The sequence below is a fragment of the Burkholderia sp. Ac-20365 genome (assembly GCF_017104715.1).
GTDB lineage: Bacteria > Pseudomonadota > Gammaproteobacteria > Burkholderiales > Burkholderiaceae > Paraburkholderia.
The window spans coordinates 461,373-518,064 of the sequence record NZ_JAAGPI010000001.1 but is presented as its reverse complement, the minus strand read 5'-3'; the positions used below and the strand labels follow the sequence as shown (position 1 = coordinate 518,064).

55 protein-coding genes (1 of these 55 running past the window's edge) are annotated in these 56,692 nt (G+C 62.1%); 22 read left to right on the top strand and 33 right to left on the bottom strand.

The features are described 5' to 3' along the window. Nucleotides 1-796, top strand: the 3' portion of a protein-coding gene (locus G3O01_RS02135; protein WP_205802782.1) for a LysR family transcriptional regulator. Its footprint begins 452 nt before the window's first position; only the last 796 of its 1,248 coding nucleotides appear in the window; the start codon falls outside the window, past its left edge; it ends in the stop codon at nt 794-796. Nucleotides 797-871: 75 nt separating this feature from the next. Here the strand turns inward: G3O01_RS02135 and G3O01_RS02130 are convergent, their stop codons facing one another. The 8 genes from G3O01_RS02130 to G3O01_RS02095 all read right to left on the bottom strand — a co-directional run bounded on the left by G3O01_RS02130 (nt 872) and on the right by G3O01_RS02095 (nt 8,955). Next, entirely contained in the window at nt 872-1,030 is a 159-nt protein-coding gene (locus tag G3O01_RS02130) for a hypothetical protein (RefSeq protein ID WP_205802781.1), read from the bottom strand. Nucleotides 1,031-1,323: 293 nt separating this feature from the next. Next, entirely contained in the window at nt 1,324-2,067 is a 744-nt protein-coding gene (gene phbB / locus G3O01_RS02125; RefSeq protein WP_205802780.1) for an acetoacetyl-CoA reductase, read from the bottom strand. A gap of 189 nt (nt 2,068-2,256) precedes the next feature. Continuing rightward, on the bottom strand, nt 2,257-2,775 hold the full coding sequence (locus tag G3O01_RS02120; RefSeq protein WP_205802779.1) for a phasin family protein: 519 nt from the start codon (nt 2,773-2,775) through the stop codon (nt 2,257-2,259). Nucleotides 2,776-3,023: 248 nt separating this feature from the next. Next, entirely contained in the window at nt 3,024-3,899 is an 876-nt protein-coding gene (locus G3O01_RS02115) for a hypothetical protein (protein WP_205802778.1), read from the bottom strand. A gap of 172 nt (nt 3,900-4,071) precedes the next feature. Next, entirely contained in the window at nt 4,072-4,704 is a 633-nt protein-coding gene (locus tag G3O01_RS02110) for a response regulator transcription factor (RefSeq protein WP_205802777.1), read from the bottom strand. After that, nucleotides 4,701-6,335: a response regulator gene (locus G3O01_RS02105; RefSeq protein ID WP_205802776.1), complete on the bottom strand. Its 1,635-nt coding sequence runs from the start codon at nt 6,333-6,335 to the stop codon at nt 4,701-4,703. The genes G3O01_RS02110 and G3O01_RS02105 overlap by 4 nt, the downstream gene beginning before the upstream one ends. Continuing rightward, nucleotides 6,332-8,488 carry an ATP-binding protein gene (locus tag G3O01_RS02100; RefSeq protein WP_205802775.1) on the bottom strand — a complete coding sequence of 719 codons (2,157 nt, stop codon included), beginning with the start codon at nt 8,486-8,488 and terminating at the stop codon, nt 6,332-6,334. The genes G3O01_RS02105 and G3O01_RS02100 overlap by 4 nt, the downstream gene beginning before the upstream one ends. A 137-nt stretch (nt 8,489-8,625) precedes the next feature. Next, on the bottom strand, nt 8,626-8,955 hold the full coding sequence (locus G3O01_RS02095; RefSeq protein ID WP_205802774.1) for a hypothetical protein: 330 nt from the start codon (nt 8,953-8,955) through the stop codon (nt 8,626-8,628). Nucleotides 8,956-9,270: 315 nt separating this feature from the next. Here G3O01_RS02095 and G3O01_RS02090 point away from each other — a divergent pair, with 315 nt between their 5' ends. Then, nucleotides 9,271-9,480, top strand: coding sequence for a hypothetical protein (locus G3O01_RS02090; RefSeq protein ID WP_205802773.1), 210 nt, complete (start codon nt 9,271-9,273; stop codon nt 9,478-9,480). Nucleotides 9,481-9,490: 10 nt separating this feature from the next. Next, nucleotides 9,491-9,781 (top strand): hypothetical protein, encoded by a 291-nt coding sequence (locus G3O01_RS02085; protein ID WP_205802772.1) that lies wholly within the window; start codon nt 9,491-9,493, stop codon nt 9,779-9,781. A 19-nt stretch (nt 9,782-9,800) separates the two neighbouring features. Here G3O01_RS02085 and G3O01_RS02080 read toward each other — a convergent pair whose 3' ends face one another. After that, complete coding sequence (locus G3O01_RS02080) at nt 9,801-10,286, bottom strand: universal stress protein (protein ID WP_205802771.1); 486 nt, start codon at nt 10,284-10,286, stop codon at nt 9,801-9,803. A 63-nt stretch (nt 10,287-10,349) separates the two neighbouring features. Further along, on the bottom strand, nt 10,350-10,514 hold the full coding sequence (locus tag G3O01_RS02075; protein ID WP_205802770.1) for a hypothetical protein: 165 nt from the start codon (nt 10,512-10,514) through the stop codon (nt 10,350-10,352). A gap of 205 nt (nt 10,515-10,719) precedes the next feature. Here G3O01_RS02075 and G3O01_RS02070 point away from each other — a divergent pair, with 205 nt between their 5' ends. The 4 genes from G3O01_RS02070 to G3O01_RS02055 all read left to right on the top strand — a co-directional run bounded on the left by G3O01_RS02070 (nt 10,720) and on the right by G3O01_RS02055 (nt 15,376). Then, a complete protein-coding gene (locus tag G3O01_RS02070; RefSeq protein WP_205802769.1) occupies nt 10,720-11,601 on the top strand; it encodes a GNAT family N-acetyltransferase in 882 nt (293 codons plus the stop codon). A 3-nt stretch (nt 11,602-11,604) separates the two neighbouring features. Next, complete coding sequence (locus tag G3O01_RS02065) at nt 11,605-12,531, top strand: glyoxylate/hydroxypyruvate reductase A (RefSeq protein ID WP_205802768.1); 927 nt, start codon at nt 11,605-11,607, stop codon at nt 12,529-12,531. A gap of 893 nt (nt 12,532-13,424) precedes the next feature. Beyond that, entirely contained in the window at nt 13,425-14,834 is a 1,410-nt protein-coding gene (locus tag G3O01_RS02060) for an aspartate aminotransferase family protein (protein WP_205802767.1), read from the top strand. Between the two features lie 44 nt (nt 14,835-14,878). Beyond that, a complete protein-coding gene (locus G3O01_RS02055; RefSeq protein ID WP_205802766.1) occupies nt 14,879-15,376 on the top strand; it encodes a winged helix-turn-helix transcriptional regulator in 498 nt (165 codons plus the stop codon). Here the strand turns inward: G3O01_RS02055 and G3O01_RS02050 are convergent. Further along, nucleotides 15,370-16,296, bottom strand: a complete 927-nt coding sequence (locus tag G3O01_RS02050) for a LysR substrate-binding domain-containing protein (protein ID WP_205802765.1) — start codon at nt 16,294-16,296, stop codon at nt 15,370-15,372. The genes G3O01_RS02055 and G3O01_RS02050 overlap by 7 nt on opposite strands. 140 nt (nt 16,297-16,436) lie before the next feature. On the opposite strand from G3O01_RS02050, the gene G3O01_RS02045 reads away from it, so the two are divergent. The 8 genes from G3O01_RS02045 (at nt 16,437) to G3O01_RS02010 (ending at nt 24,239) form a co-directional block, all read left to right on the top strand. Continuing rightward, complete coding sequence (locus G3O01_RS02045; RefSeq protein ID WP_205802764.1) at nt 16,437-17,516, top strand: tartrate dehydrogenase; 1,080 nt, start codon at nt 16,437-16,439, stop codon at nt 17,514-17,516. Nucleotides 17,517-17,534: 18 nt separating this feature from the next. Beyond that, nucleotides 17,535-19,007: an NAD-dependent succinate-semialdehyde dehydrogenase gene (locus G3O01_RS02040; RefSeq protein ID WP_205802763.1), complete on the top strand. Its 1,473-nt coding sequence runs from the start codon at nt 17,535-17,537 to the stop codon at nt 19,005-19,007. Next, nucleotides 19,004-19,981 carry a M14 family metallopeptidase gene (locus tag G3O01_RS02035; protein ID WP_205802762.1) on the top strand — a complete coding sequence of 326 codons (978 nt, stop codon included), beginning with the start codon at nt 19,004-19,006 and terminating at the stop codon, nt 19,979-19,981. The genes G3O01_RS02040 and G3O01_RS02035 overlap by 4 nt, the downstream gene beginning before the upstream one ends. A gap of 40 nt (nt 19,982-20,021) precedes the next feature. Continuing rightward, nucleotides 20,022-20,366, top strand: a complete 345-nt coding sequence (locus G3O01_RS02030; RefSeq protein ID WP_205802761.1) for a cupin domain-containing protein — start codon at nt 20,022-20,024, stop codon at nt 20,364-20,366. Nucleotides 20,367-20,615: 249 nt separating this feature from the next. Next, complete coding sequence (locus G3O01_RS02025) at nt 20,616-21,626, top strand: ABC transporter substrate-binding protein (RefSeq protein ID WP_205803077.1); 1,011 nt, start codon at nt 20,616-20,618, stop codon at nt 21,624-21,626. Nucleotides 21,627-21,738: 112 nt separating this feature from the next. Further along, the gene (locus G3O01_RS02020; RefSeq protein ID WP_346779139.1) at nt 21,739-23,466 is read left to right on the top strand and encodes a GMC family oxidoreductase N-terminal domain-containing protein; all 1,728 of its coding nucleotides are present in this window, start codon (nt 21,739-21,741) and stop codon (nt 23,464-23,466) included. 89 nt (nt 23,467-23,555) lie between these two features. After that, nucleotides 23,556-23,741: a type II toxin-antitoxin system HicA family toxin gene (locus tag G3O01_RS02015; protein ID WP_205802760.1), complete on the top strand. Its 186-nt coding sequence runs from the start codon at nt 23,556-23,558 to the stop codon at nt 23,739-23,741. 78 nt (nt 23,742-23,819) lie between these two features. Then, nucleotides 23,820-24,239: a type II toxin-antitoxin system HicB family antitoxin gene (locus G3O01_RS02010; protein WP_205802759.1), complete on the top strand. Its 420-nt coding sequence runs from the start codon at nt 23,820-23,822 to the stop codon at nt 24,237-24,239. A 47-nt stretch (nt 24,240-24,286) separates the two neighbouring features. On the opposite strand, the gene G3O01_RS02005 is transcribed toward G3O01_RS02010, so the two are convergent. From G3O01_RS02005 to G3O01_RS01980, 6 genes are all read right to left on the bottom strand, one after another. Continuing rightward, complete coding sequence (locus tag G3O01_RS02005; RefSeq protein WP_205802758.1) at nt 24,287-25,714, bottom strand: aldehyde dehydrogenase family protein; 1,428 nt, start codon at nt 25,712-25,714, stop codon at nt 24,287-24,289. A gap of 20 nt (nt 25,715-25,734) precedes the next feature. Continuing rightward, nucleotides 25,735-26,532 carry an ABC transporter permease gene (locus tag G3O01_RS02000; protein ID WP_205802757.1) on the bottom strand — a complete coding sequence of 266 codons (798 nt, stop codon included), beginning with the start codon at nt 26,530-26,532 and terminating at the stop codon, nt 25,735-25,737. Beyond that, the gene (locus G3O01_RS01995; protein ID WP_205802756.1) at nt 26,529-27,440 is read right to left on the bottom strand and encodes an ABC transporter permease; all 912 of its coding nucleotides are present in this window, start codon (nt 27,438-27,440) and stop codon (nt 26,529-26,531) included. Before G3O01_RS01995 ends, G3O01_RS02000 begins: the two co-directional genes overlap by 4 nt. After that, nucleotides 27,437-28,768, bottom strand: a complete 1,332-nt coding sequence (locus G3O01_RS01990) for an FAD-dependent oxidoreductase (RefSeq protein WP_205802755.1) — start codon at nt 28,766-28,768, stop codon at nt 27,437-27,439. The genes G3O01_RS01995 and G3O01_RS01990 overlap by 4 nt, the downstream gene beginning before the upstream one ends. Before the next feature lie 2 nt (nt 28,769-28,770). Next, the gene (locus G3O01_RS01985) at nt 28,771-29,481 is read right to left on the bottom strand and encodes an HAD-IA family hydrolase (protein ID WP_205802754.1); all 711 of its coding nucleotides are present in this window, start codon (nt 29,479-29,481) and stop codon (nt 28,771-28,773) included. A 69-nt stretch (nt 29,482-29,550) separates the two neighbouring features. Next, the gene (locus G3O01_RS01980) at nt 29,551-30,633 is read right to left on the bottom strand and encodes an ABC transporter ATP-binding protein (protein ID WP_205802753.1); all 1,083 of its coding nucleotides are present in this window, start codon (nt 30,631-30,633) and stop codon (nt 29,551-29,553) included. 111 nt (nt 30,634-30,744) lie between these two features. On the opposite strand from G3O01_RS01980, the gene G3O01_RS01975 reads away from it, so the two are divergent. Beyond that, nucleotides 30,745-31,716 (top strand): LysR substrate-binding domain-containing protein, encoded by a 972-nt coding sequence (locus G3O01_RS01975; protein WP_205802752.1) that lies wholly within the window; start codon nt 30,745-30,747, stop codon nt 31,714-31,716. A 756-nt stretch (nt 31,717-32,472) separates the two neighbouring features. Here G3O01_RS01975 and G3O01_RS01970 read toward each other — a convergent pair. The 11 genes from G3O01_RS01970 to G3O01_RS01920 all read right to left on the bottom strand — a co-directional run bounded on the left by G3O01_RS01970 (nt 32,473) and on the right by G3O01_RS01920 (nt 44,906). Then, a complete protein-coding gene (locus tag G3O01_RS01970) occupies nt 32,473-32,790 on the bottom strand; it encodes an AraC family transcriptional regulator (protein ID WP_241023611.1) in 318 nt (105 codons plus the stop codon). A 23-nt stretch (nt 32,791-32,813) separates the two neighbouring features. Continuing rightward, a complete protein-coding gene (locus G3O01_RS01965; RefSeq protein ID WP_205802750.1) occupies nt 32,814-34,004 on the bottom strand; it encodes an FAD-binding oxidoreductase in 1,191 nt (396 codons plus the stop codon). Beyond that, a complete protein-coding gene (locus tag G3O01_RS01960; RefSeq protein WP_205802749.1) occupies nt 34,001-35,440 on the bottom strand; it encodes an NAD(P)/FAD-dependent oxidoreductase in 1,440 nt (479 codons plus the stop codon). The genes G3O01_RS01965 and G3O01_RS01960 overlap by 4 nt, the downstream gene beginning before the upstream one ends. Then, nucleotides 35,419-35,739, bottom strand: a complete 321-nt coding sequence (locus G3O01_RS01955) for a (2Fe-2S)-binding protein (RefSeq protein WP_205802748.1) — start codon at nt 35,737-35,739, stop codon at nt 35,419-35,421. Before G3O01_RS01955 ends, G3O01_RS01960 begins: the two co-directional genes overlap by 22 nt. Further along, nucleotides 35,736-37,565 (bottom strand): ABC transporter ATP-binding protein, encoded by a 1,830-nt coding sequence (locus G3O01_RS01950; RefSeq protein WP_205802747.1) that lies wholly within the window; start codon nt 37,563-37,565, stop codon nt 35,736-35,738. Before G3O01_RS01950 ends, G3O01_RS01955 begins: the two co-directional genes overlap by 4 nt. Continuing rightward, nucleotides 37,562-38,518 (bottom strand): ABC transporter permease, encoded by a 957-nt coding sequence (locus G3O01_RS01945; RefSeq protein WP_205802746.1) that lies wholly within the window; start codon nt 38,516-38,518, stop codon nt 37,562-37,564. Before G3O01_RS01945 ends, G3O01_RS01950 begins: the two co-directional genes overlap by 4 nt. After that, on the bottom strand, nt 38,515-39,471 hold the full coding sequence (locus G3O01_RS01940; protein WP_205802745.1) for an ABC transporter permease: 957 nt from the start codon (nt 39,469-39,471) through the stop codon (nt 38,515-38,517). Before G3O01_RS01940 ends, G3O01_RS01945 begins: the two co-directional genes overlap by 4 nt. A gap of 68 nt (nt 39,472-39,539) precedes the next feature. Next, entirely contained in the window at nt 39,540-41,159 is a 1,620-nt protein-coding gene (locus tag G3O01_RS01935) for an ABC transporter substrate-binding protein (protein WP_205802744.1), read from the bottom strand. 81 nt (nt 41,160-41,240) lie between these two features. Then, nucleotides 41,241-42,515 (bottom strand): FAD-binding oxidoreductase, encoded by a 1,275-nt coding sequence (locus G3O01_RS01930; protein ID WP_205802743.1) that lies wholly within the window; start codon nt 42,513-42,515, stop codon nt 41,241-41,243. A gap of 29 nt (nt 42,516-42,544) precedes the next feature. Continuing rightward, complete coding sequence (locus tag G3O01_RS01925; RefSeq protein ID WP_205802742.1) at nt 42,545-43,213, bottom strand: haloacid dehalogenase type II; 669 nt, start codon at nt 43,211-43,213, stop codon at nt 42,545-42,547. 214 nt (nt 43,214-43,427) lie between these two features. Beyond that, nucleotides 43,428-44,906 carry an aldehyde dehydrogenase family protein gene (locus G3O01_RS01920; RefSeq protein WP_205802741.1) on the bottom strand — a complete coding sequence of 493 codons (1,479 nt, stop codon included), beginning with the start codon at nt 44,904-44,906 and terminating at the stop codon, nt 43,428-43,430. Nucleotides 44,907-45,118: 212 nt separating this feature from the next. On the opposite strand from G3O01_RS01920, the gene G3O01_RS01915 reads away from it, so the two are divergent. Then, nucleotides 45,119-46,015 carry a GNAT family N-acetyltransferase gene (locus G3O01_RS01915; RefSeq protein ID WP_205802740.1) on the top strand — a complete coding sequence of 299 codons (897 nt, stop codon included), beginning with the start codon at nt 45,119-45,121 and terminating at the stop codon, nt 46,013-46,015. Nucleotides 46,016-46,084: 69 nt separating this feature from the next. Here G3O01_RS01915 and G3O01_RS01910 read toward each other — a convergent pair whose 3' ends face one another. Beyond that, on the bottom strand, nt 46,085-47,455 hold the full coding sequence (locus G3O01_RS01910) for an MFS transporter (RefSeq protein WP_205802739.1): 1,371 nt from the start codon (nt 47,453-47,455) through the stop codon (nt 46,085-46,087). A gap of 312 nt (nt 47,456-47,767) precedes the next feature. Between G3O01_RS01910 and G3O01_RS01905 the strand changes: the two genes are divergently transcribed. After that, nucleotides 47,768-48,274 (top strand): GNAT family N-acetyltransferase, encoded by a 507-nt coding sequence (locus G3O01_RS01905; protein WP_205802738.1) that lies wholly within the window; start codon nt 47,768-47,770, stop codon nt 48,272-48,274. 25 nt (nt 48,275-48,299) lie between these two features. Here the strand turns inward: G3O01_RS01905 and G3O01_RS01900 are convergent, their stop codons facing one another. Further along, nucleotides 48,300-49,151, bottom strand: a complete 852-nt coding sequence (locus tag G3O01_RS01900) for an alpha/beta hydrolase (protein ID WP_205802737.1) — start codon at nt 49,149-49,151, stop codon at nt 48,300-48,302. Nucleotides 49,152-49,276: 125 nt separating this feature from the next. Further along, nucleotides 49,277-49,690 (bottom strand): cupin domain-containing protein, encoded by a 414-nt coding sequence (locus G3O01_RS01895; RefSeq protein ID WP_205802736.1) that lies wholly within the window; start codon nt 49,688-49,690, stop codon nt 49,277-49,279. 198 nt (nt 49,691-49,888) lie between these two features. On the opposite strand from G3O01_RS01895, the gene G3O01_RS01890 reads away from it, so the two are divergent. Next, a complete protein-coding gene (locus tag G3O01_RS01890) occupies nt 49,889-50,485 on the top strand; it encodes a molybdopterin-dependent oxidoreductase (RefSeq protein ID WP_205802735.1) in 597 nt (198 codons plus the stop codon). Nucleotides 50,486-50,500: 15 nt separating this feature from the next. On the opposite strand, the gene G3O01_RS01885 is transcribed toward G3O01_RS01890, so the two are convergent. Continuing rightward, nucleotides 50,501-51,430 carry a pseudouridine-5'-phosphate glycosidase gene (locus tag G3O01_RS01885; RefSeq protein ID WP_205802734.1) on the bottom strand — a complete coding sequence of 310 codons (930 nt, stop codon included), beginning with the start codon at nt 51,428-51,430 and terminating at the stop codon, nt 50,501-50,503. Nucleotides 51,431-51,658: 228 nt separating this feature from the next. Here G3O01_RS01885 and G3O01_RS01880 point away from each other — a divergent pair, with 228 nt between their 5' ends. The 3 genes from G3O01_RS01880 (at nt 51,659) to G3O01_RS01870 (ending at nt 56,067) form a co-directional block, all read left to right on the top strand. After that, the gene (locus tag G3O01_RS01880; protein ID WP_205802733.1) at nt 51,659-54,406 is read left to right on the top strand and encodes a glucosidase; all 2,748 of its coding nucleotides are present in this window, start codon (nt 51,659-51,661) and stop codon (nt 54,404-54,406) included. 31 nt (nt 54,407-54,437) lie between these two features. Further along, nucleotides 54,438-54,989 (top strand): thioredoxin family protein, encoded by a 552-nt coding sequence (locus G3O01_RS01875; RefSeq protein WP_205802732.1) that lies wholly within the window; start codon nt 54,438-54,440, stop codon nt 54,987-54,989. A 76-nt stretch (nt 54,990-55,065) separates the two neighbouring features. Beyond that, entirely contained in the window at nt 55,066-56,067 is a 1,002-nt protein-coding gene (locus G3O01_RS01870; protein WP_205802731.1) for a helix-turn-helix domain-containing GNAT family N-acetyltransferase, read from the top strand. On the opposite strand, the gene G3O01_RS01865 is transcribed toward G3O01_RS01870, so the two are convergent. Further along, nucleotides 56,054-56,668 carry an HAD family phosphatase gene (locus G3O01_RS01865; protein WP_205802730.1) on the bottom strand — a complete coding sequence of 205 codons (615 nt, stop codon included), beginning with the start codon at nt 56,666-56,668 and terminating at the stop codon, nt 56,054-56,056. The genes G3O01_RS01870 and G3O01_RS01865 overlap by 14 nt on opposite strands. Nucleotides 56,669-56,692: the final 24 nt, after the last annotated feature.

The following is a 56,692-nucleotide window of genomic DNA, read 5'->3' as shown; positions in this document are numbered from 1 at the left end:
CTTGCAACTGTTCCATCGCAGCCCGCGCGGCATCCTGCTGACCACGGAAGGCGAAACTTTTCTGCTCCACGTGCGCCGCGCGCTGAACGAACTGCGTCACGTGCCCGACGATATCGCCGCGTTGCACGGCTATATTCAGGGCGCGGTAACAGTGGGCGCGCTGCCGCTCGGACGTACGCTGATCCTGCCGAAAGCGATCGCCAGCATGAGCGCGAAGCATCCGGGAGTGCGCATCATCACCGACGAAAGCGCGTACGAAACACTCGTCGCAGGTCTGCGCGCGGGCGACATCGATTTCATTCTCGGCGCGTTGCGCGAGAACGACGCGTCGAGCGGCCTCATGAACGAGCGCCTGATGTCGGACGATATGGTCGTGCTCGCAAGGCGCACGCATCCGCTTGCGAACGCGCGCGGCCTCACCATTGCGGATCTGCAGAACGTGCAATGGATCGTGCCACGCAGCCATGCACCTGCGCGTGGGCTCTTCGAAGCGCAATTCAAGCGCATCAAGCTGAAGCCGCCAATGCCGTCAGTCGAAACGGCGGATCTTGCTGTCATTCGCGGCCTGCTGCTCGGCACGGACATGCTCGCGGCCTTGTCCACGCAGCAATTGCACTACGAATGTCAGTCGGGCGAACTAGTCATGCTGGACGTGAAGCTGCACAACACGCGGCGCGATATCGGCCTGACGATGCGCGCGGCAGGCACGCCGTCACCCGCTGCGCGCGCGTTGATCGACGCGATACGCCTTGCCGTCGTCGACGTGGCGCGCACGCTCAGCACGGCGGAAGCGTAAGCGATCCGCGTGCGGATCATTCCCAAAAGCCAAAGCGCCCTCGCACGATGCAAGGGCGCCAACCTGCCATGCCTTTTAACGCCGCGCGCGCGAGAAGCGGCACCAGCTATGGTGATCCAGGTTCTTCAACAATTCCGCGCGCGTCCGCTCGCGACGGTAGTGCTGCACCACCGACAGCAACGCAATCAACAGCACGGATCCACCCAGCGCAGTCACAATCCATGTTTCGTTCATTGCCATCCCCTGTAGCAACTACTCTTGCAGCATCGCCTCGGGTTTCAGAGCGGGCACTGGCCGGACTTCGGACAATTTCCGGCTTGCATGCACTGCTCGAAAACCAGTTCGCGGTATCGACCCGCATCACGATCCGCAGGAGTACGCGGCCCAAAAGTCCGGTTCACGACGACGACCCGATTCGTGCACCGGCATTGATAAAGCTGTTGTTTTGTCTCCACCACTTCTTCCTTGTCGGGGCCTTTCCGTTTTCGCCATGAGAGGCACGGGCCCTCGTTCTTGTCGATACAGAATCAGTTCATATGCTGGCCGCCGTTCACAGCCAGATTTGCGCCTGTGATAAAGCCCGCGTCTTCCGTGCAAAGGAACGCAACGAGCGCGGCCACTTCTTCGGGCTTGCCGAGACGGCCGGCCGGAATCTGCGGCAGGATCTTCGTGTCGAGGATCTCCTGCGGAATCGCGGTGACCATCTTCGTTGCCAGATAGCCCGGCGAAATCGTGTTGACGGTCACGCCCTTGCGCGCCACTTCCAGTGCAAGCGCCTTCGTGAAGCCGTGCATGCCCGCTTTTGCAGCCGCATAGTTGGTCTGCCCGACCGATCCCTTCGAGCCGTTCACCGAAGAAATATTGATCACACGTCCCCAGCCGCGCTCCATCATCATTTCGCAGACGGGCTTCGTCATGTTGAAGACGGAGTCGAGATTCGTGCGCATCACGGCGTCCCAGTTCACCTTGTCGAGCTTGCGCAGCGTCATGTCGCGCGTGATGCCCGCATTGTTCACGAGGATGTCGACGGGACCGATCTCTGCCGTGATCTTCGCCACGCATGCGTAGCACGAGTCGTAGTCGGCGACATCGACGGGATAGGCATAGAACGCGCGGCCCGAGGCTTCCATCGCAGCCAGCCATTCGTCCTGGCACGTATTGCCCGGCGAGCACGTCACGACCACGCGATAGCCGGCGTCGTGCAAACGGATGCTGATAGCCTCGCCCAGACCACCCATACCGCCCGTTACCAACGCAATTCGATTAGTCATCCTTTACACCTGTCAGTCGTTTGTTGCGAAACTTCCCGATCGTCAACTGGCCGGTTCGCAGATGCGGCCGTTGACTGGTCTCCCCGACTGATCCTTTATGTCGCCGCTCGCTGCGGCGCGCGCGTTTCGCGATTCACTGCGACGTCGCGTGTCGGTAGATGATCCGGCGTATGCCTGTGCTTGAGGTGATTAATCGACAACCGCTTTGTGGGGACGCGTGTCGGCGGAAGCGCGCGCGATCGCGTCTTCGGTTTGCTGTTGCGCGAGCGCTTCGGGCGTCGACGCGGCGCCAAGCGCCGTCGCGACAGCCGAGGTCACGGCAGATGCAGCCGCTTGCGTGCGGCTCTGGAATGTGTCGACGACGGCGCGCAGATGGATGTCGTTCGTTTTCGCTTGTGTTTGTCCGACTTCCTGAAGCGCGACGTTCATGCGCGACACGATACGGCCGAACTCCTCGCCGTATTGCGCGCATAGCGTGGTGAACTGCCTGGCCGCATCGCAATGGATGGCGGACAGTTCCGTCACGCTGCGAGCACTGCTGATCGTGCTCAGTGTTTTCAATGCTTCGCCATTGAACTGGCTAATCATCTGTAAATTAAGTGCGGCAATGGATTGCACTTCCCGAACAGCGGGAATGGCCCAGGCGTGGAGAGCAGAGATGCCAGGCTCCCACGCCGATATGACACCTACGGAATTCCGAGTGTTCATTGACGTGACTCCGTTAGTCTTACTAATTAGCTCATTGCCATATGCACAGCGGGGCCGCGCTGTGTCATGCGAATAGCATGGATGTTCGCAACTACTGAATGTTTGTGCGAAGCACCATTAGAAGCGTCATTCTAAACACATCATTTGACAATCATTAACTAGTGTTACGTAGGTAGTTACCCTAGGTTTTTAGGGTGATTTCCCACATATTGAGCCAAATCAACGCTGATTACGTTTCAGCGGATGTGCTAGAGATGCATCCAGTACGCGTCCGGAATCGCGCGGTCTTCATCTGACAAAAATGGATTGTCGATACGGATGATTTTTCGTCCGGCCAGATTTGCGCGCTTCAACGCGTTCTGGATATACGGATGCGTGTTGAACAACTTCAGATATGAGCCGTCGCGCCACGCCGCCGAGAAACCTCGCGCGATCGTCGCGGCGAGCCGTTCGTGATTCGGCGACACGTAAAACAGAAAATCGGAGCGATAGGCGAGCAGAAGACGGTTTTCGACGGCGAGGTTCGGTTCCGTGTCCTTGCGCGATTCGATCTCCGGATACGCCTCGATCACCCCGCGCGGAAAATAGTCGACGCGCCGCCCTTCGACCATCTTGAAGATCGTTTCGTAGGTCGATGTCGTCTGCACGGAGAGGCCTGCGTTGCGCATGATGTCGGTGTCGATCCAGCCAAGGCCCTGAACGCCCGTCATCGAGCGTAGATCGTCGAGTGTTTCGATCCGGTCGAAGTCGGGCTGCCTGTCCTGGCGAATAAGGAACACGCGATACCCGATCAGCCCGCGATGAATCGGGATATGCACGACGTTCAGGCCGCGCTCGGCCTGCGCCTGCATGCTGGTCCAATGCAGATTGATGCTGGTGCCACTCGCGAGTTCGGCCAGCGCGCGGCCGCGCTCCATCACGAGATCGAGTTGATGCGTCGTATAGGACGCGTTGGCCGCCTTCATCGCGACATCGAGCGTGGCGAGCGCGAAGGCGGCATGCACGTCCCTGCCCGGCCGGATCTGCGGATAGACGATATCGAAATGGTCGCCGGGTGCGGCCCGCGCCGCGAGCGTCGCGCCCGCGGCACTCGCGGCAGCGAATAGAAAACGCCTGCGATGCATAAATACGAGTGACGAATACGGGAATGCGGATAGGCCGCGTTGCCGGGCCTGCTCTGATCGTGTCAGGAGCCAGCCCGCATCGACATTCGGGCAAACCCGCCGACATATTGCAATCGCGATGCTTACTTCGAGCCTTCGCGCATGCGACTTATGTGGAAACGCTTACACCCGCCTATTCGGCGATCAATCCATGGCGAATGGCGTAACGGATCACCTCGGCATTGTTCGCAAGACCGAGTTTTTGCATGAGCCGCATCTTGTGCGTGCTGATCGTTTTCGCGCTGAGCGCGCAGGTGTCGGCGATATCGTTGATGCTCTTGCCCGCCGCCAGCATCTGCAACACCTGAAATTCGCGGTCGGACAGCACTTCATGCGGCGGCACGTCGCCGCGATGCGTCTCGAAGACCATCGCGTCGACCAGTTTTGGATCGATGAAACGCCCGCCGTCCGCAAGCTTGCGAATCGCGGCGAGCAGCACGTCGGGATCGCTGTCTTTCGTCAGATAGCCCGTCGCACCTGCACGCAACGCACGCGACGCCACCTGCGCCTCGTCGTGAATGCTCAGCACCAGCACGGGCAATGTGGGCAGATCGGCCCGCACGCGGCGAATCAGATCGACGCCGCTGATGCCCGGCATCGTCATGTCGAGCAGCAGCAGATCGACGGCACAGGCGCGCAGCTTGTCGACGACTTCCGCGCCGTGTGCCGCTTCCGCCGCGACCACCATATCGCTGGTCGTTGCGATGATCTGCCTGAGTCCGCCACGCACGATCGCGTGATCGTCTGCAATGAGTATCCTGATCATGTTTTTGGGCCGCCATCGAGCGGCATGTGAATCGAAACCGTCGTGCCCGCGCCCGGCGCGCTGTCGATCGACAGCGTCGCGCCAATCAGGCGCGCGCGCTCGTTCATGCCGAGCAGGCCGTACGAGTACTCGCGATGCGCGGGATGCCGGTCGAAGCCGCAGCCGTTGTCGCGCACGTGCAGTTCGAGCTTGCTGGTGGTCGAAATCAGCGACACGTCCACACGCGTCGCGTTCGCATGACGCGCGACGTTGGTCAGCGACGCCTGCACGATGCGGAACACAGCTGTCGCATGTGCATCCGACAGCGCGGGTTCGCCGCCTTCGATACGCAGTTCGCAGGGAATCGCATTGCGCCGGTTGAATTCGTCGACCAGCCATTCGAGCGCCGACACGATGCCGAAGTTGAGCGCTGCTGGCCGCAAATGGCTCGCGACGTTGCGCACCATCCAGATCGTGCCTTCGACGAGTTCGCGCATATCGTCGGCCTTTTTGGTCGCTTCGGGATCGTACGCGAGGCGCATTTTCAGCAGCGACACATCCATCTTCAGCGCCGTCAGCAACTGGCCGAGTTCGTCGTGAATTTCCATCGCGATGCGCTTTCTTTCCTCTTCGCGAATCGCTTCCATGTACGCAGAAAGTTCGCGTTGCTGCTCGCGCGATTCGACCAGTTCCTGCTCGATCCGCTTGCGCCCGGTGATGTCGTTCATGCCCACATAGATGGCAGGCGAGTCGTCGTAGGTTGCGACGCGCGCGGTCGCCATCGCCCAGAACTGCGTGCCGTCGGGACGCCGGAAGCAGACTTCGGTATCGCGCAAACTGCCTTCCGTTCGCAGATGCCCGATCAGCCGTTCGCGCTCCATCGGGTCGGCGTAGAAGTCCGCGATGTTGGCGACCTTCAGCGCGACGCCGTCATCCATGCCGAACAGCGCACGCAGCGGCGCATTCGTGTACAGGATGCGACCGTCCGGCATCGACGTGATGCACAGCGGCACAGGACTCGTTTCGACGATCGCCCGAAAGCGCGCTTCGCTTGCCTGCACGCGAGCTTCCGCGCGGCGTCGCTCGTCGATCTGCGCCTGCAGGTTCGCATTGGCACGCGCCAGTTCTTCCGTGCGCAACGCGACGCGCCGTTCGAGATCGTCGCGCGCCTGCTTGAGCGCCGCTTCCGTATCCTTGCGCACGACGACTTCGGCAAGCAGTTGCCGGTTTTGCGCGACCAGTTGCTTGTGCATTGCGCGCAGTTCGAGATGCACGCCGACGCGCGCAAGCATTTCGTCGACTCGCAGCGGCTTGGTCACATAATCGACGCCGCCTGCGGAAAAGCCTTCCACGCGGTCTTCGTTGCCCGTCAGAGAAGTCATGAAAATCACCGCGATATCGCGCGTGCGTTCGTCACGCTTGAGCCGGCGACAGGTTTCGAAACCGTCGATGCCTGGCATCTTCACATCGAGCAGGATCAGATCCGGTTGCGCGAACGCTGCGCGCTCCAGCGCCTCGATGCCATCGAGCGCAACCAGCACGCGGATGCCGCGCGCCTCGAGACTGTCGACCACCACGCCCAGATTGGCGGGCGTGTCGTCGACGATCAGGATCGTTCCCGAAGTGGCAGTGGACGCGGCGAGCTGGCTCATGATGCCGTGTTCCCTTCGAGATACCGCTCGACCAGTTGCAGGATCGCTTTCGACTGATACGCTCGCGCCAGTTGACGCAGCCGCGCCGCGAACACCGCGTATGACGGATCGCTCGCGGCAATCCGCTCCGACCATTGCGCGATGCCGCTCATGTTGCCGTCACGTGCGAGCTGATGCAGTTCGCTCAGCGCTCGCGCGGACATGCCGGCGGGGAACGTCAACGGCAAATCGGACATCGCATCCTGCTGCACAACCGCATAGATCCACTCGATGCCGAGCACCGAAGCGATCCGCGCCAGCAGCACATCGAAATCGACGGGCTTGCTGATGAACGCGTTCGCGCCCGCTTCGAGACTCTTCGCACCGTCCACGCCGAACGGCGACGCGGAGATTGCGATGATCGGCGTGCGAGCGAAAGCCGACATCGCGCGCAGACGGCGCGTGACCTCCAGACCGTCGATGCCGGGCATCACGATATCCGTGAGAATCAGATCGGGCCGCTCGCGTTGCGCGATGGCGATGCCGTCGGTGCCGTTCGCTGCCTCGATGGCGGCGAAGCCGATGCGCGCCAGCAGTTCCGTCATCACCAGCCGGTTGACCTGCACGTCGTCGATCACGAGCACCTTGCGGCGCGGTCCCGCGTAGCCCGTGACAACCGCGGCCCGGCTAGCCGCACGCGCCGCGTCTGGCTCCACGAGCGCGGGCGGCAGCTCGAACCAGAACATGCTGCCGCGACCCGGTTCGCTTTCCACTTTCACTTCGCCGCCCATCGCGCGCACGAACTGCCGGCTGATCGCGAGGCCCAGGCCCGTTCCACCAGCGCGGCGTTCCGCGCCGCCCGCCTGCTCGAACGGCATGAAGATCTTCTCGTGATGCACGGCGGCAATACCGATGCCCGTGTCGTGCACCTCGAAGCGGACCGCGCCGTTTTCGCCGCACCGGATGACGAGGCGCACCTCGCCCGCATCGGTGAACTTCACCGCGTTCGACAGCAGATTGAGCAACACCTGACGCAGGCGATGCTCGTCGGCACGCACGCCGCACGGCGCATCGGCGGCGACCGTGCATTTGAAGGCGAGCCGGCGCTGTTCGGCCTTCACAGCGATGATTTCGCGGATCGAATCGACCAGACCTTCGAGCGGCACGTCGCAGATTTCGATGCGCAGCTTGCCTGCTTCGACTTTCGCGAAATCGAGCGTCTCGTCGATCAACGTCAGCAGATGCTCGCCGCTTTGCTGGATCACCGCGACGCCGTCGCGCTGGCGCGCACTTAGCGTGCTGTCGCGTCCGAGAATCTGCGCGTAGCCGAGAATGCCGTTGAGCGGCGTACGCAATTCATGGCTCAGGTTCGCGAGGAATTCGCCTTTCGCGCGATTGGCCGCTTCCGCCATATGCCGCGCTTCACGTTCGACAGCGGCCTCGCGTTCGTCGAGATACGCGCGATGCAGGCCCATGCCCATGGCGTTGAACGCCGACACCACGCGGTCCAGTTCGTCCGGCTCGCGCGGCGGCGTGCGCTGCAACACGAACGGGCGCGGCGGTTCGTGGAAGTCGTAGTCGCTGACGCTGTGCGCAATCGCCGCGAGATGCCGCGTCACGAGCCGCCACAGAATGTAAAACGTGAACAGCGCGACGAGAAACGTATTCGCGCCCTGGCTCACGAGTATCACGAGCGCGGTGCGTGTCAGGTCGTGATAGAGATTGGCAAGCGTCGCTTCGACATACAGCGTGCCGATCTGCTCGAGCTTGTCCTGCACGCGGTACATGATCGGGAACTCGCGGGACATCGTCATGCGCGGCATGCGCTGGCCGACGCTCACGACCATCGCGGAACTGACGGACGGCAGCTCGCGCACTTCGGCCGCACGGATATCGGCAAGGCGCAGCATGCCTTCGAGTTCCAGCTTCAGTTGCGGCTGGTCGAGCCGCCACAGCGCTTCGCCGAGACTGTCGCGATAGCTGCGATCGATATCGACGAGACGATTCTGGATCTGCTCGACACCGCGCTGATAGTCGCGGTAGAGCTGCAATGCAGTGAGGATCAGCGCGATCGCGCAGCTGAACGCGAGCACCGTCGCGAGCAGGCGCAGCACCACGCTGCGCCGCACGTAACGAAGCCCGCAAAAACCTGCGTCGAATCTGTCGAGAGCCATATCACCCCGCGAGTGCTGCTGTTCTCGTTGTCCTATTCTGCACTCGATGCCAAAGCCCGGTCCATCGGCCCGGACCATCGGCCCGGACCATACGCCCGAAGCATGCAACTCGCCGGGCGTTTCAAACGTGTGTGCTTCTACCCCGCCACTTCCGGCATTTCGCCGAACACCTTCAGCCTGACCGTGCGCGCCGGCCGCCCGACGAGTTCCTCGATCAGATCGGCCATTTCGCAGAGCGCCTGAAATCCTTCGCCGTCGAGTTGATCGGCGTGATAGCGCCGCAAATCGCACATCGTTTCGCCCAGACGCCGCAGCGCAGCGGGCGTGCTGTCCATCAGCGGCCAACAGTGCATCAGATACGCGAGCGCCGTCACGCAGCGCGTTTCGCACCACCTGTCGAACAACCGCAGACAGAGCAGGTTGACCTGCTCCACGACATTCTCACGCTCGGACAGATAGGCAATCATGACGCGTCGGCTTTACGTTGTGTTCGTTACGATGGCCCATGATCTGCGAGTCATTTTTATGTCGCAGTCAGCGCGCACTGGAAAACCGGCGTGTGACATCCTGATTCGCGTGTCAGGAAATCCTTAACGCCGTGTATGCGCGAATGCCTTTTCCGATACGTAAAAACCCTTGTATTTCATCGCATCGCAGGCTCGTGGCCAGGGAAATCCTGACGCTGCAAATCAGCGTTTCCTGAACCCACTTTCCGCCGCCGCCGATTGGATTTGCAACGGTTTCTCACTAGCATCGGTTCATCGGGCATCAGGGGGACGCACATGTTTGACGACGCTTCGAGCGAATTGCCGCTCTATGTGATCGATCTGCGCGCATGGATCAGCGACTGGTACGACCATGCCTATGCAGTCGGTCTCGTTCGCCCGCCCTTTACGCTCAATGAATCGACGGCCGGGCGGCTCGAGGGCTATTTCAGGGCGGGACTCACGCCTGCCGAAGGGGCCATTGCGTTCTTCGGCGTCGTGCATTGAGGTGACGCGCATGAGATTCGATGAATTCGATGCGCGCCTGTCGCAACTATTACGGGCGCTGCCCGCCGGCACGATCGCCGACCTGACCGACGGCATGATTGCATGGTGGAGCGGCACGCGGACGGTGTACGCGTGGGTCGGCGACGGCGGCCGCGCCGGACCGGGCTCGCGCGAACTCGATCTCGCCGATGACTGGGGTCGGTTTCACGACTGGCTCGCAGCATGGATCGACGAGCCGCGCTTCAGCACGCGGCCCGATGCGCCTGCCTGCTTGCAGGATTTCGCGCAAACCGGCGCCTGAAGCGATCCCACTTCACCCTTCAGACGAACGGCGCTTCATCAGCTGCGTGTTGCTCTGTTTTCGCGTGCCGCTTTTTCATCGATGCCGGATCGCGCACGATCGTCACGGCACACGGCGCATAGGCCAGCACCTGACGCGCGACGGAGCCGATCAGCCAGCGATCGAACGGCGTATGGCCGCGATGCCCGACGACGAGATGATCGATCGCATGCTGCTCCGCATACAAAACGATCTCTTTCGCCGGCTGGCCGATCACCAGATCGAACTCCGCGCGATCGTTCGACGACGTGAGTTTGGCCTTGATGTCGTCGAGCACTTCTGTTGCGTGACGCAACTCGAAGTCGACCATTTCCTTTCTTTCCAGCTCGATCGCGCCCCAGTCCGGCGCGCGCGCGACGACGAGCACGTGCAGCCGCGCGTCGAAGCGTTTGGCCAGATCGACCGCGAACGCGACCGCGTGGCGCGCGGACGGCGAGCCGTCATAAGCTGCGAGGATGTTCTCCATGATTCGCTCCCTTCCGGTCAGAACCGGAGCGAGCCTTGCCTGAACGGCGCGTTGCGGGGCGCGTCAGTTATCGTCGCTTCGGCTCGGAAGATGCTCGTGCGGGACGGGCTCGGCCGCGTCGGCGTCGGGAAGGTCGTCTTTCGCGGGCTTGACCGGCGGCTTGCCGGATGAGGTTTGCGCGGGGTCGACAGGCTTGCCGGTCGGCTCAGCGGATGGATTGGAGGGCATGATGGGCTCCTGCGCTGATAATGCTGTCCTTACCATGATAGGTCGCATTGAGCGTGCTGTTGGCGCCGCCCGCAGCATCCCGCTTGCGTTTGCGGCGGTGCGCAAAACGGCCCGCGCGGGCGTCGGTTGCAACAGGATCGTCCTAGCCGCCGCGCCCGTGAAATGACACAGTGACGCTCGTATATTCCTGCCCGAGGAGCCCTTCGTGTCCGTGTCCGAACCGCTTTCAACGCTTGCCGCCACCTACCGGCCTTTCACGCGCGACGACATTGCTGCCGCGCATGCGCTGTCGCTGGAGGTCAAATGGCCGCATCGTGCCGAAGACTGGCGCTTCGTCGCCGATGCGGGCAGCGGCTTTGTGGCGCTGAGCGGCGAGCGCATCGTCGGCACGGCGCTGTGCTGGAAGTATGGCGAGGACGGCGCATCGCTTGGCATGGTGATCGTCGCGCCGGACCAGCAAGGACGCGGGATTGGACGCGAGTTGATGGAACGTCTGCTCGAAGCGCTGGGGCCACGGACCACGGTATTGCACGCTACGCCAGCCGGTCAGCCGCTGTATGAAAAGCTGGGCTTCAGCGCGATCGGCACGATCAACCAGCACCAGTCCGCCGATTTTCGCGTGCCGCAGATCACACTTGCACCCGACGAACGGCTGCGCCCGCTGCAACCCGCCGACACACCGCGCCTGATCGAACTCGCGTCGTGCGCGAGCGGCCTTGATCGCGGGGCACTGTTGCCTGCGTTGCTGGAAATTGCGCAAGGCGTTGTATTGGAACGCAGCGGCGAAGTACACGGTTTCGCGCTGCTGCGGCCGTTCGGTCGCGGACATGCAATTGGCCCGGTCGTCACGCTCCGCTCCGCCGACGATACGGCGCGCGACGCGCAGGCGCTGATTGCTCACTGCCTTGCGGCGAACGCGAACGCCTTCACGCGCATCGACACACCCGGCGACAGCGGCCTTACGCCGTGGCTGGAAGTACTTGGGATGCCGCGCGTCGACACGGTCATCAAGATGTCGCGCAACGGCACGCCGGCGCACGATGCTTCCGTTGTGCAGTTCGCTATCGTCAATCAGGCACTTGGTTAAATCATGACGCTTCTCTACAAGGCCGACCCCGAGCGCGGCAAGCAATGGGCGCAATGGTTTGCGCAAAAGGCGCCTGAGGTTCCGTTTCGTTTATGGCCGGATATCGGCGATCCCGCCGATGTTCGCTATCTGGCCGCATGGCAACCGCCTGAGGATCCGGCGCGCACGCTGCCGAATCTCGAAGTGATCTTCTCGGTGGGCGCGGGCATCGATCAGTTCGATCTGTCGCGCGTGCCGCCGCATATCGCTGTCGTGCGGATGATCGAACCGGGGATAGTCGAGGGCATGGTCGAGTATGTGACGCAGGCCGTGCTGACGATTCATCGCGATCTGTTCGACTATGGCCTGCAGCAACGACAGCGCGTGTGGCGCGAGATGCCCGTGCGTGCGGCTTCGACGCGGCGCGTTGGCGTGTTGGGACTTGGGATGCTCGGCACGGCGGTGCTGGAGCGTTTGCGGTTGTTTGGGTTTCCGTGTGCCGGGTGGAGTCGGTCTGAGCATCGGATTGAGGGTGTCGAATGTTTTGCGGGTGTTGAGGGGCTTGATGCGTTTCTGGCTCGCACGGATGTGCTGGTTTGTCTGCTGCCGCTGACTGATGCCACGCGTGGCATGCTCGATAAGCGTGTGTTCGGCGGGCTGCCGAAGGGGGCTTCTTTTATTAATGTCGGGCGGGGGCCGCAGGTTAATCAGCAGGATCTGCTTGATGCGCTTGATAGCGGGCAGTTGCAGAATGCCATTCTCGATGTGACTGATCCGGAGCCTTTGCCGGAAGCGCATCCTTTCTGGATGCATCCGCGGGTGCGGATTACTCCGCATATTGCCAGTGCTACCCGGCCTGAGACGGCTGTTGATGTGGTGGTGGAGAATATTCGCCTTTGGCGGCAGGGGTTGGGGATGGTTGGGGAGGTTGATCGGAAGCGAGGGTATTAGGTGTTTTTTTGTCTTGCGACGCTTTGGTTTGGTTTTTTGCGGTTTTCGCTGGCATCCGCGTTATGCCTTCGTGCTTCACGCGTCGCCCCTGTGCGGGGCGGCACTTACTTTCTTTGCCGCCGCAAAGAAAGTAAGCAAAGAAAGCGGGCTAACACCGCCCGTTCTTGACCTCCGCCTGAGGGCCCCCAACGGGTCCTCCACTTCACAAGGCAACCTCTCAGTCCCCGCCCGTTGCCAACGCTTCGAATCGGCTCATCACCCGCTTCACACTCCCGCGTCACCACATACGCGATCAAATCGCTCCCGTTCTATAGCGGCAAACTGTGTGTCGGCTTTCGCGCGGTGTGCGCTTCACTCCGGACTGAAAAACACCGTCGGTGTCGTAAGAGCGCTGAGGTGTGAAGCACTACGACCTACACACAGTTTGCCACCTGGGCGGCCGTAACCAGTCGCTGCCGTTTGCTGCGTTACGGGTGATTGGAGTGGGTGAGGCGTCCGTTCGGAGCGCTAGCAACGGGCAGTGAATGGCAGAACGCCGTGTGAAGGAGAGGACCCGTTGGGGGCCCTCAGGCGGTGGTCAAGAACGGGCGGTGTTAGCCCGCTTTCTTTGCTTACTTTCTTTGCGGCGGCAAAGAAAGTAAGTGCCGCCCCGCACAGGGGCAACGCTTGAAGTAGGCAAGACAAAACGCGGATGCCAGCGACGACAAAAGCAGACCATCCCAGCGTCGCAAGACAAAAAAAAACCCACCACAGCACAAAATGCTACAAACACCCCCAAAAAAACCACACCAACACTATCGCCAGATTTATTTGGCAAATCAGACACCAACCAACCCTGAGTAGTATGAACACATCCCTCCCCCTCCCGCGAAAGCGAAGAAACGAGACCCCCCATGCATTCGAAAAACCTGATCGAAGCAGACCGCAAGCACCTAATCCACCCTGTCGTCAGCTACCGCGCACATGAAGCCCGCGGCGTCACCGTGCTGGAATCCGCCCAAGGCGTCTACCTCCGCGACATCGGCGGAAAAGAACTCCTCGACGCGTTCTCCGGACTCTGGTGCGTCAACACCGGCTACGGCCATCAAAGCATCGTCGACGCAGCGACAAAACAGATGGCACGCCTGCCCTACGCAACCGGCTACTTCCACTTCGGCTCCGAACCCGCCATCGAACTCGCCGCGAAACTCGTCGAACTCGCGCCCACGTCGCTGCAACACGTGTACTTCACACTAGGCGGCTCGGATGCCGTGGATTCAGCGCTGCGCTTCATCACGCACTACTTCAACGCGACAGGCCGTCCGTCGAAAAAGCACATCATCGCGCTGCAACGCGGCTATCACGGCTCGTCGTCGATCGGTGCGGGCCTCACCGCGCTGCCCGCGTTCCATCGCAACTTCGATGTGCCGCTGCCCACGCAACATCACATCCCGTCGCCCTACGCATACCGCAACGATTTCGCCGACGATGCCGCACTCATCGCCGCTTCCGTCGCCGCGCTTGAAGCAAAAGTCGAAGCCCTCGGCGCAGATAATGTCGCCGCCTTCTTCTGCGAGCCGATTCAAGGCTCCGGCGGCGTGATCGTGCCGCCCTTCGGCTGGCTGAAGGCCATGCGGGAAGCCTGCCGCAAGCTGGATATCCTGTTCGTCGCCGATGAAGTCATCACCGGCTTCGGCCGCACGGGTCCGCTGTTCGCGTGTCAGGCGGAAGGCGTCGAGCCGGATCTGATGACGGTCGCCAAGGGTCTCACCGCCGGCTACGCGCCCATGGGCGCGGTGCTGATGTCGGATGCCGTCTATCAAGGCATCGCCGACGGCGGCGATGTGTCGGCCGCGATCGGCCACGGGCACACGTATTCGGCGCATCCGGTCAGCGCCGCGATCGGGCTCGAAGTGATGCGCCTTTATCACGAAGGCGGGCTGCTCGCGAATGGCGTCGCACGCGCGCCGCGCTTCGCGCAAGGGCTCGATGCGCTGCTCGCGCATCCGCTCGTCGGCGATTCGCGCCATCGCGGCCTGCTCGGCGCGCTCGAACTCGTCGCCGACAAAGACACGAAGCAAGGTTTCGACGCGTCGCTCAAGCTGCCCGACCGCATCGCGACGGCCGCCTACGCGAACGGCCTCGTGTTCCGCGCGTTCGGGGACAACATTCTCGGCTTCGCGCCCGCGCTCTGCTACACGGAAAGCGAGTTCGACCTGCTGTTCGAGCGCCTCGAAAAGACACTCGACGACGTGCTCGCGCAAGCCGACGTGCGCGCCGCGCTGAAGGGCTCGATCGAATTTAAACGCCGCGCGGCTGCGTGATAACATCGACCGACCCTTCGACATGCGGGACCGACCGACTCACGATGAGCACCGACTGCAAGCTGGACCGAATCGATCTGCGCATCCTCTCGCAACTGCAAAAGCGAGGGCGCATCACGAACGTCGAACTGGCCGACGCAGTCGGGCTGTCGCCCAGCCCTTGCCTGATCCGCGTGAAGCGGCTGGAGAAGGCGGGCTATATCATCGGGTACGGCGCGCAGATCCAGCTCGAAAAGCTCGGCGACGTGCAGATTGTCTTCACGGAAGTCACGCTCGCCGATCATCGCCGCGAAGACTTCATCAAGTTCGTCAACGCGATCAAGGATGTCGACGAGATCGTCGAATGCCATCTGGCGAGCGGCGGCTACGACTATCTGCTGAAGTTCGTCACGCGCAGCGTCAGTCACTATCAGAGCATCATCGAAGGGCTGCTGGAGCGCGATATCGGCATCGAGAAGTACTTCAGCTACGTCATCATCAAGACGCCGTTCGTGAAGACGCACTATCCGCTCGAAACGCTCTTCTCACAGAACCATCATTGAGGCGCGTCGGGTGCGTAGGGTGCCGCCAGGCGGCCGAATTCATCGGCCAGAAAATCGACGCACACCCGCACCTTCGCCGACGACGCCAGCCGCGCCGGATACACCGCCCACACGTTCGCGGGCTGCGTGACGCCAGGCAGCACCTGCACCAGCGCGCCCGATTCCAGCAAGCCGCGCACGTCCCACATCGACCGCAATACGATGCCGCGCCCGGCCAGCGCCCATTGCACCGCCACTTCGCCGTGATTGGTCGACAGCGGGCCCGTCACCTTGACGGAGATCGCCTCGCCCCGTTCCGTCAGACGCCAGATGCCGAACGGGTGATCGCGCTCCTTGATCGCCAGACATTGATGTGTGCCGAGGTCCGCCAGCTGCCGCGGCGTGCCGTGACGCTTCAGATAGTCCGCCGACGCACACAGCACACGATGATTCGACGCAAGGCGCTTGGCGATCAGATGCGGCGCGATATCGTCGCCGATGCGGATGTCGAGATCGAAGCCCTCGCCCGCCACATCGACGATGCGGTCGAACAGATCGAGCCGCACGCTCAGTTGCGGGTAACGCTCCGTGAGCCGCGCGAGTGCCGGTGCCACGACGTGCCTGCCAAAGCCGAAGCTGCTCGAAATGCGCAACGTGCCACGCGGCACACGGCGCGTGGTCGATACGTCTTCGACCAGCCGGTCCACATCGTCCAGAATCTTTTCGGCCCACGCGTAGACGCGCTCGCCCGCTTCCGTGATCGCGACGCGGCGCGTCGAGCGGTGAAAGAGCCGCGTGCCCAGATCCGCTTCGAGCATGTTCACGCGTTTGCTGACATACGCCGCCGATACCGACAACGCGTCCGCAGCCCCGCTGAAGCTGGCTTTGCGGGCGACGGTGCAGAACACGCGCAGGTCGTCGAGGTTCGGCGATTTATTCACAGTTCGTGCATAGTGGCTTAACCGAAAGCGCGATTTTATGACGGTTAATCAGGAATAGACTAGTTGTTATTGCATGCTGGGTCTGAATGACCCGAACCTTTTCCGAACCTTCCTGACACTTTCCCGACGAGGAGACGCATATGACCCGCAACTATCGCATCGCAGTGATTCCCGGCGACGGCATCGGCAAGGAAGTGATGCCAGAAGCGCTGCACGCGCTCGACGCCGTCAGCAAGCGCTATGGCATCGGCATCGAGTATCAGCACATCGAGTGGGCGAGCTGCGACTACTACGCGCAGCACGGCCAGATGATGCCCGACGACTGGAAGAAGCAGCTCGAAGGCGCCGATGCGATCCTGTTTGGCGCGGTCGGCTGGCCCGACACCGTGCCCGATCACATTTCGCTGTGGGGGTCACTCCTCAAGTTCCGCCGCGAGTTCGACCAGTACATCAACCTGCGTCCCGCGCGTCTCTTCGAAGGCGTGCCGTCGCCGCTCGCTGGCCGCAAGGCGGGCGACATCGACTTCATGATCGTGCGCGAGAACACCGAGGGCGAGTATTCGTCGGTGGGCGGCACGATGTTCGAAGGCACCGAGCGCGAGTTCGTGATGCAGCAGTCGATCTTCACGCGCAAAGGCTCCGAGCGCGTGCTGAAGTTCGCATTCGATCTCGCAGAGCGCCGCGAGAAAAAGATCACCGTCGCGACCAAGAGCAACGGCATCTCGATCAGCATGCCGTGGTGGGACGCGCGCGCCGCCGAGATGGCCGCGCGTTATCCGGACGTGAAATGGGACAAGCAGCACATCGACATTCTTTGTGCACGTTTCGTGTTGAATCCGGATCGCTTCGACGTGGTGGTCGCGACCAACCTGTTCGGCGACATCCTGTCGGACCTCGGACCGGCGTGCACAGGCACGATCGGTATCGCGCCGTCGGCGAACATGAATCCGGACCGCGTGTTCCCGTCGCTGTTCGAGCCGGTGCACGGTTCCGCGCCGGACATCGCGGGCAAGGGCATTGCGAATCCGATCGCGATGATCTGGTCGGCGGCGATGATGCTCGATTTCCTCGGCAACGGCGCGGGCAAGGAACGCGAAGCGCATGACGCGATCCTCGCGGCAATCGAAGCTGTCTTGAAGGAAGGCCCGCATACGGGCGACCTCGGCGGCAAGGCGAATACGGCGGAAGTGGGCGCGGCCATCGCGCACCGTCTCGCCTGAATCACAGGAGTGTTTTCGATGACCAGGCAATACGAACTGAGCGAACTGATCCGCAGCGACAATTTCATCGACGGCAAGTGGGTCGCGTCGGTTGAAGGCAAGCGCTTCGATGTGACGAATCCCGCGACAGGCGAAGTGATCACGCAAGTCGCCGACAGCACGGCCGCCGACGCACACGCTGCTACCGATGCCGCCGCCCGCGCATTCCCGGCATGGCGCGACGCGTTGCCGAAAGACCGCGCTGCAGTGCTGCATCGCTGGCATGCGCTGATGGTCGAGAACGCCGACGCGCTCGGCCAGTTGATCTCGCTCGAACAGGGCAAGCCGCTTGCCGAAGGACGAGGCGAGGTGATGTACGGTGCCTCCTATGTCGCGTGGTTCGCCGACGAAGCGACGCGCATCTACGGCGACATCATTCCGCAGCAGCAGCGCGGCAAGCGCATGAGCGCGGTGAAGGAACCCGTCGGCATCGTCGCCGCGATCACACCGTGGAACTTCCCGCTCGCGATGATCGCGCGCAAGATCGCGCCGGCGCTGGCAGCGGGTTGCACGGTCGTCGGCAAGCCGGCGGAAGATACGCCGCTCACCGCGCTCGCGCTCGTGATGCTCGCGCATGAAGCAGGCGTGCCGGCCGGCGTGCTGAACCTGATTTCGTCCTCACGTGAAAACGCTGTCGGCGCAGTGTCCGACTGGCTCGCCGATAGCCGCGTGCGCAAGATCACGTTCACGGGTTCGACGCCTGTCGGCAAATATCTGGCGCGCGAATCGGCGGGGACGTTGAAGAAGCTGTCGCTGGAACTGGGTGGCAATGCGCCCTTCATCGTGTTCGATGACGCCGACGTCGACGCCGCCGTCACGGGCCTGCTGGCCGCGAAATTTCGTAACGGCGGGCAAACCTGCGTATGTCCGAACCGCGTGTACGTGCAGTCCGGCGTTTACGCGCGCTTCGCCGACCTGCTCGCGACGCGCGTCGCCGCCTTGAAGGTCGCGCCCGCCACCGATCCCACCGCGCAGATCGGTCCAATGATCAACTCGCGCGCGATCGACAAGATCGCCCGTCACGTCGACGATGCCGTGAGCCGCGGCGCGCGCGTGCTGACGGGCGGCAAGCGTCTGTCCGAACTCGGCCCGAACTACTACGCGCCGACCGTGCTCGCCGATGCAACGCCCGATATGCAACTGAGCTGCGAAGAAACCTTCGGCCCCGTCGTGCCACTGTTCCGTTTCGACGACGAAGCCGATGCGATTCGCGCCGCCAACGACACGCCGTTCGGCCTCGCGTCGTACTTCTACAGCCAGGACGTGCGGCGCATCGACCGCGTTGCGCGGCAACTCGAAGCCGGCATTGTCGGCATCAATGAAGGTGCGCTTGCAAGCGAAGCCGCGCCCTTCGGCGGCGTGAAGGAATCCGGCTATGGCCGCGAGGGCTCGAAATACGGCCTCGACGATTACCTGTCGATCAAATACCTCTGCCAGGGCGGCCTCGAATGAGCGCACAAGCCTATCCGATCGAGCTTGCCTTCCCGGACATTTCCGTCCACGAACGCAGCGACACGGGTGTCGCGTACGTGCATACGTTCGATTCGGGCGTCGATGGACCGCATGTGATGATCAACGCGCTCACGCATGGCAACGAGGTGTGCGGCGCGATCGTCGTCGATGCGTTGTTGCGCGCGAAGCTGCGCCCGCGGCGCGGCAAGCTGACGCTCGCGTTTGCGAACGTCGATGCGTATGCGCGTTTCGATCCGTCGAAACCGGATGCTGCGCGCTTCGTCGATCAGGACTTCAACCGCGTGTGGACGGCGCAAACGCTCGATAACGCCGCGCTCGATTCGAGCGAACTGCGTCGCGCCCGCGCGATGCGGCCGGTGATCGATAGCGTCGATCTGCTGCTCGATCTGCATTCGATGCATGAAAAGAGCAAACCGTTGATCGTTGCAGGTCCGCTCGACAAAGGCATCGCGTTGTCCGAAAAGCTCGGCACGCCCGCCACGGTGATCTGCGACGAAGGCCATCCGGAAGGACGCCGCATGCGCGATTACGAAGGCTTCGGCGATCCCGCAAGCCCGAAGAACGCGCTGCTGATCGAATGCGGACAGCATTGGGAAGCGAGCGCCGTGACCGTTGCGCGCGACGTGACGGCGCGCTTTCTGATTCTTTCCGGCGTCGTTGAAGATAAGGACTTTCCCGAAGGCTGGGTCCAGCCGTTGCCCGACGAAATGCTGATCGTGCGCGTCACAGAGCCCGTCGTGGCGAAGAGTCTCGACTTCCGCTTCGCCGACAACTACACCGGCCTGGAAGTGTTTCCCGAAGCGGGCAGCGTGATCGGCTGGTCGGATGGCGAAGCGGTATGCACGCCCTATCCCGACTGCATGCTCGTGATGCCGTCGCTCAGGCAGTTACGCGCGGGCGTGACGGTCGTGCGGCTCGGCAGGATCGAGAAGCGCGTCGCGAACGCTCGATAACCTTGATAACCACTCCAACCATCGTCAACGAAATCACAAGATGAAAGTCCAGCAGATCAAACAGAGCATCGCCTTGCAGGGGCTGGAAGACTGGGGCACGGCCGGTCTTCCAGGCACGACGGAGATCAAGGTGTCTGGCTTGCAAAAGGTCATACAAGGCAGCGAGGCGATCGATACCGGCATCTTCGAATGCACGCCCGGCACCTACCGGCGCTCGGTCAAGCAGGCCGAAGTGATGCACTTCCTCAGCGGCCGCGGCCGCTTCACGCCCGATGGCGAAGACACCGTCCACTTCACGGGCGGCGATACGCTGTTCTTCGAAGCCCATACGGAAGGCACGTGGGAAGTCGAAGAGACCATGCGCAAGGTCTACGTGATCTTCTGATCACACGCGATCGGTGAGTGCCCTGGTGACGGGCGCAGCAAGCGTCTGACATAACACTACGTCATGGGGACTCCAACAATTCCGGCGTTGCTCCGCCGAAATTGACTCACTATATTTTCAATCAATCCCGCGCTGTCCTGCTTCCAGCGGCATAAAGGAAGCGGGACTGCACGACCTGGAAGATGTCTTTCGCTTCAACCGTGTCGAGGAAATGTCGTGATCAATAAAATGAAGTTGCGCCCTGTAGTTATGACGCTCGCGTTGAGCATCGCGGGCCTCGCGCCCGCGTTCGCTGCGGGAAAAATCACGTTCGTCTCGCAAGGCGGCACGTATCAGGAAGCCCAGACCAAGGCCATCCTGGATCCCGCCGCGAAGGAGCTGGGCATCACCATCGCTCAGGACAGCATTCCTGACGCATGGCCGCAGATCAAGGCGCAAGGCGCGACCGGCAAGCCGATCTGGGATGTGGTCGATACGCCGACCTCGAACTGTCTGCGTGGCGGCCGCGAAGGTCTGCTCGAAAAGCTCGACTTCTCGAAGATCCCGAACGCGGCAGCCGTGCCGGAAAAGTACCGCACCCCGTATTCGGTGGCGTACGAGTTCTATTCGACCGTGATCGGCTACAACAAGAAGACGTTGAAGAAGGTGCCGCAAAGCTGGAAAGACTTCTGGGACGTGAAGAACTTCCCCGGCACGCGCGCGCTGCGTAACGATCCGCAAACCGTGCTCGAGGCCGCGCTGCTCGCTGATGGCGTGCCGCGCGACAAGCTCTATCCGCTCGATGTCGACCGTGCGTTTAAAAAGCTGCAGCAGATCAAGCCGGATATCACCGTGTGGTGGACGTCGGGCGGCCAGTCGGCGCAATTGCTGCACGACGGCGAAGTGGACATGACGATGATCTGGAACGGCCGCGCAAGCGCCGTGAAGAAGGACGATCCCGATGTCGACTTCACGTTCAACGACGGCATTCTGCAGAACACACAACTGTGCGTGCTGAAGAACGCGCCGAATCTGCCCGATGCGATCAAGTTCGTGAATGCCGCGTTGTCGCCGGAATTGCAGGCCAATCTGCCGCTTTATATCGACTACGGTCCGGGGAACCCCGCCGCGTTCAAGACGGGCAAGATCACGGCGAAGCGCGCGAGCGAACTGCCTAGCTCGCCGGATAACGCGGCTAAACAGGCGCTGATGTCGGAAGAATGGTGGGCATCCGATGCCGGCATCCAGGCCAAGGCACGCTGGCTGAAGTTCATGCAATAACATAGCCGTTCGCTTTGACTCAGGCGCCCGCAGGCACGTCGTTCGTCGCGGGCGCTTTTCATTTGATCGCTTTTCACGCACTGCAGGCGCGCCGCGCCTCATAACAATCGACGTGATCGACTATCTGATTCTGGGCGGTGGATCGGCGGGCTGCGTGCTGGCTGCGCGCCTGTCGGAAGACAAGAGCAAGACCGTGTGTCTGATCGAAGCGGGCCGCGATATTTCGCAGGCGAGCATGCCCGATGCGATCCGCAGCCGCTATCCGGGCCGCGCGTATCTCGACACGAATAACATCTGGCAGCAACTGAAAGCGCGCATGAGCGCGCCGGCCGCGCTGCGCCGCTATGAACAGGCGAAGCTGCTGGGCGGCGGCTCGGCGATCAACGCATTGATGGCCAACCGCGGCGCGCCCGCCGATTACGATGAATGGGAAACGCTCGGCGCGCGTGGATGGAACTGGGACACGTGTCTGCCCTACTTTCGCAAGCTCGAAACAGATTGCGACTTTGCTGGCGACCTGCATGGCGCGGATGGTCCGCTGCGCATCCAGCGCACGCGCTGGCCGCGTATTTCGCCGTTTGTGAAAGGTGTGCTCGGTACGTTGCAACAGCACGGACATGCATTACGCGACGATCAGAATGGACCGTGGGAAGACGGGACCTTCATCGGTGCGATTGCTGTGAGTGAGGCGGGCGAACGTATTCCAACTTCTGTCTGTTATCTCGACGATGCTGTTCGCGCTCGCAAGAATCTGTCGATCCGCACGGGGCTCGTTGTCGATCGGATTCTGTTCGATGGCCAACGCGCAATTGGCACGCGTTTGTTGCGTGCCGATGGTACGCATGAGGATATGCGTGCGGCGCGGGTTATCGTCAGCGCGGGGGCGATTCATAGCCCTGCTCTGTTGCTGCGAAGCGGCATCGGTCCAGCGAGCGATCTCGCCGCGCTAGGCATCGAGGTGCGGGCCGATCGCGCCGGCGTGGGGCGCAATCTGATGGAGCATCCGTCGATCGCCGTATCGGCCTTTCTGCCGCGCGCTGCTCGCACACCGTTTCCCGATGAGCATCACGAACAGGCCATCGTGCGCTTTTCTTCCGGCCTGCCCGATACCGTGCCCGGCGATATGCACGGCGCGATCCTGTCGCGCTCGGGCTGGCATTCGGTCGGTTACCGGTTGGGGACGATTTTCTTCTGGGTCAACAAGTCGTATTCGCGCGGTTCCTTGAAGCTCGCGTCGACGAATGCTTTCGATGAGCCACTGGTCGACTTCGCGATGCTTTCGGATCGGCGGGATCTCGAGCGGTTGAAGCTTGCGTTGCGGTTCGGCGCGCAGACGCTGGCGGCGCCTTCGATGGCCAAGCATCGTGATGTGATTTTTCCTTCGAGCTATTCGCCGCGCGTCGCGGCTGTTGCTGTGCCTGGGATGTGGAATGCGGTTCAGCGTGGCGCGTTGAGTGCTTTGCTGGATGTGGCTGGGCCGTTGCGTGGGTCGCTGATCAGGCGGGTGGTGACGCAAGGTGTTTCGATAGATGAACTGCTTGCGGATGATCAGGCGATGACGGAATTCGTGACGCGATCGGTTGGTGGCACGTGGCATCCGTCCGGGACTTGCAGGATGGGGGACTCACGCGATCCTCTGGCTGTGACGGATTCCGATGGCGCCGTGTATGGCGTCGAAGGACTGCATGTGTGCGATGCGTCGCTGTTTCCTTCGATCCCGTGCGCGAATACGAATGTGCCGACGATTATGGTGGCGGAGCGGATGGCGGAGACGTTCGGGGGAATCTGTGAGTGTCTGAGCCAAATCTCGATTCGGCATCCGTCAGTCACATCGTCATGACAATTTACAACATTTTTGTTGCATCAATCCTATTTAAAACATAACATTAATGTTGTATCTTTCTCCCTTCATAACAACACAGGGAGAACATGAAATACAGCGAGTTCAGGAAGTGGCTCAAGCAGCGAGGTGCGACGTTCGAAAAGCACCGAAGCGGCTCAAGTCACTACCGGGTGACGCTCAATGGCAAGTCAACCATCTTCCCGGATCACGGAGCCAAGGAAATCGGTAAAGGGCTGGTGGAAGCCATCAAGAAGCAACTCGGGATCAGGTGAAACAGGGAGCCCGCGAGGGCTCTCTCACTCGCGTATCAAGTCCATGTTCCTTGAAGAATGTCGAACGAAGACACACGTATGCTCAGCTATCCAATCAGCCTGACGCCCGACGACAACGGCACATTGCTCGTCACGTTTCCGGATGTACCCGAGGCCATCACCGTTGGCAACGACGAAGAAGACGCAAAAGTGCAGGCGCTGGACGCGCTCGAAGCTGCACTTGAAATCTATTTCGCGCAAAAGCGCAGTATCCCGATGCCCTCGAAGGCAAAGCGTGGGCAACCCGTCGTCACGCTACCCGCGCTTGTCACCGCCAAAGTGCTGCTTGCCGAAGAAATGCTGCGCCAGAACGTACGCAAAGCCGAACTCGCAAGGCGGCTTAGCGTGAATCAGGTGCAGGTGGATCGACTCCTGAACTTCAGCCATTCATCGAAGATCGAGATGGTCGAATCGGCGTTTGCTGTGCTCGGCAAGCGGCTTGATATTCGCGCGGTGTGATTTCCACGCCGGAAAGCCCCGTATAACAGGGGCTTTCCATTTCCCTCTCACGCCCCAAACCCCACCACCCCCTTCACCTCCAGAAACGCCTCCAGCCCCCATTCGCCATACTCACGCCCGTTCCCCGACTGCTTGTACCCGCCAAATGGCGAGCCTGCATCCCACGCCGGATAGTTCAGATACACACTGCCCGCACGCATCCTGAAACCAACCCTGCGCGCCCGTTCAATATCCGTCGATTGCACGTAAGCCGCGAGTCCAAACGGCGTATCGTTGGCGATCGCAATCGCGTCTTCTTCATCGCGATACGGCATGATCGCCAGCACAGGTCCGAAGATTTCATCGCGCGCAATCGTCATCGACGGGTCGACATTCGCGAACACCGTCGGCTTTACGAAGTAGCCACGCGTCAAACCATCGGGACGTCCCAAGCCGCCAGAAACCAGTTCCGCGCCCTCATCAATACCCATACCAATCAGGCGCTGCACGCGCTCGAACTGCACGTCGCTGACCACCGGCCCCATCGTCGTGTCCGCAGCATCGGCGGCACCGACACGATGCGCCTGCGCCGCACGCCGCGCAATCTCGACCGCTTCATCATGCCGCGACGCGGGCACGAGCATCCGCGTCGGCGCATTGCACGACTGGCCGCTATTGCCGAAGCACGAATTGACGCCCGCCGTCACAGCCGCTTCGAAATCGGCATCGTCGAGCAGAATGTTCGCTGACTTGCCGCCGAGCTCCTGATGCACGCGCTTCACGGTCGGCGCCGCGAGCTTCGCGATCTCGACGCCAGCGCGCGTCGAGCCCGTGAACGACACCATATCGACATCGGGATGACTGCAAAGCGCAGCGCCCACCGTCGGCCCGTCGCCGTTGACGAGATTGAACACGCCCGCTGGCACGCCGGCCGCATCGATGATCTCGGCGAACAGCACGGCATTGAGCGGCGATACTTCGCTGGGCTTGAGCACCATCGTGCAGCCCGCCGCAATCGCTGGCGCGACCTTGCAGACGATCTGATTGATCGGCCAGTTCCAGGGCGTGATCAATGCAACCACGCCGACAGGCTCATGATTGATCAGCGTCGTGCCCTTCTTGCGCTGCCATTCGAACGTTTCGCACGTTCGCAGCACTTCTTCCAGATGACGCTTGCCAAGCCCCGCCTGCCACGCGTGAGAAAGCTTCGCGGGCGCGCCGATCTCGCGCATGATCGTATCGGCCATCTCGTCGTAGCGTTCCATGTACGCGTCGAGAATGCGCCGGATCAACGCAACACGTTCCTCGGGCCGCGTCTGCGAGAAGGACGCAAATGCACGCTTCGCCGCCGCAACCGCACGCTCGACATCCTGCGCATTGCCGAGCGCCACTTCGGCGAACGGCTCTTCGGTAGAAGGATCGATAACAGGCAAACGCGCAGAACTGGACGGCTCGACCCACGCGCCGTCGATATAGAACTTCAGTGAATTGGACATCCGGTTTCCGTAGAAAGAAATCAGGCCCGCGCGACGGCCGACGAACGGCGGCTCACCACGACGATCATCACGAGACACAAGGTCAGCGCCGTCAGCATCGTGCTGATCGCGGCGATGGTCGGATCGATCTCGTCACGCAACGTAACGAACATGCGCCGCGTCAGCGTCTGGTTCGAGCCGCCCGAAATGAACAGCGCGACGACGGTTTCATCGAGTGCCTGAATGAACACGAACACCGCGCCGGAGATCACGCTCGCCTTGATCTGCGGCAGCGTCACCGTCATGAAGCTGCGAAAGCGGTTCATGCCGAGACTGCGCGCGACCATTTCCTGCGTGCGGTCGAACGTCCGCAAATCCGCGCCGACCGAGATCAGCACATACGGCAAGCCGAGCATCGTATCGGCGATGATCAGACCGCTCAGCGTATTCACATAACCCGCCTGCGTGAACACGAAGAACACGCCCACCGCGACGATGATGATCGGGACCATCAACGGCAACATCAGCAGCGTGCGCAGATAGCGCATCGACCAGTGCGAGCCGTGCTGGATGCCATACGCGGCCGCGATGCCGAGCGGCGTCGCAATCAGCGCGGCGCACACGGAAGCCGTCAGCGTCACGCGCGCCGCGTCGATCCACGCGGGGTTATCGAAGAACGAGTGATACCAGCGCAACGAATACGCGGGCGGCGGGAACGTCATGAAGCGCGTATCGGAGAACGACAACGGTACGACGATCACCACGGGCAGCATCAGGAACACGAGGATCAGCACGACGCCCGCACCAAGCGTCAGCCTTCCGAATGAGAGCTTGTTCATTTCGCGCCCAGGGTCTTTTCGAGGGGAATCACGCGGCTCGCGGCATAGAAGATCGCGAACACGCAGATCAACAGCACGACGCTCACCGCACTTGCCGCGCCCCAACTGTTGTAGATCTCGACATTGCGGCTCACCACCATCGACACCATGATCGACTTGCCGCCGCCCATCAGCTCAGGCGTGATGTAGAAACCGAGGCACAGCACGAACACGAGCGTCACGCCCGCGACCACGCCGCTCATCGACAGCGGCAGGAACACGCGCCAGAACACATGCAGCGGCGATCCACCGAGGCTCGCGCCCGCCTGCGACAGGTTGGACGGAATCTTCTGCATCGCCGAATACAGCGGCAGCACCATGAACGGCAACAGGATGTGCACCATCGCGACGATCGTGCCGAACTGGTTATACGAAAGCTGCAAGGGCCTGTCGATCAAACCCATTCCCAGCAACGCCTTGTTCACGAGCCCCGTGCGTTGCAGCAGCACGAGCCACGCGTACGTACGCACGAGCACGCTGGTCCAGAACGGCAGAATCACCATGCCGAGTATCAGCGCGCTCCACTTCGGCGGCACGGAGGCCGCGAAATACGCAACAGGATAACCAAGCAGCAACGTAATCAACGTCACGATGATGCTCAGCTTGAACGTCATCAGGAACGTGTCGAGATACGTGCCCGTAAAGATGCGCCGATAGTTGACGAGCGTGAACGCGCCGTCGTGATAGATGGACTGCCACGAAAGCCACGCGAGCGGCACCACCAGCAGCACCACCACGACGAGCAGCGCGGGCGCCATCAGCAACAGCATCGCGCGGTCCTCGCGCTGCTGGTGACGTACCGACGGATCGATCGTAGCGGCCTGCATCACAGTCTGTTCCTGATAAGCGTGTTTGACTGTCGTCATCATGCACCCACAGCGTCGAGAAACTGATACCACGCTGCGACGAGCCTCACACCCGGCGCGCGCAACGAATGAAACGGCACGGGCCGCAAACCTTCTTGAGCCAGCAACGCAAGCTCCGGCTTCTCGCCGAGTGCGAGCGCAGCAGCATGCTGGCCGATCAGGCTCGCCATCGCGACCCCTGCACCGTTATACCCGAGACAAAACGTTGTGACATCATCGCTGCGACCAACATGCGGCAGCGCGTTGAACGTCATCCCGACATAACCGGACCAGCCATACTCGACACGCACGCCCGCGAGATCGGGAAAGAGCGCAACCATTGCGCGCTGCAATGCGTCGAAGCCCGTTGCCTGCCCTTCTTTACCGAACGCGTCGCGGCCGCCAAACAGCATGCGCCCATCCACCTTGCGAAACCACTTCATCATGCGACGCGTTTCGGTGTAGCTGCGCCGGTTGACCATCAGCTTCGCGTCGAGTTCCGGCGACAACCTTTCCGTCGCTATCATCGCGCTGCGAAACGGCACCAGTTCGCGCTGATAGGCGGACGTCGCTTCCGTAAGATTCGAGTACGCATTGGTCGCGACGATCACCTGCTTCGCGCGCACGCTGCCGCCGGGCACGCGTAGCACCACACCGCCCTGCACGCGCTTCATATCGAGAACGGGCGTCGCTTCGTAGATGGGCACGCCGCGCGCCGTCAGCCCGCGCGCAATGCCCCATACATATTCGAGCGGCAGGATGGTGCCCGCATCGGCGCTCAGCACACCGCCGACAAAACCATTCGAGCCCGTCTCCAGCGCAATGTCGCCGCGCGACAGAACGCTCATCGATCCGTCACCGAGTTGCGTGCGCACCCAGTCCGCTTCCGCGCGAATCGATGCGAACGCACGCTCGGTATGCGCGCAACGCAGACTGCCCGTCTGCTCGAACTGCGCGCGCTCCAGCTTGAACTCGTCGACGAACTGTTCGACCACGCGCACGCCGTCATGCGCGAGCCGATGCATGCGCTGTGCGGTATCGAGGCCGTACGTACTGGCAATCGACGGAAACGACAGCCGGAACTTCGACGACACGACCCCGCCGTTGCGCCCGCTCGCGCCCCAGCCTACCGGGTTCGCGTCGAACACCGCACAGTCGACGCCGCGCTTTTGCAATGCATACGCAGCGGCGAGCCCCGAATAACCCGCGCCGATGATCGCCACATCGACGATCAGATCACGCCCGAGCGGCGCGCCCATGCTGACCGGCTCCTGCACGATCGGCGGGCGCGCGGCCATCGCGCGCCAGAGCGAATCGGGCTGGGGCCTCGGCGATGTCGTCGGCGCGAGCATGATCAGGCGGCGCGTGCTTCGGCTTCGACGGCATCCGCGAGCGCGGCGAGCGTCGCGAACTTGAAGGTCGGCTCGGTGACGGCTTCCGGAACGGGCGTCGCGCCAAAACCCTTCATGCCCTGACGACGCTCGATCCAGCACGTCGAGTAACCGAGCTGCGTTGCGATGCCGATGTCGTGATACTGGCTTTGTGCCGTATGCAGGATTTCGCCGAACTTGAAGCCGAATGCAGCCTGGCGTCCACGGTTGTAGGCGAAGAACTGCGGGTCGGGTTTGGCCACGCCGGTTTCGTCGCAGCAGACGGTGTCGTCGAACGGATCGCCGAGCGTGTGCGCATAGGCCGACAGCGCGACGCGGTCCGCATTCGTCATCGCGACGAGGCGATAGTGCTTGCGCAGGCGCTTCAATGCAGCGACGGAATCTTCGAACGCGGGCCATTCGAGTACATCACGCTGGAATGCAGCGGCCGATTGCGCATCGTCGGGCAGGCCGAGTTCCTTGGCGAGGTACAGGTAAACGTTGGCCATTTCATGGCTCGAGCGGCCCGGATACGTTGCGCGGCCGCGCATATACGGCTCGAAAATCTGGTCGTCGGTGAGGTCTTTGGCTTTCGCGCCGCCCAGACGTCGCACGGACGCGAGCACGCCCTTTTCGAAGTTGATCAGCGTGCCGACGACATCGAACGTCAGAACCTTGAAATCGGTGAGCTTCATTGCATCATCCCTTTGCAGTTTGCGTGAATCGCGTAAGAAGGCATGCCCGTGCACAGGCGGTGAGTGAAATCAGGCGGGCACGACGATCGTGTCCTGAGGGTCGAGCGCGACCGTCATGTGCGCGCCCGGCGATGGAATGCGCCGGCGCGCTTCATGGCTGCCAGGCTGTCTGAGACTGATGGCCGTGCCGTCGGCGAGCGCGGCAAACACACGCAGGCTCTCACCCTGATACAGCACTTCGGTGACGCGGCACGACAGACGGTTGGTCTGCGCGCCGTTCTGCGCTTCGGTGCCATCGATCACGAGTTTTTCTGTCTGCACGGCGAGCAGCAGATTCTCGCCACGCGGCAACGGATGCGCGGTGCGCAGTACGGCATCGCCCAGACGCACGGCATCGTCGCCGGCGCGGCTCACGTTGAGCAGCGTCGCTTCGCCGATGAAGCTCGCAACGAACGCATCGCACGGACGGTCATAGAGACGCTCGGGTGTATCGATCTGCACGAGCTTGCCGTCTTTCAGCACGGCGACGCGGTCGCTCATCGTCAAGGCTTCGCGCTGATCGTGCGTGACGTTGACGATGGTCGCGCCAAGCTTGCGATGCAGACGGCGCAATTCGATCTGCATGGTTTCGCGCAGTTGTTTATCGAGCGCGGAGAGCGGTTCATCCATCAGGATCAGTTGCGGCTCGAACACCATCGCGCGTGCCAGCGCCACGCGTTGACGCTGGCCGCCCGACAACTGGCTGATGTTGCGCGACTCGTAGCCGCTCAGTTCGACCATCGCGAGCGCGTCGGAAACTTTCTTTGCCCAGCCTGCTTTCGGCTCGCGACGAGCGCGCAGCGGGAAGGCCACGTTCTCGCCCACGGTCATGTGTGGGAACAGCGCATAGTTCTGGAACACGATGCCGATGTTGCGCTTGTGCGGCGGCGCAAATGTAATGTCGCGATCGCCGACCCAGACTGCGCCCGTGGTCGGCTGCACGAAGCCGCCGAGAATGCCGAGCAGCGTCGTCTTGCCCGAGCCGGACGGTCCGAGCAGCGACACGAACTCACCCGGCGCGATATCGAGCGATACGTCGTCCAGCGCGACGACCGGACCATAGCGCTTCGTTGCCGACCTGATCGATACTCCCGTTTTCGCTCGTGCGTCCATGGCGTGTCTCTCGCTGGAAAATCTGGATAAGGGGCTACGTTGAGAAAAATATAAGTCCCGTTCTTTTTGACGGCAATTCCCAAATTGTTGGATCAGGCATAACATCAGGTCATGCCAAACCTTCGCAAGAAACTGCCGAGTGCGAATGCGCTGTTCGTGTTCGAAGCGGCCGCCCGCTGCGGCAACTTCACGCGCGCCGCGCAGGAGCTTTATGTGAGCCAGCCAGCCGTGAGCCGCATGCTTGCGCGCATGGAGGATCACATTGGCGTGCGCCTGTTCGAGCGGGTGCGCGGCGGCATTGAACTGACGGAAAGCGGGAAGATTCTGTACCGCGCGATTTCCGAAGGATTTAACGGCATTGAAAATGCAATCAGGGAAATCGAGGCCCGCGCGACGGGCGTGGAGTCGGTGACGTTATCGGTTTCGACCGGATTCACGACGCATTGGCTGATGCCGCGCATGAGCCGGCTGAATCAGGCATTCCCTAATATCGATTTGCGGTTTCAGCTGATATCGGGGCGCATTGGCGGGCCGCTCACCGACGTCGATCTCGGGATGCGGTTTCTGCACGATGGCGAGATTGATGAGCACGCGGTGCTTGTTATGCCTGAAACGCTGTTGCCGGTTTGTAATGAGCGTTATCTGGAGAGTGCGCGGACGGATGCCGGGCGGTTGCATGGCGATACTGTGATCGTCATGGATGACGAAGAGCGCGGATGGCATGAGAGATTTGGCGCGTTCGCCGGGCATGGGCGGCATGTTGCCGGCATGCTGAGCTTTGGGGATTACGCGATTGTTGTACAGGCAGCATTGCTCGGGCAAGGGATTGCCCTGGGGTGGCTCAATGTTGTTTCTCACTGGCTCGCGCAAGGGGCGCTTTTACCCGCTGAGCAAGAGGTTATTGTCACTAACCGGCGGTGCTGTCTGGTGAGACCTGCTAATAAGCCTCTTCGACCTATCGTTGATGATGTTCGGGATTGGCTTATTGAAGAGACCCGGAATGATATGCGGATTATTGAGAAGAAGTATCCGAGGCTTGGGTTGCAGGATGCTATGCGGCAGAGTGGGTTGAAGGTGGGGTGAGGGTTTTTGTTGTCTTGTCTTGCGACGCAGGTGTGGTTTGCTTGTGTTGTCGCCGGCATCCGCGTGATGTTTTGCCTGCTTCAGGCGTTGCCCCTGTGCGGGGCGGCACTTACTTTCTTTGCCGCCGCAAAGAAAGTAAGCAAAGAAAGCGGGCTAACACCGCCCGTTCTTGACCTCCGCCTGAGGGCCCCCAACAGTTCCTCCGCTTCACACGGCGTTCTGCCATTCATTGCCCGTTGCAAGCGCTCTTATTGAGCGCCTCACCCGCTTCATGCTCCCGCGTCGCCACACGCGCGACGGCATTTCCCACGTTCTATAGCGACAAACTGTGTGTAGGCTTTCGCGCGGTGTGCGCTTCACTCCGGACTGAAAACCACGAGCGGTGTCGTAAGAGCGCCGAGGCGTGAAGCACTACGACCTACACATAGTTTGCCACCTGGGCGGCATCAACCATTCGCAACCGCTGGCTGTGCTACGGGTGATTGAAGCGGGTGAGGCGAATATTCGGCGCGCTGGCAACGGGCAGTGACTGAGAAGTTGCCGTTTGAAGCGGAGGACCCGTTGGGGACCCTCAGGCGGTGGTCAAGAGCGGGCGGTGTTAGCCCGCTTTCTTTGCTTACTTTCTTTGCGGCGGCAAAGAAAGTAAGTGCCGCCCCGCACAGGGGCAACGCTTGAAGCACGAAGGCATAACGCGGATGCCAGCGAAAACACAAGCAAACCACACCTGCGTCGCAAGACAAAACAAGACAAACCAGCTCACCTCATACCCTTGGCATCCTCCAAAAACCGACTCGGCGTAACCCCACAAAACCGCTTGAAATGCCGAGCCAAATGACTCTGATCAAAAAACCCAACTTCGGTAGCGACAACAGCCCCTGGCACCCCAGCCAACAGCAACGTCTGTGCGCGCCGCACCCGCACTCCGCATAGATACTTATAAGGCGAAAGCCCAACCTGCTGTCGAAAAACGGTAGCAAACCGCGAAACGCTGAGCGCCGAGAGTTCGGCCAATTGAGCCAGACTCACAGCCTTATCGAAATTCGATTCGATATAAGCCAGCGCATCGCGCAACATAAAAGAAGACGACTGAACGCCACTCATGAAGAAACCTCGACGGAAGCAGAAGCAGAAGCAGAAGCAGCAGGCGCATCCTGCAAAGACACATCACCCTGAAATCGCCCGATAGAAAACATATCCAGCGCAATCGCCGTGCTGCCAGCATCGATCAGTTCAGCCAGCGTCTCGCCAACACCCGGACCGATCTGAAACCCCGATCCGCTAAAACCAAACGCATAGAACAAACCCGGTACCTTCGAACTCGGCCCGATCACCGGCTCGGAATCCGGCAAATAACTTTCGACGCCACTCCACACTCGAATCACATGCAGCGCGCGAAGCGCAGGCACCAGCCGACGAAACTGCGCCATCTGCTGCACCGTGTTCTCCGGCAACACCGACGCACGCCGCGTCCCCGCATCGGCGGGACCAGAAGGTCCGCCGCCCAGCACGATGTTGCCGCGCGGAATCTGCCGGAAATACACGCTCTCTTCCTTGATCGACGTGTACACACCCATCGACGATCCGAACACATACGGCACCGGCTCGGTGACCGCCATCTGCGGCCCGCGTGCGATGAGCGGAACCGGCTCGCCAAATTGCGTCGACAGCGCGTTCGCCCACGCACCCGCACAAATCAACACCTGCTCCGCACGATACACATCGCCCGCCGCACTCTCGACCCGAAAGCCACCCGCCTCCTTCTCGACGCGCACGACCTCCGTGTTCTCGACGACACGCGCGCCAAGCCGCGCTGCCGCACGCCCAAACGCAGGTGACGCAAGACGCGGGTTCGCATGCCCGTCCAACGGCGAAATCGATGCAGCCAGCACTTCGCGGCCCAGAAACGGAAAACGCCTGAACATCGCCGCGCCATCCAGCACTTCGAGATCGAGGCCGTAAGTACGCGCCTCCGCGGCATAACGATGGAAATATTCGGCGTCGTGCGCGTAATAACAGACGCGCGTATGACCGGAGCCAAGAAACTCGACATCCTCGCCAAGCAGTTCCTTCGACCGACGCCACGTATCCAGCGCGCGATTGGCCATCGCGAGTTGCGTCAACGCGCGGCCTTGTCGTCGCACACCGCCAAAATTCACGCCGCTCGCCTGTTGCCCCGTCAAGCCGCGCTCGAGCAGAATCACCGAGCGCTGTCTGCGCCGCAGAAAAAACGCCGTCGATGTCCCGACGATACCGCCACCGATCACGATCACATCGGCACGATCACTCATTCGCTGAACTCCTGTGCGCGGCCTTCCATTTCTTCTGAACTGCAAGTTGTTGCGCGTGTGGAACAAATCGCCATCGGCAGCGGCTTGACGGGCGCCTGGCCGCGCAGCCGGCCGACGGCTTCGAGCGGCACGCGTGCTTCGGCCGCGATCACTTCGGCGCCCGCATGCGCGCAGAAACGTCCCTGGCAGCGGCCCATCCCGACGCGTGAAAATGCCTTCGCGCGATTCGCTTCCTGTGCGCCCATCTCGCGCACCACGCGCCGCAATTCGCCTGCTGTGATCGCTTCACATCGACACACAATGGTCTCGTCGGGCAGCGCGGCGGCAAAACGCGCAGGCCACGGAAACGCCGCGCGCAAGCCCGCTGCAAAGCGCGTATAGCGAGCGAGTTCGGCACGCAACGTCACAACGTCGCCACGTTCGATGCCCGCATCGCGCAACGCCGCCAACGCAGCGAGCCTTCCCGCGCGTTCCGCTGCATCCGCGCCGCGCACGCGTGCGCCATCGCCCGCCAGATAGACGCCCGCGACACTGCTACGGCCATCGGCATCGACATGCGGCAGCCACGTTTGCGTCGCATCGTCGAAACGGAATTCGCAGCCCGCGAGATCCGCAAGCTGTGTTTCGGAGCGCAGGTGATAGCCGAGCGCGACGGCATCGCATGCCACGTCGAGCAGAGCGCCGTTGGCGAGTTTCACCCGCACGCCTGTCACGCCATGTTCCGCTGAACCGTCGATCGCAATCGGCGTCACGCCCCGATGAACCGGCACGCCCGCGCGCCGCAACACGCTCATCAACGCAATGCCCTTGCGCAGCGTCGACGGAATGGCGAGCAATTGCGGTAACGCACGCACGCGCTGCGCAAACGTCGATGTATCGAGCACGGCGCTCACCGTCGCACCCGCCTTCACATATTGCGCAGCCACCAGATACAACAACGGCCCGGTTCCCATCATCACGACCCGCGCGCCCACCGCACAGCCTTGCGATTTCAACGCGACCTGCGCGCCGCCAAGACTGTATGCACCCGCGTGATGCCAGCCGGGCACGGGCATCAACCGGTCCGTCGCGCCGCTGCATACGATGAGCGCATCGAACGGAAGTTCGTCGTAGCGCGTACCCGTCACCACATGTACCGCCTTCGTGCCGATATTCCACACCAGCGTGTCGGGCCGATAGTCGATACGCGCCCGCAATGCGTCGAAGTCGCGATGCAGCGACGCGGCACGCTCCGCCTCCGTGCCATACAGCGTTTCATACGACCGCGAAAAGCCTTCTGGCTGCCGTCGATAAATCTGGCCGCCGTCGCGCCGCCCTTCATCGATCACCACCGGACGCAACCCCGCTTCGGCCAGCGCCTGCGCAGCGCGCACGCCCGCCGGTCCCGCGCCGATCACGATCACCTTCAACTGCGTCACGTCCCGATGCGCGGCCATACGCCCTCCGTGGCAAGCGCAACACGCGTGACGATCGACATGCCCGGCACAGCGGGCGTCGTGCAGGCACGCACGCGCTCGCCATCGGCCGTCCAGACCCAGCAGTCCTGGCACGCGCCCATCACGCAAAAGCCCGCGCGGCGGCCGTCGCCGAATTCGGAATCGCGCAACGTGTCTTGCGCCGTCAGTAACGCGACCATCAACGTGTCGCCTTCGGCTGCCTGCGCGACGATCCCATCGATCGTGATGTCGAACGTCTTGCGCCCCGTCTCCGCCACTCTCACGAAGCGCGCTTTCATGCCGTCACCGTTTCCGCTGTCTGCATGCGCGTCAGTTCATCCGCCGAGTGATGACAGCGAATCTGCGCGCCCGACGGCAGCTTCTTCATCGACGGCGGCGTGACGTTGCACTTGCCATCGATACGCGCCGTACAGCGCGAGCGGAAGCTGCACAGATCGTGAGAATCGGCAGAAGCAGCCATCATGGGCAATGCGCCCGACGTCAACGCACGCCGCGAATCGAGCCAGCCCGGACGCAGCTCAGGCACGGAATCGACCAGCAGCCCCGTGTAAGGGTGATACGGCGGCGCGGCAAGCGCATCGCGCTGGCCCGCTTCGACGCATTGCCCTGCATACAGCACGATCACTTCGTCGCAGATCGCGCGCACCGTCGAAATGTCGTGGCTGATGAACATGTACGACACGCCCAGCTCACGACGCAATTCGCCGAGCAGGTCGAGAATCGCCGCGCCGACCACCGTGTCGAGCGCCGACGTGACTTCGTCACACAGAATCAGCGCCGGATTCGCGGCCAATGCACGCGCCAGATTCACGCGCTGTTTCTGTCCGCCCGACAGACCGCCTGGTTGACGCTTCGCTATGGAAGCCGGCAGCTTCACGAGATCGAGCAGTTCGAGCATCCGCTTGTTCGCCGCCGCGCCACGCAAGCCGTGATAGAAATTCATCGGACGCGCGAGGATGTCGGCAATCGTGCGGCTCGGGTTGAGCGCCGTGTCCGCGTTCTGGAACACGATCTGCACGCGCCGGTATTGTTCCAGCGTGCGTTGCGACAGCTTCGCGGGCAACGGTTTGCCGTCTAGCAGCACGTCGCCGCTCGCGCGGTCCACCAGACCCGCGACCACGCGCGCAAGCGTCGTCTTGCCCGAACCCGATTCGCCAATCACACCCAGCGTGCTGCCGCGCGCGATCTTCAGACTCACGTCGTCGAGCACCCGCACGGCGGGCACGCCGTTCGAGTCGATGCGTCCATAGCCTGCGCTCAGGTTGCGGATTTCGAGCAAAGGCGGTGGATCGTTCCTGCTGTTCGACGCCAGTTCGGGTTCGGGGCGCCGCGTCGCCGCGAGCAGTTGGCGCGTGTAGTCGTCGGCGGGCGCGTCGAGCACTTGCGCCGTCGTCCCGTTTTCGCGCACTGTGCCGCCGTTGAGCACGACGATGCGATCCGCCATCTGCGCAACCACGGCCAGATCGTGCGACACGTACACGGCCGTCGTGCCAAGCTCGCGCACCACTTTCTTGAAGGCGGCGAGCACTTCGATCTGCGTGGTGACGTCGAGCGCCGTGGTCGGCTCATCGAACACGACGACGGCGGGATCGGTAATCAACGCCATCGCCGCCATCAACCGCTGCAACTGCCCGCCCGACACCTGATGCGGATACCGCGAGCCGATCGTTTCCGGCGCGGGCAGTGCGAGCGCGCGGAACAGATCGACGGCTTTCGCACGCGCAGCGGCGGGCGTCATCAGCTTGTGCAGCAGCGCCGGTTCCGTCACCTGATCCATGATCGTGCGCGCGGGATTGAAGCCCGCCGATGCGCTCTGTGCGACATACGCAACCGTACGCGCGCGCAATGCACGCCGGCTGTTGTCGTCGAGCGAGAGCACATCCACACCGCCGATCTTCACCGAGCCGCCCGCAATCGAACATCCGCCGCGCGCATAGCCGAGCAGCGACAACGCGATCGTCGTCTTGCCCGACCCCGACTCGCCGATCAGCGCGAGCACTTCGCCTTTCTTCACCGAGAAATCGACACCCTTCACGATCTGCACAACCGGATCGGGCGCCGCGCCCGCGACCACACGCAAGCCTTTCACTTCGATCATGTTCATTTGCCGCCTCCGTGAGCGCGTGCGCCACGACGACGCAGACTGTCGATCAGCAGATTCACGCCGATGGTCAGCGTCGCAATCGCGACGGCGGGCATCAGCACAGCGGGCGCACCTTCCGCAAGACCGCCGATGTTCTCGCGCACGAGCGAACCCCAATCGGCATTCGGCGGTTGCACGCCGAGACCGAGAAAGCTCAGACCGCTCAACAGCAACACGATGAACACGAAGCGCAAGCCGAAGTCCGCGAGCATCGGATGAATCATGTTCGGCAGCACTTCGACGCGCGCGATATAGAACAGCCCTTCGCCGCGCGCTTTCGCGACCTGCACGTATTCGAGCGTCATCAGATTGACGGCGAGCGAGCGCGAGATACGAAACGCGCCGGGAATGTAGGCGAGCGCCGCGACCATGATCAGCATCGGCACCGACGAGCCAAACGCGGCGATCACGACGAGCGCCAGCACCTTGCTCGGAATCGAGATCAGCGCATCGAACAGGCGGCTCAGCGTTTCGTCGACCCAACGCCCGGACACGGCAGCAAGCAGCCCGAAGAACGTGCCGATGCAACTGGCGAGCAAGGTCGATGCAAGCGCCAGCCCGACCGTGTATTGCGTGCCGTACAGCACGCGGCTCAGCATGTCGCGGCCCAGGTAATCGGTGCCAAGCGGATGGGCGGCGCTATACAGGCCGAAGATTTCCGTCGACGTCACCGCGCCGCCCTTGTACGGCGCAACGAGCGGTCCGATGAACGCGACGCCGAGCCAGAACACGACGATCACGAGGCCGATCAGGCCGAGCGTCGAAAAGCGGTTCACGAGGCGGCGCAACGCGCCGCGCCTGACGATTGCCGCTTCGACGGGCGCTTCTGGAGCGGCATCGGCACAAGGCCGCGCTTCGTCGTCGGGCGCTGCGTACAGCACGGTCGTCGCATGAGATGTGGCGGGTCGGTTCATCGTTGACGCAGCCTCGGGTTGGAGATGATTTGACACAGGTCGGCGATCAGCACGAGCGCGAGATACGCCGCGCAGAAGACCATCACGCAGCCTTGCACGAGCGGCATGTCGCGGTTCGTGACGGCATCGACCATCAGGCTCGCGAGCCCCGGATAGTTAAAGATCGACTCGACGATCACCACGCCGCCGAACAGATACGACAAACTCAGCGCAACCGCGTTGGCAATCGGGCCGATCGTGTTCGGCAGCACATGGCGCAACACGATGCGCATCGGCGAAGCGCCCTTGAGCAATGCCATCTCGACATACGAAGCATTCAGCTGATCGAGCACGGCCGCGCGCGTCATACGCGCCATCTGCGCGACGATCACGCAGCACAGCGTCATCACGGGCATCGCGTAGATGCGCAGCAGCGCGCCGAACGACGTCACCTCGGACAGATACGACAGCGCGGGCAGCCAGCGCAGTTTCACCGCAAACACCAGCACAGCGATGGTCGCAATCAGGAACTCGGGCACGGCCACCGTCGACAGCGTCAGCACGTTGAGCGCGCGGTCGAGCAACGACCCGCGAAACATCGCCGACAGAATGCCGATCACGAGCGCCACGGGCACCGACACGAGCGCAGTGAGGCCCGCCAGCACGAGCGAATTGGGCAAACGCGTCGCGATCAGTTCACTGACAGGAAGATTGTTCGACAGCGACGTGCCGAAGTTGCCGCTCACCACATGCATCAGCCATTGAACGTAGCGTTGCAGCGCGGGCTGATCGAGGCCGAACTGATGGCGCAGTGCGGCGACCTGTTCGGGTGTCGCGGCCTGGCCGAGTGCCTGTTGCGCCGCATCGCCGGGAAGCAGGCCGGTGATCGCAAACACGATCGCCGATACCAGCAGCAGCGTGAGCAGCGCGAGACCGAGGCGCGCGGCGATGAGTCGTTGCGCGTGGGCTTTCATCGGATATCGCCTCCTTCATTTGAAACCGCGCGCCGCCAATCAGCGGCACGCGTGGTAGTGCGGCAGGCTCAGGCGTCGAGCCAGACGTTCTCGGCGAACATGAAGCCCATCAGGCCCGCGAGCGGAATCGAGCCGAGACCTTTGAGCTTCGACGAGTGCGCGTCGAGCGAACTCTGGAACATCGGAATGCCGACGCCACCGTCGTCATGCACGAGCTGCTGCATGTCGCCGTAGATCTGCTTGCGCTTCGCGTCGTCCGGCTCGCCGCGCGCGGCGACCAGCATCTGGTCGAACTTCGGGTTCTTCCAGTTCGCCTCGTTCCACGGTGCATCCGACTTGAAGAACTGCGTGAACAGCACGTCGGCGCTCGGGCGCGCGTTGATGTTGCCGTAGCCGAGCGGATGCTTCATCCAGTGATTCGACCAGTAGCCGTCCGACGGCACGCGCACCACTTGCAGATTCAGGCCCGCTTGCGGCGCGACCTGTTGCAGCAGCATCGCCATTTCGACGGAACCTTCGGCGGCGGGCGATGCGTAAAGCTGTACGGGCGTGCTGCCGAGCTTCGCCTTCTGGAAATAGAACTTCGCCTTGTCCGTGTCGAATGCGCGTTGTGGCAGGCCGGACAGGTAGTACTTGTTGGTCGGATCGATAGGCTGATCGTTGCCGATCGCGCCATAACCGAGGAACACCGCGCGGCGAATCTGCTCGCGATCCATCAGATGCGTGAGGCCGCGGCGGAAATCCGCTGTGCCTGTGATGCCGCCTTCGTCGCGCATGATCAGGTCCGTGTACTGGCCAGTCTTCGTCTCCAGCACGGAGAAGCCAGGCGTGCCCTTGATACGCGACGTCGAGCGCGGGCTGACGGCGTTAATCAGTTGCACGTCGCCGGAAAGCAGCGCATTCACACGCGCCGATTCGTCGCCGATGCCGATCAGCTCCACCTCGTCGAGATGCGGCATGCCCGGCTTCCAGTACTTCTCGTTGCGCACGCCCACCGTGCGCACGCCGGGCGAAAATTCCTTCAGCTTGAAGGGCCCGGTGCCGACAGCCGTCTTGAAGTCGGTCGTACCGTCCTTGATGATCAGGAAGTGCGAGGTCGCGAGAATCACGGGCAGATCCGCATTAGCACCGACGAGCGTGATCGTCACTTCGTTCGGGCCCGTTGCCTTCGCTTCCTTGATCTGATCCGCAAGCGTCTTCGCTTTCGATGCGACGGCGGGATCCTTGTGACGCATCAGCGAGTAGATCACGTCGTTCGGCGTGAGCGACTTGCCGTCATGGAACTGCACGCCGCTGCGCAGCTTGACGACCCACACGGTCGCATCCTTCGTTTCCAGCGATTCGGCCAGCGCCATTTTCGCGCCGAGGTGCGAGTCGAGTTCCGTCAGGCCGTTGTAGAACATATTGGCGCGCACGTAGTCGGTGCCGAGCGCGCCCTTGGCGGGGTCGAGCGTATCGGCAGCGGAAGCCGACTGCGTCGCCACGCGAATCTTGCCGCCCTGCTTCGGCTTGCTCTGCTGAGCGAACGCAGCGCCGCTCGTCGCGAGCAGGCCTGCGCCCGTCAGCGACATCATTCCGCCTGCCGCCAGCGCGCGCAGGACGTCGCGCCGCGATGCGCCGCGCCGCGTCAACTCTTCGAGCCGGATGCCGGCGTGGGCGACTGCTTCAGGCGATTTATCGTTGCTCATGAAACTCTCCGCGTCAGATGGTCATGGGGAAATCAATCGGCAGCTTCGGGCTGTCTGTGTGTGAGACGTCAGCAGGCAACGTCAGTAGAAAACGTCTTTGATCTGGTAGTACGCGCCGACCAGCGGCAGAAACCACGGTTTGCCCGTGTGTCCAGGAATGGCCGGCCAGTCGAAATCGCGCCACGGGTTCGCCGCCACATTGCCGCCGATCACGTCGGCCATCACCTGGCCCATGTGCGTCGACATCTGCGTGCCGTGGCCGCTGTAGCCCATCGAAAAGTAGATGCCGTCGTGCTGACCGGCGCGCGGCAGACGGTCCGCCGTGATATCGACGAGGCCGCCCCAGCAATAGTCGATGCGCGCATGCGTGAGGCTTGGGAAGGTTTGTGCGAGATTCGCTTGCAGGATGCGGCCGCTCTTTGCATCGGACGGCCGTTCGGATGCGGTGAAACGCGCGCGTCCGCCGAACAGCAAACGCGAATCGGGCGTGATGCGGAAATAGTTGTGCATCAGGCGGCTCGTCGTGTACGAGCGACGTTGAGGCAGCAGGCGCGCAAGCTGTTCAGCAGGCAGCGGTTCCGTCACCACGATGAACGAGCCGACGGGCGCGAGCCTGCGTCGATACCATCCGAACGGACCATGACGTGACGGCCCGGTTGCGATCAGCACCTGATCCGCGCGCAACGTGCCGCGCGCCGAATCGATGCGATACGCGCCGTGATCCTTCGCGATCGACGTCACCGCTGCATGCTCGAACAGCTTCGCGCCCGTGCGCACGGCAGCGTTCGCGAGTCCGACCGCGAACTTGCCCATATGCATCTGGCCACCATGCTTTTGCAGCAGGCCGCCGTAGAAACTATCCGAATCGACTTCGCGGCGAATCGCGTCGCGCGAGATGATCTCGACATCGGGATCGACTTCGCGGCGAATCAGTTCGGCCGTCTGTTCGAGATGCGCGAGATGATGCGGCTTCGCGGCGAGCTTCAGCTTGCCCGACGCCAGGTAGTCGCAATCGATCCGTTCTTCGCGAATCACGCGCTCGACGGTATCGACCGCCGCCGCATACGCGCGATAGCAACCCTGCGCACGTTCGACACCCAGTTGCGCGCGCAGCGCCGCATAATCCTGCGCGACGCCCGTATTGCACTGGCCGCCGTTGCGACCCGACGCGCCGCCGCCCATCCGGCCCGCATCGAGCACCGCCACCGACGCGCCACGTTTGCCGAGCGCGAGCGCCGCGGACAACCCGGTGAAACCGCCGCCGATCACGGCGACATCGACATGCGCATCAACGGGCCCTTCGCTCGCCTGAATGCCGGCGGGCGCGGTATCGAGCCAGTAGGAGTCGAGTTTCATCGGGTGTCCTTGCGCGTGTGGAGTGTGAATCAGAGGCCGAGCTTCGTGGCGAGATCGCCGATCGTGTCGACTTCGTAGTACTCGTAGTACGGCGTGCCCGGTTCGTGGCCGCGCTTGACGAAGGCCTTGTGCTTGATCCCCATGTCGTGCGCCGTCATCAGGTCGTAGCGCAGGCTCGACGACACGTGCAGGACGTCGCCCGGGTTGCAGTTCAGCTGGTCGAACATGTACTCGAAGCCCTGCATGCGCGGCTTGTACGATTGCGCCTGCTGCGCGGTGAACACGCGATGGAACGGCGCACCGAGCTTGTCGACGTTGCTCTGGATCTGATCGTTCGATGCATTCGACAGGATCACGAGCTTGTACTTCTTCGCCAGACGCGACAGACCTTCCGGCACGTCCGGATGCGGGCCCCACGTCGGCACGGCGAGGTAGAACTTTTCGGCTTCGGCTTCGTTGAACTCGACGTTCATGCGCTTGCACGTGCGGCGCACCGCGTTGACGATCACATCGCGATACGGCTTCCATGCGCCGAGCACTTCGTCGCGGCGATAGCCCGAGAAGAAGGCAACGAATTGTTCCAGCTCGGCGCCGTGCAGGCGGTCGGCGTACATCTCGCGCGCCATATCGGCCATGCGGAACTTCGTCAGCGTGCCGTAGCAGTCGAACGTGATGTACTTCGGCTCGAAATCGATCATGGTGTCAGTCCTATCGTGTTGTGAACTCATCGGGAGTTCAGTGGCGAAAACAGGAATCGCATCCCTGTGAAAAATTTAATCAGTGCAAAAACTGCGGTGGTCGTCGATTCGAGTGGGTCCGACGACACAAACCACGCGTTTTGAGGGGCATCGGCAGCAGACTATGCGGCGGCGTTTTCGGCGCTTTTCGCGTGTCAGGGTTCGCCCTGGTCCGTCAGGCGCGCACGTCGATCAGCACGCTCTTGAAACGCAGGTTCGCTTCGTATGCCTGCCGCCCCAGGTCCTTGCCGATGCCCGAGCGCTTGTAGCCGCCCGTCGGGATCATGAAATCGCTGGTACGGCCGTAGCGGTTCACCCATACGGTGCCCGCCTCGATGCCGCGCACCATGCGCAACGCGCGGCCGATGTCGGCTGTGTGCACGCCTGCCGCGAGGCCATAGTCGGGATGCGCGGCGAGTTCGAGTGCTTCGTCTTCGGTGTCGAAGGTTTGCAGGGTCAGCACGGGGCCGAAGATTTCTTCCTGCACGGCTGGCGTTTGCTGCGTGACGTTGGTGAGCAACGTTGGCGTGTAGAAGGCACCCGGCGTGGCCGCGTCTGCGCGATGGCCGCCGCAGCGCAAGGTCGCGCCGCTCGCCACGCTGCGCTCCACGATCGCCTCAATGCGCGCCGCCTGCGGATCGGAGATGATCGGCGGCAACGTCGCATCCGGCGTCCAGGTTGCGCCCGCTTTCAGTTCGCTGAAGATGCGCTGGATGCGGTCGGCCAGCTCGTCCGCCATCGGGCGTTCGACCAGCAGCCGCGAGCCCGCCACACACACCTGTCCTGCGTTCGTCGTAATGGCGGCCGCAATGCGGCGCGCGACATCGTCGATACGTGGTGCGTCGGCGAATACGATCTGCGGGCTCTTGCCGCCCAATTCGAGCGTGACGGGCTTCGTGCCCGTTTCGGCGCAGGCGGCCATGATGGCGGCGCCCGTGCGCGTCGAACCCGTGAACGTCACCTTCGCGATGCGCGGATGACGCACGAGCGCATCGCCTGTCGTGCGTCCGTCGCCCTGCAGGACATTGAAAATGCCGGGCGGCACGCCCGCTTCAACGGCCAGTTCGGCAAGCCGCAGCACGGAGAACGGCGTCATCTCCGAGGGCTTCAGCACAACCGCGTTGCCCGCTGCGAGCGCGGGCGCGATCTTCCACGACGCCATCACGAGCGGGAAATTCCACGGTGCGATTGCGCCGATCACGCCGTACGGTTCGGCGATGGTCATGCCAAGATGATCGTGATCGGTGGCGGCCACGTCGCCGCCAATCTTGTCGGCGAACTCCGCATAGAAACGGATGCCTTCCGCGGTGAACGGCACGTCCCAGTTGAATGCGTCGCGAATGGGCCGCGTCGAGCTGAGCGCTTCGAGCGGCGCGAGTGTCTGTGCATCAGCGGCGACGAGATCGGCAAAACGACGCAGCACGCGTGCACGTTCTCGCGGCGCCATGCGCGCCCAGCCGCTCGTGCGCCATGCTGTCCATGCGTTCTGCACGGCACGGTCGATCATGTCAGCACCGGCGACGGGCACCGATGCATAGACAACACCATCGGATGGCCGCGCGACGTCGATACGCGGGCCATGCTCATCGACGTATTCGCCGCCGATGAAATGTCCGCTGCGCACGTTGATCGCGGTGGGATCGAAACGGTCCATTTGCGTGAGTCCTCGATTGCCTTCGATGCTGGAAATCGTAGGCTCACGGCCGCGGCATATTTCACCGACAAAAAAACGCGCACAGCAGATTTGACGCGTTATCGTCGCCTGAACTCCGCGTTTTGCAGCGCATCATCTACAGCGCGAGCGAATGCGTGCAAGACAGAAGGATCGTCCTAGTCATGCGCGCGGGACAGTGAGAGAGTCACGGTATGTGTCTTCAGAACGAGGAGGCCGGCGTGTCCGACCCAAACGGCAACGGTGTGATCGACTATCGCCCTTTCACCGCCGACGATATCGCGGCGGGGCATGCGCTATCGAGCGCCGTCAGATGGCGGCATCGTCCCGACGACTGGCGCTTTGCGGCGCGCCTCGGCCAGGGTTTCGTCGCCGAGGATGCAAGCGGCGTAATCGGCACCGCGTTCGCATGGCGCTTCGGACGCGAGGCAGCGACGCTCGGCATGATCATCGTCGCGCCCGAGCGGCAGCGCAGCGGCGTGGGACGCAAGCTGATCGAACTGTTGATGGAAGATCTCGGCCCGCGCACGTTGTTGATGCATGCGAGTCCGGCGGGCGTGTCGCTGAGCGAAAAGCTCGGCTTTCAGCGCATCGGCACGATTCATCAGCATCAGGGCGCGGCGTTTCAGCCGCCGCTCGTGTCACTGCCACCAGGCGAGCGGCTGCGCCCGCTTGGCGTCAACGACGCGCCGCGTCTCATCGAACTCGCGACACGCGCGAGCGGGCTGGACCGGCAGGATCTGGTGCCAGCGCTGCTCGATATCGCGAGTGGCATTGCGCTGGATCGCGATGGCGAGCTGATCGGCTTCGCGCTGTTCAGACGGTTCGGAGACGGACATGTGATCGGACCAGTAATTGCGCCGGATTCGCCCGATTCGAGCCGCGCGAAGGCGCTCATCAGTCACTGGCTGGCGCTGAATGCGGGCATGTTCGTGCGTATCGATACGCCTGTCGAGTTCGGGCTTTCTTCGTGGCTCGAAGGCCTCGGGTTGCCGCACGTGGATAGCATCGAGAAGATGATGCGCAATGGGCCGCTTCCCGCCGATGCGCAGTTGAAGCAGTTTGCGCTTACCAGTCAGGCGGTATGGTGAAGTGCTGACTCAAACGACAATGCCCGCGAAGCCCGAAATCCAAATCGGGCATCGCGGGCATGGTTGGCTTTACTTCAATTCAACGCGCTTGATCTCTCCCACGATCACCAGATAGCTGACAATCGCGATCAACGCATTGCACGCAACGAACACCAGCGCGCCGCTGAACGAACCCGTCGCCTTGACGATATAGCCGATGATGATCGGCGTCGTGATTGCGGCCACATTGCCGAACATGTTGAACATGCCGCCGCTCAGACCCGCGATCTGTTTCGGCGACGTATCCGCGACCACTGCCCAGCCGAGCGCGCCCAAGCCCTTGCCGAAGAACGCAAACGCCATGATCGCCACGACGACAGCCGACGAATCCACGTAATTGCACGCGATCATGCTGGTCGACAGCAGCATGCCGACAACGATCGGCACCTTGCGCGCAACGGTCAGCGAGCAACCCTTGCGAATCAGGAAGTCGGAGAAGATGCCGCCCAGCACGCCACCGATGAATCCGCACACGGCCGGCAACGCAGCGACAAAGCCCGCATTGAGAATGGACATGCCACGCTCTTTGACGAGATACACCGGGAACCACGTCAGGAAGAAATACGTGAGCGTGGTGATGCAATACTGCGCGATATACACGCCGAGCAGCATCCGGTTGCTGAGCAGCTGCTTGACGGACGACCATTTCGGCACGTCGTTCGCGGCCTGTGTCGATGCGACGGCTGCGGGCTCGTTCACTGCAGCACGCTTTTTCGGCCCGTCCATATCGATCAGCGCGCCGCCTTCCTTGATATGGTCGAGTTCAGCACGGCTGATACGCGGATGATCCTTCGGGCTATAAACCGTCTTCATCCACACGAGGCTCGTGACGATCCCGACCGCGCCCATGAAATAGAACACGTACGGCCAGCCGAAACGGTGCGTGACCCAGCCCATGATCGGCGCGAACAGCACCGTCGCGAAGTATTGCGCAGAGTTGAAAATGGCCGACGCCGTGCCGCGCTCCGCGGCAGGAAACCACGAAGCGACGATACGACCATTGGCGGGAAACGACGGCGCTTCACTCAAACCCACCAGAAAGCGCAGCGCGAAGAGCGTGGTCACGGCGATCGACACGCTCAGATAGGTCACGGTGCCCTGCATGACCGTGAACAGCGACCAGATGAAAATGCTGGCCGCGTAGACGCGCTTCGAGCCGAACCGGTCGAGCAGCCAGCCGCCCGGCAACTGGCCTAACACATACGACCAGCCAAACGCGGAAAAGATGAAGCCCATGGCCACGGCATCGAGACCGAGATCTTTCGACATCGACGTGCCTGCCATCGACAGCGTCGCGCGGTCTGCATAGTTGACGGCCGTGACGAAGAACAGCATCGCAACGATCCCGTAGCGGATGTGCGTTTTTCGCGCGGCGGTCACGCCTTGTGCGACGTTGGCCATGAAGTCTCTCCTCCTTACGCTCCGGTGTTAAACCGGCAAGATTGCGCAACCGGGATACACGGGACGAGATAACGCATTTCGTCTCATAGGTTGTCTGATGACAGATTGAAGCCGCACACCAATTTTTGCAATCGGGCGTTTACCCTGGAGACGCGACGCTGCGACTCGTTCTCACGCGGCATAAGGCACAGCGTTTACCTGTCCGATCCATGATATGAGCGCTCACGCCGACTTAGTTGTACGACGACGTATTTCGTCAAATCACGAAGCCCACTCAAGCTTTCAATGCGTCCCATCCCTTAAAATCGGGCCATGGAAACCACCATCCGCCCTCTTCACGCCGACGACGCCGCCGCCTACGCGTCGCTGCGTCTGCGCGCAATCGACGAAGCGCCTGAATCGTTTCTGTCGACACGCGAGGAAGAAGCAAAACGCTCGATCGAAGAGATTGAAGCGCGCATCTGCTCGACGGCGAATCAGGTGGTATTCGGCGCATTCGCCGGCGAGGCGCTGGTCGCCGTCGTGGGATTGCGGCGTTACCCGTTGCGTCCCGTGCAGCAAAAGGGCTTTCTGTGGGGTTTGTTCGTCGCGGATACGCACCGCAGGAGCGGTATCGCGCGGCGCCTGATCGCGGCAGTCGTCGATGAAGCGCGCACGATGGGGCTGACGCAGATTGCGCTCAATACGGGTGTCGAGAATGCGCGCGCGATTGCGCTATATCAGGCGGTGGGTTTCGAACCCGTGGAGGACGAGCCGGACGACGATGCCTTCGACGGCGACGCGGATCGCGAAGTCGAAATGGTGCTGCAGCTCGGTTGAGCGCTTGAGCGCGAAAGGCGTCGCGTCAGTGTTCGATGAAGGTACGGAGCATTCTGTTGAACGCGCCGGGATTCGCGACGTTCATGCCGTGCGACGCGCCCGCGATCGTTTCGCGATGCGCCTGATAGATCCAGCCTTCGAGGCTGTCGACGTTGTTGCGGAACATCCGCGGACTCTTTTGTCCGTCGATCAGCAGCGTCCGGCATGCGACCTGCGCGGCCGTATCGCGTGAATAGGCGGGCAGCGGATCGAGAAACTGCTTGGGCAGCGTGCTGGCGTTATCGATGGCCATCATGCGGAACGCGTCCGTGCTCTTTTTCCACGCGCCGGGCGCGCTGACGGAATCGACGAACAGTTCGAGGCCCGGCTCCACGACGCCGTCTTCGATCATGCCTGCCACCTTGGCGCGCAACGCGTTCATCGCGGACGGCAAGGACGCCTCGCGCATGCCGTCCAGTTGCAGCGGGCCGCCGGGATCGGCGAGCGTCAAGGTTTTGACGAGCCGCGGATATTCGAGCGCAAGCTGAAACGCGACGCAGCCGCCGCGCGAATGACCGACGAGGTGAACGGGCGCGAGATCCATCGCAACGATGAATTCGGCCAGCTCCGCGACATGCGCCTGCCAGCCGAAGTCGTTCTGGATGCACGCTTCGGCGGCAGGCCAATAGTGGCTCAGACTCGGCGCGATACAGCGGAAATGCGCGGACAGCGGCGCGATCTGCGCGTCCCAATAGCGGTAGTCGCACAGCGAGCCATGCACGAACACGACGGGTTCGCCCGCGCCGCGCTCCACATACGGAATGCAAATGCCCGATGCGACATTCGCGAAACTCAGCTGGGCCTCGGCCAGCAATGAGTGGTCGGTTCGCATGTTCATGGCAGTCACTACCTTATATGTATCGCGGTGTGCCTACTATGCAGGATTCTGTGATGTAAGAAAAACGCGTAATTCGGATCGATCCGATCAGTTTTTCTGATACCGGTCGTCATCGGGCCCGCGTGTTACTCGCTGGACGGGTCGTAAGGCACGACCTGCTCCTGCTCGCCGGGCAGATTGCGCGCCACGATCGCGCGCGCCGGTTCGGTCGCGCTGAGGTTGAACGGCTGATGCGGCATGCCGGGCGGAATGAACAGAAAATCGCCCGCTTCCGTGACGACCGACTGACGCAACCCCGGCCCGTAGCGCGTTTCCACGCGCCCTTCCAGCACGTAAATGCCCGTTTCGTAACCGCAGTGGCTATGCGGCTCGGCATGTCCGCCGGGTGGCACGACGACCAGATGCATCGACAGCACTTTCGCACCTGCTGTCGTCGCCGAAATGCCGACGAAGTACGGCAACTTCTGCGTCGTGGCAATTTCCCTGTCGGGACGCACGACCACGAGTTGCGCGAGTTCGCGTTGTGAATCGTCTTCCATATGCGACTCTCCCGGTTCGATGCAGCGGTTCGATGCAGCGCTAAGCCCGGAATAATTCTATGCCGTGCATCATCGGTTGACGGGCGGAATCTGCCCTCTCCTGAAGCGTTCACTGAACACGCTATTGGGCCCTACCAGCGACTTGTTGTCGGTGTATAAGAGTCGAACGCGTCGACGACATCAGCGGAGCCATTGAACATGAACAAACGCCAGTTCCTTGCCAGCGCCGCTGTCATCGGCGTCGGCGCCACGCCTGCATTCGGCGCCACGAATGCGAAATCCGCCGCCTGTGCCGCGGCTCCCGCGATACTCACGGTGTCGGGCGCGATCAAGCGCTCGAACCGCGGCGCGCTGGACCCGGCATTCGATCCGCTGATGACGAAGCAACTCGTCAAATTCACGTCGGCCTACACGTTCGATTACCCGACGCTCGCGGGCATGCCCGCCGTCACGATCAGGCCGACCATCGAATACGACGCGAAACAGCACACGTTGAGCGGTCCGCTGCTGGCGAACGTGCTCGAGCAGACGGGCGCGGCCAGCGCGGGCGATACGAAGGTCTCGATGCGCGCCATCGACGGCTACGCAGTGCTGACCACGCTCGATAACATTCGCGCATGGCGCTTCATCGTGGCGACGCAATTCGACGGCAAGCCGATGCCGCTCGGCGGCCTTGGCCCGCTCTGGGCAATCTACGATGCCGACAACATTCCCGAACTCGCCAGCAAGCCGCTCAAGGAGCGTTTCGTGTTGTGTCCGTGGGGACTCTACGAGATCACGGTAGCCACGGCGTGAATACGCGGCGACGGCTCAACGCGTCTGCGCCAGCGCAAGCGCGAGCCGCGCGCCGACTTCCGCGTTGTGTCTGATCAGCGCGATGTTGGTCGCGAGGCTGCGCCCGCCCGTCAGCGCCTTGATACGCGACAGCAGAAACGGCGTGACCGCTTTTCCGGTGACGCCTTGCGCTGCGGCGTCTTCGAGCGCCTGCGTCGTCCACGCGTCGATTTCGGCGGACGGCATGGCAGCGGCTTCGGGAACCGGCGTGCTCAACACGACGCCGCCTGCGAGGCCGAGATCCCATTTGGTGCGAATGAAGCGCGCCTGCTGCACGGGGTCGTCCAGTCTGAAATCCGCGCGAAAACCGCTGTCGCGCGTGTAGAACGCGGCGAAGTTGTCCTGCTCGCAACTGAGCACGGGCACGCCATGCGTTTCCAGATATTCCAGCGTCAGCCCGATATCCAGAATCGACTTCGCGCCCGCGCACACCACCGCGACCGACGTTTTCGCCAGTTCCTGCAAGTCCGCTGAAATATCGAAGGTTTCGGATGCGCCGCGATGCACGCCGCCGATACCGCCCGTCACGAACACTTCAATGCCCGCCAGCGCCGCGCAGATCATCGTGCCGGCTACCGTCGTCGCGCCCAGTTCCCCGCTGGCCAGCACGGCGGGCAGATCGCGGCGACTGACCTTGTGCACATTGTCCGAGCGCGCGATCAGTTCGAGTTCCTCGTCCGACAGCCCGATGCGGATACGCCCGCCGATCAGCGCGATCGTCGCCGGCTCCGCGCCGAGATCGCGAATCACCGCCTCTACCTCGCGCGCCGTGCGCACGTTCTCCGGATACGGCATGCCGTGCGCGATGATCGTCGATTCGAGCGCGACGAGCGGGCGGCCAGCCGCGCGCGCAGCGGCCACGGACGCGCTGAACGTCAGCCACGAGCTTGCGAGGTTCGCAACCATATCGATGTGTTCCGCAATGTGATGCGCTCAAGTATGCAGGAGAACCTGCGCTGAAACGACAATGCAGTATCGGCAGCACCTGATTGATAGCCGCCCCTTCGAATCGCCACACAGCGCGTTGGCGCCTATCATCATGATTCCGTCCGCGCACACCGCGCATGCGACGGAAAAGCACAGGCGTTCATGTATCGAACGTATCGGACGATCGGTTTCGCCCGGGAGGCGTCAATGCAGCCGTTGAGTGCAATCAATCTGCTCCAGACGAAGGAAGGTTCGCGTCTTCATGGCCCGGACCTCGCGCATTGGCGCCGATGGGGCCCGTATCTGAGCGACCGCCAATGGGGCACCGTGCGCGAGGATTACAGCGAATACGGCACGGCGTGGGATTATTTTCCGCACGATCATGCGCGCAGCCGGATGTATCGCTGGGGCGAGGATGGTATCGGTGGATTCGGCAACGATCCACTCGACTGGTGCGTATCGCTTGCGCTCTGGAACGGGCGAGATGCCATCATCAAGGAACGGCTGTTCGGCCTGACGAACGAGCAGGGCAATCACGGCGAAGACGTGAAGGAGTTGTACTTCTACGTCGACGGCACGCCGACGCATTCGTACATGAAGATGCTCTATAAGTATCCGCACGATGCTTATCCCTATCAGGATCTGATCGACGAAAACGCGCGGCGCGGCGCGGATCGGCCCGAATATGAAGTGCTCGATACGGGCGTGTTCGACGACAACCGCTACTTCGACGTGTGGATCGAATACGCGAAGCACACGGCCGACGACATCGTGATGCGCGTGACGGTCGAAAACCGCGCCGACTGTGACGCTGCACTGCACGTATTACCGCAGTTCTGGGCGCGCAACCGTTGGGCGTGGTCGGGCAAGCCTGGCAAACCTTCGTTGACGCTGGAGCCCGATCCTGCCGAAGGCGCGCGGGTCGTCGCGCGCAATCCCGCATACGGCACGATGATCGTGACAGCGTCGGCGCAACAGCCCGTCGAATGGCTGTTCTGCGAGAACGAAACCAATGTGCGCCGCATTTTCGGCATCGACGGTGACGGGCCGTTCAAGGACGGCTTCAACGATTATCTGATCGATGGCGACGAGCGCGCGATACGGCGCGACGAAGGCACGCGCGCGGCTGCGCATGTCGTGCTTCAACTCGGACCACACGAACAGTCCGAGCTCTATTTGCGCTGGCGTCCCGAGTCCGTTGCCGAATTTGCGCCGCTCGACATGCCCGCCCTTTTCGCGCGCCGCCAGGCGGAAGCCGACGAATTCTACGCAGCCCTTCAACATGACATCACCGATGCCGACGCCCGGCTCGTGCAGCGTCAGGCGCTCGCCGGCATGTTGTGGTCGAAGCAGTATTACCAGTTCGACGTGACGCGCTGGCATGACGGCGATCCGGGCCAACCCACGCCGCCGAAAGTCCGCAGGCATGGCCGCAACGCGGACTGGCGGCACATGTGCAACGGCGACATCGTATCGATGCCCGACAAGTGGGAGTACCCGTGGTACGCATCATGGGATCTCGCCTTTCACGCCGTGGCGTTCGCGATCATCGATCCCGACTTTGCAAAGAAGCAATTGCAGTTGCTCGTGAAAGAGCGCTACATGCATCCGAACGGGCAACTGCCCGCATACGAATGGGCGTTCGGCGACGCGAATCCGCCCGTGCATGCGTGGGCCACGTGGCGTGTGTATGAACTCGACCGCGAGATAACGGGGGTTGGCGACCACGAGTTTCTCGAAGTGATGTTCCATAAGCTGCTGCTCAATTTCTCGTGGTGGGTCAACCGCAAGGACGCGGACGACCGCAATATCTTCCAGGGCGGCTTTCTCGGACTCGACAATATCGGCATCTTCGATCGCTCTTCGCCATTGCCGACGGGCGGCCGCATCGACCAGGCGGACGGGACTGCGTGGATGGCTTCGTATGCGCTCGATCTGATGCAGATCGGCCTCGAACTCGCGATGACGAATTCGGCGTACGTCGAAATCGCGGTGAAGTTCTTCGAACACTTTCTGTATATCGCCGAAGCGGTCAGTTGCGGCGAAGTCTGCAATACAGGGCTATGGGACGGGCGCGACGAGTTCTTCTATGACGTACTGCATCTTCCCGACGGAACGCGCGTGCCGATGCGTATCCGCTCTATCGTCGGACTGATTCCGCTTTTTGCGGTACATGTACTCGACGAACAGGTGCATGGTCATCTGCCAGGATTGCGCGAACGGCTGGCGTGGTTTCTCGATCACCGGCCGAATCTCGCGAAACTCGTGTCGCGCTGGACAGAACCCGGCAAAGCCAACACGTCGCTGCTATCGCTATTGCGCGGACACAGAATGAAAGCGCTGCTCAAGCGCGCGCTCGATGAAAACGAGTTTCTGTCCGACTTCGGCGTGCGCGCGCTTTCGCGTGTGCACCTGAAAGAGCCGTACGTGTTCGATCACGATAGCGTGCATGTCTGCATCGAGTATCTACCTGCCGAGTCGGAATCGCGTGTGTTCGGCGGCAACTCGAACTGGCGCGGCCCCGTGTGGATACCCGTCAACTATCTGCTGATCGAGTCGCTATACGAATTTCACCGCTACTACGGCGATGATTTTCGCATCGAACATCCGACGGGTTCGGGCAAATGCAATTCGCTCAGTGATGTCGCCGACGATCTCGCGCGGCGTGTCACGACGCTATTCCTGAAGAACGAGCAAGGCGTGCGGCCGGTGATGGCTGCGTATCCGATGTTGCAAGCGGATCCGCGTTCGCAGGACCTGATCCTGTTTCATGAGTACTTTCACGGCGACAACGGACGCGGCGTCGGCGCTTCGCATCAGACCGGCTGGACGGGGCTGGTCGCGCTGCTGCTCCAGCCGCGCATGATGCGGCTTTCTCACGTCGCGCCCGATGCGATGCCTACTGCTACAACCCACACGAAGGAAGACACGATGGCTGCAACAATGGGCCGTTAGTTCGTCGACACGATGAACCAAGGAGCACTGGATGGCTACTGAATCTCCACCTGGCGAGCCCGGCACTGCAGCGCCGACATTTTCGCTGCCTGCAACGGATGGACGCACTTACACACTCGAGGAAGTGCGCGGGCCGAAGGGACTGGTCGTGATCTTCATGTGCAACCATTGTCCTTATGTGAAGGCAGCATTGCCGCGCATCGTGCGCGACGCGCGCGATCTGGCGGAACTGGGCATCGGCACTGTTGGCATCAACGCGAATGACAGCGTTGCGTATCCGGACGATTCATTCGAACGGATGATCGCGCTGTCGGCTGAATGGCAATTGCCTTTTCCCTATCTGCACGATGCGTCGCAGCAGGTCGCGCGTGCTTACGGCGCGGTGTGCACACCGGAGTTCTACGGCTTCGATTCTGGGCTGCTATTGCGTTATCGCGGCAGGTTGGACGCGTCGCGCAAAGATCCTATTCCCGATGCGCGCCGCGATCTGTTCGATGCGATGCAGCAAATCGTGCAAACGGGCGCCGGCCCCGACACGCAATATCCCGCGCTGGGATGTTCGATCAAGTGGAAGGACGAATGAGTTCACCTCTTGCATGAGTTGCATAAGTTGCGGAATGCAACTATAGTGGTTGCGAAGCGCAACTACAGGAAAGACCGTGGACATCGTCGATACACCCGCCCAATCACGCGACAAAACCATTCTCGAACTGCGCGAGTTCTCGCGCAAACTCGTGCGGGAACTGGGCTTCATGCGCGCCACGCTGGCGGAAAGCGATCTCGCGCCGTCTGCCGTGCACGCCATTCTCGAGATCGGCGCGGCGCCGGGCATGCAGGCGCGCGATCTCGCTCACCTGTTGAGGCTCGACAAATCGAACGCTAGCCGGCAGATCGCAAAACTCGAGACGGCTGGGCTAGTCGAACGCACTGCGTCGAGCGACGATGCACGTTCGTCGGAGCTTTATCTGACTAGAGCGGGTCAGCAGCTTCGCAAGCAGATCGACAAGTTCGCGACCGATCAGGTGTCGAGCGCGCTGCGCAAGCTCGCGCCGTCCGATCAACAGTCACTGGTGCGCGCGCTGTCGCTGTATGCGAGCGCGCTCGCGCAGGACAACGACGCGAAGGAAACGCAACAGGCCGCGGCATCGGGCGCGCAGATCGTAGAGGGTTATCAGCCCGGCTGCATCGGCGACGTTGCGAGTCTGCACGCGCGTTACTACTCGCAGCATTCCGGCTTCGGCGTGTACTTCGAAAAGATCGTCGCGACGGGACTCGCGGAATTTGCGGCACAGTTGCCCGATCCGAACAGGCAAATGTGGCTTGTGGTCGACAACGGCAGAACGCTGGCGTCGCTCGCCATCGACGGAGATCCAAAGAAACGCCTCGCGCATTTGCGCTGGTTCATCGTCGACGATTCGCTGCGCGGCTCGGGCATTGGCAGGCAATTGATGACGCGTGCGATGGCGTTCGTCGACGAACGCTTCGACGAAACCTATCTGTGGACTTTTAAAGGACTCGATGCCGCACGGCATCTGTATGAAGCGTTTGGCTTCGAACTTGCCGAAGAGGCGGAAGGCACGCAATGGGGCAAGACCGTCGTCGAGCAGCGCTTCGTTCGGCGCAAGGCGACGTCGAAACGCTCGCGTGCTAAAGCAGATTGAAGCGCGCGAGTTCCTGAGACAGCGCGTCGGCGCGGGTGAACTTGTACGCGTGCAGACCTGCATCGGCAGCGCCTGTGACGTTGGCATCGGAGTCGTCGATAAACAGCGTGGCGTCCGCATCGACGCCGCACTGACGGACGCATCCCAGATACGCCTGCGCAGCCGGCTTCGCAGCGCCAAACGCCGCCGACGGATACACGTGCGCGCCGAATAGCTGCGCGACGGGCGGATTCAGATAGCCGATATGATCGGTGACGAGACGGCAGTTGTTGGTCAGCACGGCGATTGCGTGCCGGTTCGCGACTTGCGCGGCAACGGCTAGCGTGTCCGCGTTGGGCGTGATCGATGCGTGTCGTGCCGTCAGCCACGTGTCGCGGCTGACTGTGCAACCCAGCATGTCGCCGAGTTCGCGCAGATATTCGTCGTCGGTAATCTCGCCGGCGTCGGCACGCGCTTCGAGGCCCGAGTCCCAGATCGCGTGGCGCACGGCTTCGGGCGCCACGCCCGTCAGCTGTGCCATGCGTTGCGTGCGCGCTGCGCGATCGTAGTGCGACAACACGCCTTCCATGTCGAACAGCACGAGCTTGATCGATGACGTCATGGCAATGGCTCCGCATCAATGAAT

Excerpts from the sequence above, each read along its gene's own strand:
- G3O01_RS02060 (WP_205802767.1), top strand. The coding sequence starts at position 13,425 with ATGCATTCGAAAAACCTGATCGAAGCAGACCGCAAGCACCTAATCCAC.
- G3O01_RS01950 (WP_205802747.1), bottom strand. The coding sequence starts at position 37,565 with ATGAACATGATCGAAGTGAAAGGCTTGCGTGTGGTCGCGGGCGCGGCG.
- G3O01_RS02045 (WP_205802764.1), top strand. The coding sequence starts at position 16,437 with ATGACCCGCAACTATCGCATCGCAGTGATTCCCGGCGACGGCATCGGC.
- G3O01_RS02090 (WP_205802773.1), top strand. The coding sequence starts at position 9,271 with ATGTTTGACGACGCTTCGAGCGAATTGCCGCTCTATGTGATCGATCTG.
- G3O01_RS02100 (WP_205802775.1), bottom strand. The coding sequence starts at position 8,488 with ATGGCTCTCGACAGATTCGACGCAGGTTTTTGCGGGCTTCGTTACGTG.
- G3O01_RS02085 (WP_205802772.1), top strand. The coding sequence starts at position 9,491 with ATGAGATTCGATGAATTCGATGCGCGCCTGTCGCAACTATTACGGGCG.
- G3O01_RS01925 (WP_205802742.1), bottom strand. The coding sequence starts at position 43,213 with ATGATCGATTTCGAGCCGAAGTACATCACGTTCGACTGCTACGGCACG.
- G3O01_RS01960 (WP_205802749.1), bottom strand. The coding sequence starts at position 35,440 with ATGGCCGCGCATCGGGACGTGACGCAGTTGAAGGTGATCGTGATCGGC.
- G3O01_RS02015 (WP_205802760.1), top strand. The coding sequence starts at position 23,556 with ATGAAATACAGCGAGTTCAGGAAGTGGCTCAAGCAGCGAGGTGCGACG.
- G3O01_RS01945 (WP_205802746.1), bottom strand. The coding sequence starts at position 38,518 with ATGAACCGACCCGCCACATCTCATGCGACGACCGTGCTGTACGCAGCG.
- G3O01_RS01990 (WP_205802755.1), bottom strand. The coding sequence starts at position 28,768 with ATGCTCGCGCCGACGACATCGCCGAGGCCCCAGCCCGATTCGCTCTGG.
- G3O01_RS02055 (WP_205802766.1), top strand. The coding sequence starts at position 14,879 with ATGAGCACCGACTGCAAGCTGGACCGAATCGATCTGCGCATCCTCTCG.
- G3O01_RS01890 (WP_205802735.1), top strand. The coding sequence starts at position 49,889 with ATGAACAAACGCCAGTTCCTTGCCAGCGCCGCTGTCATCGGCGTCGGC.
- G3O01_RS02075 (WP_205802770.1), bottom strand. The coding sequence starts at position 10,514 with ATGCCCTCCAATCCATCCGCTGAGCCGACCGGCAAGCCTGTCGACCCC.
- G3O01_RS02035 (WP_205802762.1), top strand. The coding sequence starts at position 19,004 with ATGAGCGCACAAGCCTATCCGATCGAGCTTGCCTTCCCGGACATTTCC.
- G3O01_RS01985 (WP_205802754.1), bottom strand. The coding sequence starts at position 29,481 with ATGAAGCTCACCGATTTCAAGGTTCTGACGTTCGATGTCGTCGGCACG.
- G3O01_RS02065 (WP_205802768.1), top strand. The coding sequence starts at position 11,605 with ATGACGCTTCTCTACAAGGCCGACCCCGAGCGCGGCAAGCAATGGGCG.
- G3O01_RS01940 (WP_205802745.1), bottom strand. The coding sequence starts at position 39,471 with ATGAAAGCCCACGCGCAACGACTCATCGCCGCGCGCCTCGGTCTCGCG.
- G3O01_RS02110 (WP_205802777.1), bottom strand. The coding sequence starts at position 4,704 with ATGATCAGGATACTCATTGCAGACGATCACGCGATCGTGCGTGGCGGA.
- G3O01_RS02115 (WP_205802778.1), bottom strand. The coding sequence starts at position 3,899 with ATGCATCGCAGGCGTTTTCTATTCGCTGCCGCGAGTGCCGCGGGCGCG.
- G3O01_RS01980 (WP_205802753.1), bottom strand. The coding sequence starts at position 30,633 with ATGGACGCACGAGCGAAAACGGGAGTATCGATCAGGTCGGCAACGAAG.
- G3O01_RS02040 (WP_205802763.1), top strand. The coding sequence starts at position 17,535 with ATGACCAGGCAATACGAACTGAGCGAACTGATCCGCAGCGACAATTTC.
- G3O01_RS01935 (WP_205802744.1), bottom strand. The coding sequence starts at position 41,159 with ATGAGCAACGATAAATCGCCTGAAGCAGTCGCCCACGCCGGCATCCGG.
- G3O01_RS01970 (WP_241023611.1), bottom strand. The coding sequence starts at position 32,790 with ATGTTGCGCGATGCGCTGGCTTATATCGAATCGAATTTCGATAAGGCT.
- G3O01_RS01975 (WP_205802752.1), top strand. The coding sequence starts at position 30,745 with ATGCCAAACCTTCGCAAGAAACTGCCGAGTGCGAATGCGCTGTTCGTG.
- G3O01_RS01875 (WP_205802732.1), top strand. The coding sequence starts at position 54,438 with ATGGCTACTGAATCTCCACCTGGCGAGCCCGGCACTGCAGCGCCGACA.
- G3O01_RS01900 (WP_205802737.1), bottom strand. The coding sequence starts at position 49,151 with ATGAACATGCGAACCGACCACTCATTGCTGGCCGAGGCCCAGCTGAGT.
- G3O01_RS01895 (WP_205802736.1), bottom strand. The coding sequence starts at position 49,690 with ATGGAAGACGATTCACAACGCGAACTCGCGCAACTCGTGGTCGTGCGT.
- G3O01_RS02080 (WP_205802771.1), bottom strand. The coding sequence starts at position 10,286 with ATGGAGAACATCCTCGCAGCTTATGACGGCTCGCCGTCCGCGCGCCAC.
- G3O01_RS01920 (WP_205802741.1), bottom strand. The coding sequence starts at position 44,906 with ATGGACCGTTTCGATCCCACCGCGATCAACGTGCGCAGCGGACATTTC.
- G3O01_RS01915 (WP_205802740.1), top strand. The coding sequence starts at position 45,119 with ATGTGTCTTCAGAACGAGGAGGCCGGCGTGTCCGACCCAAACGGCAAC.
- G3O01_RS01880 (WP_205802733.1), top strand. The coding sequence starts at position 51,659 with ATGCAGCCGTTGAGTGCAATCAATCTGCTCCAGACGAAGGAAGGTTCG.
- G3O01_RS02025 (WP_205803077.1), top strand. The coding sequence starts at position 20,616 with ATGACGCTCGCGTTGAGCATCGCGGGCCTCGCGCCCGCGTTCGCTGCG.
- G3O01_RS01885 (WP_205802734.1), bottom strand. The coding sequence starts at position 51,430 with ATGGTTGCGAACCTCGCAAGCTCGTGGCTGACGTTCAGCGCGTCCGTG.
- G3O01_RS01955 (WP_205802748.1), bottom strand. The coding sequence starts at position 35,739 with ATGAAAGCGCGCTTCGTGAGAGTGGCGGAGACGGGGCGCAAGACGTTC.
- G3O01_RS01865 (WP_205802730.1), bottom strand. The coding sequence starts at position 56,668 with ATGACGTCATCGATCAAGCTCGTGCTGTTCGACATGGAAGGCGTGTTG.
- G3O01_RS02030 (WP_205802761.1), top strand. The coding sequence starts at position 20,022 with ATGAAAGTCCAGCAGATCAAACAGAGCATCGCCTTGCAGGGGCTGGAA.
- G3O01_RS02130 (WP_205802781.1), bottom strand. The coding sequence starts at position 1,030 with ATGAACGAAACATGGATTGTGACTGCGCTGGGTGGATCCGTGCTGTTG.
- G3O01_RS02000 (WP_205802757.1), bottom strand. The coding sequence starts at position 26,532 with ATGAACAAGCTCTCATTCGGAAGGCTGACGCTTGGTGCGGGCGTCGTG.
- G3O01_RS02010 (WP_205802759.1), top strand. The coding sequence starts at position 23,820 with ATGCTCAGCTATCCAATCAGCCTGACGCCCGACGACAACGGCACATTG.
- G3O01_RS01995 (WP_205802756.1), bottom strand. The coding sequence starts at position 27,440 with ATGATGACGACAGTCAAACACGCTTATCAGGAACAGACTGTGATGCAG.
- G3O01_RS01905 (WP_205802738.1), top strand. The coding sequence starts at position 47,768 with ATGGAAACCACCATCCGCCCTCTTCACGCCGACGACGCCGCCGCCTAC.
- G3O01_RS02095 (WP_205802774.1), bottom strand. The coding sequence starts at position 8,955 with ATGATTGCCTATCTGTCCGAGCGTGAGAATGTCGTGGAGCAGGTCAAC.
- G3O01_RS02105 (WP_205802776.1), bottom strand. The coding sequence starts at position 6,335 with ATGAGCCAGCTCGCCGCGTCCACTGCCACTTCGGGAACGATCCTGATC.
- G3O01_RS02120 (WP_205802779.1), bottom strand. The coding sequence starts at position 2,775 with ATGAACACTCGGAATTCCGTAGGTGTCATATCGGCGTGGGAGCCTGGC.
- G3O01_RS01965 (WP_205802750.1), bottom strand. The coding sequence starts at position 34,004 with ATGAGTGATCGTGCCGATGTGATCGTGATCGGTGGCGGTATCGTCGGG.
- G3O01_RS01910 (WP_205802739.1), bottom strand. The coding sequence starts at position 47,455 with ATGGCCAACGTCGCACAAGGCGTGACCGCCGCGCGAAAAACGCACATC.
- G3O01_RS01930 (WP_205802743.1), bottom strand. The coding sequence starts at position 42,515 with ATGAAACTCGACTCCTACTGGCTCGATACCGCGCCCGCCGGCATTCAG.
- G3O01_RS02005 (WP_205802758.1), bottom strand. The coding sequence starts at position 25,714 with ATGTCCAATTCACTGAAGTTCTATATCGACGGCGCGTGGGTCGAGCCG.
- phbB (WP_205802780.1), bottom strand. The coding sequence starts at position 2,067 with ATGACTAATCGAATTGCGTTGGTAACGGGCGGTATGGGTGGTCTGGGC.